Raw genomic sequence first — 57,671 nt, 5'->3', positions numbered from 1 at the left:
TTCAGACAAATTAAGAGTAGGCGATTTTGCCATTGCAATTGGTAACCCATTTGGTTTAGGCCAAACGGTAACTTCGGGCATTATTTCTGCCTTGGGTCGCTCTGGCTTAGGTATTGAGCAATACGAAAACTTTATTCAAACGGATGCTGCCATCAACTCAGGTAACTCTGGTGGTGCACTCGTTAACTTCAACGGTGAATTAATCGGTATTAACACAGCGATCCTTGGCCCTAACGGTGGTAATGTCGGTATTGGCTTTGCTATCCCTGCTAACATGATGCAAAGCTTAGTTGACCAAATTTTAGAGTACGGTGAAGTGCGTCGTGGTGTCTTAGGTATCACTGGTAGTAATTTAAATGCCGAATTAGCTGAAGCTCTTGAGTTAAAAACTACACAAGGTGCCTTTGTCGGCCAGGTATTTGAGGATACTGCTGCTGCAGATGCAGGCCTGCAAGCTGGTGATGTAATTGTCAGTGCAAACGGCCAGAAAATCACAAGCTTCCACGAATTACGCGCTAAAGTTGGTACTTTAGGTGCAGGCAAAGTAGTCAAACTAGGTGTCATTCGCGATGGTAAAGCACTTTCTGTCAAAGTGACTTTAGGTCAAAGTGAGGGAGGCAACCTAGCCGCTTCAAGCTTACACCCTGCATTTGAAGGCGCTACCTTAAGTAATGGCCAAACCAATAAGCAAGAACAAGGTGTCGAAGTAACTGAAGTTGAAGCCCGCTCAGCTGCTCATGCTATTGGTCTGAAGTCAGGCGATATTATTGTTGGCGTAAACCGCAAACGCGTAGAAAGTATTAGCCAATTACGCGAGCGTCTAGATGATGCAAGCAAAAAAGGGTTAATTGCACTGAATGTTGTTCGCGGCAATGCAAGCTTATATATTATGATTCGCTAATTTTTAGCAAACTCAATCAAAGCCCTAAGTGAAAACTTGGGGCTTTTTGTTTTTTACCCAATAAAAACGTTTATACTTGCTGCAAACGATAATAATGAAGCTCGATTAGCGATGAAAACTTTACCTCAAACAATCAGTTATATTCTCAATACACTTGCGATTGGTATTGTATTAACTTTTGTCGCCTTTGCTTTATTTCCCGATTTACGCAACAACAATTTGCTTTGGAATAAACTATTTAGCCAAGACCAAAACAACCAACGCCCTATCTCTTATGCAAAAGCGGTAGCAAAAGCCGCACCAGCGGTTGTTAATATTTACTCTGAAGGCTTTCAAACCAATCGTTTTGTTAATACTGCTAAACGCAAAGTACAGCGCTTAGGTTCTGGTGTGATCGTCTCTAACAAAGGCTTTATCTTAACGGCAGAACATGTAGTTAAAAATGCAGAACTAATACGTGTAGCACTACAAGATGGCAGAACATTTGAAGCTCAGCTAATTGGTGCAGACCCTGCAACTGACCTCGCGGTATTATATGTGGAAGCGAATAATTTGCCTGTAATATCGACACAAAATCGCTACCCTATTCAACCCGGGGACTTAGTACTTGCCATCGGCAACCCATACAACTTAGGCCAAACGATCACGCAAGGTATTATCAGTGCTACCGGCCGCTCAGGATTAAACTCTTCACCAGATATTAATTTAGATTACTCAAACTTTATCCAAATGGATGCAGCTATCAATGACGGTAATTCAGGTGGTGCGCTCGTAAACTCTAATGGTGACCTCGTTGGCATTAGCTCAGCTAAACTCGCTAACCGCTTGCGCAATAAAGCCCAAGGCATCTTCTTTGCTGTTGATGCTAAACTCGCACTAGAGGTCATGGATAAAATTATCGCTGATGGGCGTGTCGTAAGAGGCTACTTAGGTATTTCAGGTAGTAATCAACAACTATCTGCAAGTGATAAGCTTGCGAGTAATGCAATAGGAATACGAGTAACAGATCTTGACCCTATAGGGCCAGCAGCGAAAGCGGGAATGCAAGTGGGTGATGTTATTATCCAACTTGCTGGGCAAGCTATTTTAAATCCAGCCGATGCACTGCAGTTTATTGAAGAAACCAAACCAGGAACTCAAGTTCCCTTGGTGATTTTACGCAAGAACGTAAAGCTGAAAGTGACTGCAACTGTAATTGAGTTGCCTACCAAACGATAGGCAACGCAACTTTATCAAGAAATTCGAGTAACTGTTGCACCAAGCTGCGCAAACTTAGTCTCTATTTTCTCATAACCGCGGTCTAAGTGATAAATACGATCGACAATCGTTGTGCCATCGGCCACTAAGCCTGCAATTACAAGACACGCTGAGGCTCTTAAATCGGTCGCCATAACTTGAGCTCCCGTTAATTGCGCATTACCATGTGAAATGGCCGTGTTGCCCTCTAATTCAATTTCAGCACCCATACGCTGTAATTCAGGTACGTGCATAAAACGGTTTTCAAAAATCGTCTCACGAATTGTCCCCGTCCCTTTAGCCAAGCAATTTAACGTCGTAAACTGTGCTTGCATGTCCGTTGGGAAAGCAGGGTGAGGTGCCGTTTTAATACTTACCGCATTGAGTTCTCGGCCGCGCATATCTAGGGTAATTGAATTTTCATCACTTTCAATATGAGCACCCGCCTCTTGTAGTTTACTGATAACTGCTTCTAGTAAATCAGCGCGAGTGTGGGTACAAGTAATTTTACTTTGCGTCGCCGCGGCTGCGACTAAGAAAGTACCGGTTTCAATACGATCAGGCAAAATACTGTGCTGACAACCAGATAAAGTTTCAACACCTTCAATAGTAATAGTATCAGTACCAGCACCAGTGATCTTGGCACCCATGCTGATCAAACAATTTGCTAAATCGACTACTTCAGGCTCACGAGCAGCATTTTCAAGTACAGTTGTACCCTCAGCTAAGGTTGCTGCCATTAATAAGTTTTCAGTCCCCGTTACCGTTACCGTATCAAAGAAGATACGCGCGCCTTTTAATCGGCCATCGACACGTGCATGAATATAACCTTTATCGACGGTTACTTCTGCACCCATTTGCTGCAGGCCATGAATATGAAGATTGACGGGTCTTGCTCCAATAGCGCATCCACCCGGTAATGAGACTTGTGCTTGACCACAACGAGCGACTAAAGGTCCTAGCGCTAAAATTGAAGCCCTCATCGTTTTCACCAATTCATAGGGTGCTAACGTTGAACTAATATTGGCCGCATCAAATAAATAACTATCATCATTAAGCTGTTTTGCTGAAATACCGAGTTCAGCCAACAGTTTGATACTGGTTTTGATATCTCTCAGTTCTGGAACATTACTTAATGTAAAAGGATCAGCTGTTAGAATGCTGGCAAATAAAATGGGTAAAGCGGCATTTTTAGCACCTGAAATACGGACTTCTCCGCTTAGGTGAGCGCCACCTGTAATTTCTAATTTATCCATGAGAGTGGGTAACCTGTAAAAACAAAAACACAGCCTAAGCTGTGTTTATAAAAGCGTTGAATGTAGTAGCAATAATTTAGAAGTTTAATAACTTGTGCTTGCGATACTCTTCCGGAGTAAAAGCCTTGATAGATACTGCGTGCATACTACCGTCAGCGATGATTTCCATTAAGGGCGCATAAATAGTTTGTTGACGTTTCACTGAGCGCATACCTTCAAAGATTTCACCAACAGCGATAACTTCATAATGTGAACCGTCCGCTTTCAATTCAAGATCGGTCAATTCCACTTTTTCCGCTATTAATGCTTTAATTTGCTCAAGATCCATATTTTCTATACACCTAAAATATCATCTACACCGCTAATGCGGGCTAATTTAATCAATTTATCTGAAGGGTTAACAATTTCAAGTTGGCAACCTTGATTATCAAGTTTGATGCCTTGTTGTAGCAACCAAGCTAAACCGGCTGTATCGACCAAAGACAATGCAGCTAAATTCAACTCAACTTGAGTGCCATTTGCCGTAACATTTAAACTATCGAGCGATTTAAAACGAGTTAACTCGCCTGATAATTGAAACTGTCCTTCAGAGACTTGGCTTAATTGTGCCATTAATTTGCCTCTTTGTCTTTAAGTACTAGAGAGGCCTTAGACTTATCTTTTAAATCTTTAATAACCTGATCTATACCCTGACGGTTAATAGCGGCACCAATTTGGCTTCGCTTACTATTTAACATTGAGATACCTTCAGCATCCATATCAAATGCGTACCATTTACCTGATTTACTGTTGCGTCTTAGTTTGAAGTACAACTCAATATCAGGACGGCCAGCCTCAATAATTTTGCTTTTAACAACCACAATTTTACTTTTAGCATCAACGGCTTTAGGCGGCTCGACTTCTACTCGCTGACTAGGACGATAATTGGTAAACACCTGCGCATATACAGTGATCATGTAATCTTTGAACGCATTAACAAATTCTTTGCGTTGAGACTTATTTAAGCGTTTGTAATGTTTATTGCCTAATACTTTAAACGATGCATATTTATAGTCGACATAAGGCAGCATCTCGTCTGTGATGATGGCTTTTAAATGATTCGGGTTATTCTTTATATCCGCTATTTCATTGTTAAAACGATTAAATGTAATCTCCGCTACTTTGGCTAATAACACGTATGGATCAGTTTGTTCCAACTTTTCTGCTTGGCTGTAGCTACTGAATAAAGCAGCAAACAGGCTTAGTAGCGGAATAAGGATCAGTTTTTGAATTCTTTTCATTAAAATCTAATCTCGAATTTGAATACGAACATAGAGTTAGCTGTCATCACTTTGGCTAAATAAGAACTGACCAATCAACTCTTCAAGTACAAGCGCTGATTTAGTATCTTCGATAAAACCACCATCAGTTAAGATTTCAGTTTCAAAGCAGTCTTCTTCACCTTCATCACAAGTTTCAACAAAACCCGGCTCTAAACCTAAATATTGTTCGCCTAACAAACCTGCCGTTAAAATACTGAGCGAACTTGTTTCAGCAAAATCATTGTACTGTGCATACATATCCATAGTAACGACTGGCACATAGTCAGTGCGATCTAGTTCAATGTTGGCAACTCGACCGACAACAACACCACCGACTTTAACAGGGCTACGAACTTTAAGTCCTCCGATATTGTCGAACTTTGCGTGTAACTTGTACGTTTCACTTGGCCCTACTGCCCCTGCATCAGCCACTTTAAAGGCTAAAGCTAAAAAAGCGAATACGCCAGCAACAATAAATAAACCTACCCAAAACTCCACTTTGCGGCTGGTCATCTTACTCTCCAAACATAAAAACAGTTAAAATAAAATCAAGTCCTAACACGGCAAGAGATGAGTGAACCACAGTTTGAGTGGTTGCTTTACTGATCCCTTCCGAAGTAGGCACACAGTCGTAACCACGGAAAATTGCAATCCAAGTTACAACAAAGGCAAATACGACACTTTTGATAAAGCCATTCATGACATCGTCGTGTAAATCAACTGATGCTTGCATCACTGCCCAGAAGTTACCTGCATCAACACCAAGCCATTCAACACCAACTAAATGCCCGCCATAAATACCAACAGCACTGAACATAAATGCCAAAATAGGCATGCTGTAAAAACCAGCCCAAAAGCGTGGTGCAATAACTCGCTTTAATGGGTCAACAGCCATCATTTCCATGCTAGTTAATTGCTCAGTCGCCTTCATCAAACCGATTTCGGCAGTTAGAGCCGAACCTGCGCGGCCAGCAAATAACAATGCAGTAACAACTGGACCTAGTTCTCTTAATAAAGCCAGAGCAACCATAGGCCCTAAGCTATTTTCAGCGCCGTAATCAATCAGTATGGTGTAACCCTGTAAAGCGAGTACCATCCCGATAAACAAACCACTAACGACAATTATCGCTAGTGATTGCACACCCACAACGTAAATTTGTTTAATGACGAGTGGGGTATTTTTAATAAATTTAGGCCAAGCAAATAACGCAAAAAACAGCATTAATGTAGCACGACCACTGGTGTTAATTGACTGTAACGCCGAACGTCCAATTTGACTGATCATGATAAAACCTCTTTTAGCTGTTCAGCAAAAGGTTTAGCTTGGAAATGGAAAGGCACCGGCCCATCGGCTTCACCTGTCATAAATTGATGAACAAGCGGTGATGAATCATTAGCTAATTGCTCTGGCGTACCGTGGCCAATAACCTTTTTGTTAGCCATGATATAAACGTAGTCGGCAATACTCATCACTTCTGCTAGATCATGTGATACCACGATTGAAGTCAAACCTAGCGCATCATTTAACTGACGAATTAATTTAATTAATACCCCCATGGATATGGGATCTTGGCCAACAAAAGGCTCATCATACATGATAAGTTGAGGGTCTAGAGCAATCGCTCTAGCAAGTGCAGCACGACGTGCCATACCACCTGATAATTCATTAGGCATCAAGTTAGCTGCACCTCTCAAACCAACGGCATTCAGTTTCATTGCTACCATTGCAGAAATAAGTGGTTCAGAAAGCTTGGTGTGCTCGCGAATTGGAAAAGCTACGTTGTCATGCACTGACATTTCCGTAAACAAAGCACCACTTTGAAACAGCATGCTCATTTTCTTACGGACTTCGTACAGTTTTTTGCGAGAGATTTGTGCAATATCGTCGCCGTCAAAAAGTATGCGACCAGCGTCAGGTTTTAATTGACCGCCAATCAACCTTAACAAGGTTGTTTTACCTATACCGCTTGGCCCCATAACCGCAACAACCTTACCTTTTGGTATAGTTAGACTGATATCGTCATAGATAACGCGATCATCACGCTTAAACGTTAGGTTTTCAATTTGAACAAAGTGTTCAGTATTCATCCATTTCCTTGCAATTGAGCCACTAAAAAGTGCCCCTTCAGCTACATGTGTGTAATTTATGCGAATCAGAGTGTAGATTCTACCATTAAGTCGTGATTTACGACGAAATATTGTTAATAAAAGTTCAGCTTCCGATATAATGTGTTGAAGATTCAGTTTTTTATTTATTTGCGGTGTTCGATGTTAATTACATCTATTTTACTTATTGTTGGCTTAATTGGTTTAGTTTGGAGTGCAGACCGTTTTGTATACGGTGCAGCAGCACTAGCTCGGAACCTTGGATTATCGCCTCTTATTATCGGTTTAACCATAGTAGCTATGGGTTCTTCAGCACCCGAAATGATGGTCGCAGCAACAGCAGCAATGGAGGGTAAACCCGATACTGCAATTGGTAACGCAATTGGCTCAAATATTACTAATATCACCTTGGTATTAGGCTTAACAGCATTGCTCAAACCTCTGATTGTTTCTTCAACCACAATAAAACGCGAGTTACCCTTAGTACTCATCAGTTCAGCTTTTGCTGTCTGGCTGTTGTCAGATTTAGACTTAACTCGAATAGAAGGTATTGTTTTATTTGCAGGTTTCTTGTTAACCATAGGCTTGCTTACTTTCTTAGCGTTAAAACGCAAGTATGAAGTTGGCGAAGATGCATTAGAAGAAGACTTTGATGAAGAAGTACCTGATAACGTGCCGATGAATAAAGCCATATTTTGGCTGATTGCAGGTATGGTACTGTTACCACTGAGCTCAAGTATATTGGTCGATTCAGCAGTCGATATTGCTAAGTACTTTGGCCTTTCGGACTTAGTGATTGGCTTAACGATTATTGCCATAGGTACTTCTTTACCAGAACTAGCTGCATCAATGGCAGGTGTTCTAAAAGGAGAAGACGATTTAGCATTAGGTAATATCGTTGGCTCAAATATCTTCAATGCGTTAGCTGTCTTAGCACTGCCAGGTATCATAGCTCCGGGGATGATAGATGCTGCAATTATGAACCGCGACGCTTTAATTATGTTAGGTGTTACCGTTGTACTACTGATGATGGCTATTGGTATCAGTAAAAATCGAAGCATCAACAGAGTTGAAGGTGGCTTATTATTGGCTGGTTTTATCGGCTATCAATACTTCCTATTTTCTCAAGTTTAAGGTGTAGTAAATGCCTCTAACTGAACAAAACATCAATGCGATTGCTATTTCAGTATTAGAAACGGAAATTCAGGCTTTAGAAGATCTCAAACAATATATCAACCAAGCCTTTTACTCAGCAGTTGAACTAATGCTCAACTGCCAAGGTAAAGTCATTGTTATTGGAATGGGTAAATCAGGTCATATCGGCAATAAAATAGCGGCGACATTAGCGAGTACTGGAACACCGGCATTTTTTGTACACCCAGCTGAAGCAAGTCATGGCGACCTTGGCATGATAGGTAAAAGCGACGTTATTTTAGCCATTTCTAATTCGGGTGAAACAGAAGAAGTGGTAAAGATTTTACCTGTGATCAAGCGATTAGGTTGTGCCACTATCAGCATGACAGGAAATGAGCATTCAAGCTTAGCGCAAGAGTCTGATCATCATATCTGTGTAAAAGTGGAGAAAGAAGCGTGCCCACTTGGTCTCGCACCGACATCAAGTACAACTGCAACATTAGCTATGGGCGATGCACTTGCCATTAGTTTACTAGAAGCTAGAGACTTTACCGAAACTGACTTTGCCTTTTCCCACCCAGCAGGCAGCCTAGGACGAAAATTATTACTCAGAGTCAGTGATTTAATGCATCACGGTGATGCACTACCAACAGTCCATCAAGATACCTCTATCATCAAAGCCTTGCTGGTTATTTCAGAAAAAGGAATGGGGTTTGCGGCAGTCCTTAATGATGAAGCAAAACTATTAGGTGTTTATACGGACGGTGATTTACGTCGCAGCCTTGATGAGAAAATTGATATCTATAACAGCACATTAAAAGAGGTTGTTAAACCAGGCTGCATCACCATCAAACCACAAATGCTAGCTGCTGAGGCACTGGCATTAATGGAAGAAAAAGCGATTAATGGCTTATTGGTTGTTGATGATTCAGGCCAATTGGTTGGCGCACTTAATATGCACGACTTATTAAAAGCAAAGGTTTTATAATGTTTGACACTCTTTACACACGTCTTTCCGATCAACAACTCACCCTTTTCAAACAAACTCAGCTGCTAATTTGTGATATTGATGGTGTTTTTAGCGATGGTCGAATTTATCTTGGCAACCAAGGTGAAGAGTTAAAAGCCTTTCACACTCGCGATGGTTTTGGCATTAAAGCAATCATAAACGAAAACATTCAAGTTGCCGTAATCACTGGCCGTAAATCACACATTGTTGAAAACCGAATGCAATCATTGGGCGTTCAACACATCTTCCAAGGTCAAAGTGATAAATTACAAGCATATGCAAAGTTAAAAGAACTAACCAGCTTAGACGACAGTCAAATTGCCTACATTGGTGATGACGTACCGGATCAAACAGTAATGGAAAAAGTAGGTTTAGCGATAGCCGTTCAAGATGCACACCCAATTATCAGTCAACTTTGTCATTACCAAACTCAAGTTAGAGGTGGTTTTGGCGCAGTGAGAGAAGTTTGCGATACATTACTACAAGTCAGAAATCGACTTGAGTACGCTCAAGGTATGAGCGTATAAATCATGCGTCACTTTATATTACTATTTCTATTTAGCTTAGGTGCCTTAGCCTTTTTCTACAATGAGTGGAGTAAACAACCCATTAAAGCTGTAGAAAAGAAAACAGAAACGGTGCAGCCTGACTATATTGCTGAAGATATTAAAGTGAGAATTTTTGACGATGCCGGCCAACCCAACGCTGAGTTAGAATCAAGCTACATGGCTTATTACGCCAATACCGATTCGGCTAATTTTACTCAAAGTATTTATCGCGTATTTAATCAAGAAGATACTAATTGGCAGTTAACCGCTAACCAAAGTCAACTGGTAGAGCAAGAATTTATTTACTTAACTGGTGGCGTTGAACTTGTAGCACTGACGCCCTCACCTTGGTTTAGTCACTTTAGCTTAGATACCTTAGATATCAATTTAATTGATAAGAGCATTTACTCTGATTCCAATGTTAAAGCTTACGGCGACAATATTAACTTATCAGCGATAGGACTTTCGGGTAACCTTGCACAAGAACAATTGCTACTTGAACAATCTGTAAACGCAACCATTAAAGCGGAATAATCAAAATGAAACGGTTTTCATCCCTCTTGCTCAGCCTCTCACTAATGTTATCACCATGTTATGCGGTCGATTTAGAAGCAAGTAAAGCACTGATTGATAAAAGCGCTCCAATCGTAGTCGATGCCGATGAGCAAGAATTGGATATTAAAAATAATACACTGACCTTCACAGGTAATGTCGAAATCAGCCAAGGCTTATTATCTATCAAGGCAGATAAGCTCAATATAATTAAAGGTGACACTGACAACTCAAAAGTACTGATTGCCTACGGTCAACCTACCGTTTTCAGTCAAAAGCTAGACGATGGCAGTTACTTATCAGCACAAGCAAAACAGATAAAGTACAAAGTGACCGAAAAAGAGCTAACTCTAAAAGGCGACGCTAAAATTAACCAAGCAGACAGCCAAATAAGCGGCGATGAAATAAAATACAACGTTGCCCAAAAGAAATTAGTGGCCTCTTCAAGTGAAGACAGCAAACAGCGCGTTCATACCGTTTTAAACCTAGGTGAATAAAAGAGCATGGCAGTACTTAAAGCCTCACATTTAGCTAAAAGCTATAAAAATAGACAAGTGGTGCAAGATGTATCCCTGGAAGTGCAATCGGGGCAGATTGTTGGGCTACTCGGTCCTAATGGTGCTGGTAAAACGACAACCTTCTACATGGTTGTAGGCTTAGTCAATGCCGATAAAGGCGAAGTTCATCTAGATGATGTCGATATGAGTTTACTGCCCATGCACGAACGAGCACGCTTGGGTGTTGGCTACCTGCCACAAGATTCTTCAATCTTTAAAAAATTGACCGTTAGCCAAAATATCATGGCTATTTTAGAAGTACGAAAAGAATTATCTTCCGAACAAAGGCAAGATAGGCTTGAAGAATTGCTCAGTGAGTTCCATATTAATCATATACGAAATAGTTTAGGTATGAGTTTATCAGGTGGTGAGCGACGTCGCGTAGAAATCGCTCGAGCTTTAGCTGCTGATCCTGCCTTTATTCTGTTAGATGAACCTTTTGCTGGCGTTGACCCAATATCAGTCATCGACATTAAAAGAATCATCACTCACCTCAAAGAAAGAGGGATTGGTGTCTTAATCACAGACCATAATGTGAGGGAGACTTTAGATGTGTGTGAAAAGGCATACATTGTTAGTCAGGGGAACTTAATTGCATCAGGTAAACCAGAACAAATTCTTACAAACCAGCAAGTTAGAGAAGTTTACTTAGGTGAGCAATTTAAGTTATAAGGTCACTAGTGCATTACGATTTCGCATTATTAGGAATAATATAATTTCATGAAGCAAAGTTTACAGCTCAAGTTTAGTCAACAGCTGACTATGACGCCGCAATTGCAACAAGCCATCCGTTTGCTGCAATTATCGACGTTGGACTTGCAACAAGAAATTCAAGAAGCACTGGATGCCAACCCACTGTTAGAAACAGATGATTTCGAACAGGCCGCTGGTGATGAAGCGCTAGACAATATCAAAGAACCAACAAATGGCGAAGCAGCTACGGCTGATATTGATGGCTTTGAAGAAAACAGTTACAGCGATAGCCTAGATCAACTAGAACGTCAGGATATTCCAGACCAATTACCGACAGATTCAACGTGGGACGATCACCTTTCTCAAGCAGCTAGCCCTGCCAGTAAGAGTACTTCTTCATCGGGTATAGGTGGTGATGACATGGTTTATCAGGGTGAAACCACTGAATCTATTCGCGATCACCTATTTTGGCAAATGGATCTGACTCCTTTCTCGCCAACCGATAAAGCCATAGCTACCGCAATCATAGATGCTGTTGATGATTCAGGTTACTTAACGGTCACAGCAGAAGATGTGTTAGAGAGCTTAGGACAAGAAGAAGTTGAATTAGATGAAGTTGAAGCGGTATTAAAACGCATTCAATTATTCGACCCTATTGGAGTTGCCTCTCGCTCAGCTCAAGAGTGCCTAATGGTTCAATTAAGGCAGTTCGAACCTGAGACTGAATGGCTAAATGAAGCCATGTTAGTTGTCTCCAAGCACATCGATTTATTGGCAAATCGCGACTTTCGCACATTAGCCAGAAAAACACGTCTAAAGGAAGATGCATTACGCGAAGTAATGAAACTCATCCATACACTAAACCCAAGGCCGGGTAATCAAGTGATCGCGGAAGAGGCACAATACATAGTACCTGATGTATCGGTTAGAAAAGAAAAAGGGCGCTGGTTGGTTGAATTAAACCCTGACAGTGTACCAAAACTGAAAGTAAACGAAGAATATGCAGCACTGACTCGAACTGCAAAAGATTCAAGTGACACGCAATTTATTCGCTCTCATATGCAAGATGCAAAGTGGTTTATTAAAAGCCTTGAGAGCCGTAATGAAACGCTATTAAAAGTTGCACGTTGTATCGTCGAACACCAGTACGGTTTCTTCGAATACGGTGATGAAGCAATGAAACCGCTTGTGTTAAATGACATTGCGGAAGACGTTGAGATGCACGAGTCCACTATCTCTCGTGTTACAACGCAAAAATACATGCACACCCCTAGAGGGATTTTTGAGTTGAAGTACTTCTTCTCAAGCCATGTTAGTACAGAAAACGGCGGTGAATGTTCTTCTACCGCTATCCGCGCCTTGATCAAGAAGTTGGTTGCAGCGGAGAGCCCTAATAAGCCATTGAGTGACAGTAAAATCACTGACTTATTAGCAGAGCAAGGTATCAAGGTGGCAAGACGAACGATTGCAAAATATCGAGAGTCTTTATCAATACCACCATCGAATCAACGTAAAAGCCTGCTTTGATAAAGCAGTTTAATAACCGAAGAGGAAAAGCCTATGCAAATCAATCTAACTGGACGCCATGTTGAAGTTACTGAGTCATTAAAAGAGTATGTAGATTCTAAATTTGCTAAGCTTGAGAGGCATTTTGATCATATCAACAATGTTTATGTGATACTAAGTGTAGAAAAACTCGTACAAAAAGCTGAAGCAACATTGCATTTAAACGGCGGCGAAATTTTTGCGACCCAAGAACATGAAAACATGTACGCTTCGATTGATGGCTTAATCGATAAACTCGATCGCCAAGTTATTAAACACAAAGAAAAATTAAAGAGTCATTAAATTCTTTTATGGACGTCACATCGTTAATTTTACCGGACTGCGTATTTTGCGCAGTGCCGGTAAGCAGTAAAAAAAAACTGCTTCAGTATGTCAGCCAATTGGCGTCAAAGCATTACCCAGAACTTGAAGAGCAAAGTATCTTAGAGGCTTTGTTAAATAGAGAACGATTAGGCAGTACAGGAATTGGCCAAGGGATCGCATTACCCCACGGTCGACTAAAAGACACCGAGAAAAATGTGTCTTTATTGGTAACAACTGAAAAACCAATAGATTTTGATGCGATAGACAATCAACCGGTACAGGTATTTTGTGTATTGCTAGCACCTGAACACGAGTGTAAAAATCACTTGAGCTCACTTGCTGCTATTGCAGAAAAACTATCGGATAAACAAATTCTTAAAAATATTAAACACGCCCGCGACAACGAAGCTCTGTATCAAGCTTTTGTCGCTTAATTTCGCAGCACAAAAACAATAACAACTAGGTGTAGCATGTTAAAACTGGTTATATTTACTGGTCGGTCTGGTTCAGGTAAAACAGCCGCTCTTCACAACTTAGAAGACTCTGGTTATTACTGTGTGGACAATATTCCACTTGAACTACTGATGTCATTATTGAAAACCTTAGAAGGTCGATATGACAAGATCGCAGTTACCCTAGATATTCGAAATCTTACACTACCATCATCAGATCAAGTAATGAGCTACATAGATGCGTTGCAATCACAAGCTAGCATCAAGATTGTTTACTTGAACTCGAGCAATGAAACACTACTAAAACGCTTTTCTGAATCACGTCGCATTCACCCTCTTTCTCTACGTGAAACAGAATTAAGCTTAGAAGAAGCCATTTTAAAAGAAGAGAAATTACTCGCTGGTTTAAAAGAAGCCGCTGATTTAACAATTGATACAAGCACCTTGAGTATTCATCAACTCAACGACTCAGTGCATCAACAAATTCTGGGCACCAATGCTAAACAGCTACAGCTTGTTTTTACCTCTTTTGGTTTCAAACACGGCTTACCGCAAGACGCAGACTATGTATTCGATGTTAGGTTTTTACCTAACCCACATTGGATAAGTGACCTTAGGCCATTAACAGGCTTAGATCAGCCCGTGCAAGACTATCTAAGCGAGCAACCTGAAGTACATGAGTTTATCTGGCAAGTAAAAGTATTCTTGAACACTTGGTTACCAGCACTAGAAAAAAACAATCGCAGTTATGTCACGATTGCGATTGGCTGTACTGGCGGTCAACATCGCTCTGTTTACATCGCTGAAATGTTAGGCCAAGCATTTAAACAAGACAGAGACAACGTTGCTATATTGCATAGAGAGCAAGGCGGTAAAAAGAAAAACGGATGATCACCAGAACATTAACCATAACTAACAAGCTAGGTCTACACGCCAGAGCAGCTACAAAACTTGCTGAATTGGCTATGCAATTTAAAAGTGAAGTAACCATTCATTGTGACAATAAACAAGCCAAAGCCAACAGTGTCATGGGCTTGTTGATGTTAGCGGGTGCTCAAGGTAAGCAAATAGAAGTAAGTAGTGATGGTGCTGATGCCCAAGCGGCATTAGATGCAATTGCACAACTAATTGAAGCCAAATTTGAAGAAGAGGATTAATTAGTTTTACCTTTTAAGCCAATCCACCGCTACACTTAACTAATAATTACAAGGCTTTACTACAAAATAAGATGCCTGAAGCATTTGAACAAGAACACGCCCACGAACAACTAACCGAAATAAACCGCGCAATTAGCCGCGGCATGTTTGTGCGCGTGCGTAACTTGCTTCATGAAATGCCCACGGCTGATGTTGCCTTTATTTTAGAATCAACACCGGCAAAAGAGCGTAACTTACTCTGGCAGTTGATAGATAATGACTTTCACGGCGAAATTTTAGAAGAACTCTCAGAAGACGTTCGTAACGGTATCATTCAGAAAATGAACCCTGCCATGCTTGCAGAAGCAACAGAAGGCATGGATACCGATGACTTAGCCGAAGTTTTACGTAGTCTACCAAACGATACTTATCAAGAAGTATTAAACTCACTCGATAGCCAAGACAGAGTCCGAGCCGAAAAAGCACTCGCATATGCAGATGGTACCGCAGGTGCCATCATGAATACGGATACTGTCACGTTAAGAGCCGATGTGAGTACCGAAGTCGTCATGCGTTACTTAAGACTCAGAGGACAGCTACCAGAAGCGACTGATGTACTTTATGTTGTAGACGATGATGACAAACTGATCGGCGAATTACCGCTTTCGACACTAGTCGTTACTGCTAACCCTGCAACGTTAGTTGCTGACATCATGGACCAAGATGCAGAAACGATCCGCGACAGTATGGATGAATCTGATGTTGCACAGTTATTTGAGCGACACAATTGGATCTCAGCTCCCGTCGTCGATGAAGATAATCATCTACTTGGCCGTATCACAATCGATGATGTGGTTGATATTATTCGTGAAGACGCTGAACACTCAATGATGAGTATGGCGGGTTTAGATGATGAAGAAGATACCTTTGCGCCTGTACTCAAAAGTACTCAAAGGCGCTCTGTATGGCTTGGTATTAACTTATTAACCGCACTCATGGCTGCGGCCGTATCGAGTATGTTTGAGGATATATTAGGTCAACTAGCCGTACTAGCCGTGCTTAACACTATCGTGCCGAGTATGGGTGGTATTGCAGGTAACCAAACCTTAACTTTGGTTATTCGCGCAATGGCGCTTGGCCATGTAGCCCCAACTAACGTGCGTTGGTTGATCGTAAAAGAGTTTACTATAGGCGTACTAAACGGATTGCTTTGGGCGGTATTACTCGCAACCGTTGTAGCTATCTGGAAGCAAGATTTAATGCTTGGTGGGGTCATTGCCTTTGCCATGTTGATGAACATGTTAGCAGCAGGTATTGCAGGTGTAACGATTCCGCTTATTTTAAAACGTTTAGATATCGACCCAGCCCTTGCTGGTGGGGTCATTTTGACAACAGTTACCGATGTAGTGGGTATCTTTGCTTTCTTAGGTACAGCGACTTGGTTGTTAGCAAGCTAACAACCAAGGTTGCGATTCATAACAGTTTAACTACCTGCAATTTGCATTTCTTCTAGAATCACTGAACCCGTATAAATGCTGCCTCGAGGATCAATATCATCACCTATGGCGACAATATTATTGAGCATGTCTGTTAAATTACCGGCAATGGTTATCTCGGCAACAGGGTATTGTATCTCACCATTTTCTACCCAAAAACCAGCTGCGCCTCGCGAGTAATCACCGTTAACAACATTAACGCCTTGGCCCATCATTTCAGTTACTAGTAGCCCTGTACCCAGCTTTTTAAGCATGGCTTCAAAATCGCCACCAGATTGTTTGCTCTGTAAACGCCAGTTGTGAATACCGCCAGCGTGACCAGTACTTTGCAAGTTTAATTTACGCGCAGAATAACTAGACAGTAACCAGGTTTGTAACACACCCGCTTCAACAATATTGCGCTTTGATGTTGCAACACCTTCATGGTCAAAAGTGCTACTAGCTAAACCTTGCTTAATAAAAGGGTCTTCATGAATTGTTAACCACTCTGGGAAAACTTGTTTGTCCAACTTGTCGAGTAAAAATGAAGAATTGCGATATAAATTACCGCCACTGATACCTGAAATAAAGTGACCAAATAAACTCGAAGCAACATCTGCCTTGAACATAACTGGAACTTTACCCGTTGCGATTTGGCTGGGGTTCAACCTTGCAATTACTTCTTTCGCCGCTTGTTGACCTACAAGCTCAGGTGTATCTAGCAAGTCAAATCGACGCGAAACTGTATAAGCATAATCGCGTTGCATATCTTGCTCATCTTCAGCAATGACAGCACAACTTAAACTGTGACGAGAACTTGGATAGGCGGCTAATACACCATAACTATTTCCGTAAACTCGAAAACCTTGGTGTGATGACAAACTCGCACCATCAGAATTAGTAATGCGTCCATCTTGATCAAATGCAGCTTGCTCACAGCGTTTGGTCAAAGCAATTGCGTCATCTGTAGAAATATCTGATGGGTGGTGTAAATCTAAATCTTGCTGTTGCTGAGCTTTGATCATCAATGCCTTGTCGGCCAAGCCTGAACAATCATCTTCAGAAGTGTACTTGGCAATATTACACGCTGCCTCTACCGTTCTTTTCAATGCTTCAGGTGATAAATCAGAAGTCGAAGCTGAACCTTTTCGTTTGCCATTCCACAATGCAATTCCCAAGGCACCATCGTGGTTAAACTCTACGGTTTCGACTTCCCCCAGACGAGAAGAAATTTGAATTCCCTGTGTTTTTGAGATCGAGACCTCTGCCGAATCGGCACCTAATTTTTTAGCGTAAGCAAGTGTCTCTTGTACCGCCTGCTCAACACGCTTCATTTCTTCTAACATTTAGCTCAACATCTTATCAGTCATAGAGATTACATTTAGTGTATCATATAGGGATTAGAGAAACAGAAGACAGGTTTTTATTTATGGCTAAAGATTGGTATGACATAGAAAACGCGGAAGAAATCATTTATGTCAGTAAATCTGAACTAAAACGGGATATGGATGAGTTAAAAGATCTCGGTGCTGAACTGATTGATATGCCAGCCAAAAAGCGAGCCAAGATCACCCTAGACGATGAAACACTCGAAGCCATTGCACTAGGGATAAAAATTCGTAATAAGCGCGAAGCGTTTCGCCGACACTTACAGTTTGTTGGACGTTTACTGAGAAATAAAGATGTTGAACAAATTCGTAAAGACATGCTGCGTATTCAAGAAAGCCACTTGTTAGCAGCGCAGCACAGTACAAATTTAGAAAAATTAAGGGACGAATTAATCTCAGAAGGTGACTCAGCTATTCAAACCTTGTTGCAGCAACACGAAGATCTCGATCGCAGTCGTTTACGCCAGCTAGTGCGCCAAGCCAACAAAGAAAAAGCGAAAGATCCGGAAAAGCCAAGTAAGTCTGCTCAGCAACTTTTCAGCTACTTAAAAGAGGCCATTCCTTTCGAATTATAAATGGTTAAAGTTCGTAAAGCTTAGACCTATTTTGAAACATTTATTTTGCAGTCAAAATTCACTCTATGCTATAAACTTTAGTTTCTAGCATAGAAAAAACCTAAAATAATCAAGGTAGATAACGTGAATCAAGTTGCAAAATGCTTTGTTTTACTCACAACACTCTTCAGTTTTTTATTAGTCGGCTGTAACGGCTCATCAGATAGCTCCAAAGGCAAAGAATCCGATAACCTTGGCGAACTCAAGTTAACCGTCTCGATGACATCTGAACGCTGTAGTGAAAACTGTCGACAGTTTACGGCAGATGAAATCATCACTGTCAAAGCCAAGCTTACTTTAGGCGGTATTCCACAAGACAACGAGACCATTAATTTTACGACAGACCTAGGTACATTATCTGCGACTAGTAAACTTACCGATGAAGATGGCAATGCTCGAATTAATTTAACGGCTTTTGATAACACCCTCTCATCTGGAGCCGTAACTGCTAATTTTACCCTGTTGGATGTTGATTATGCATTTGAATTTATCGCTGGAGATTCTGGCACCTTACCAGCAGGTAATTTCAACTTTAACTTTGAGAAAAACAACCAAGCAGTAAGCAGATTAGTTGTCGGTGAAGAGGTCTCTCTTGTCGCGTCCTTAAGTGATGCTGAATCGAATCCTATTTCAGGTCAAATTGTCACTTTCAGTGTGCAACAAGGTGAACTGGACACAACGACAAGCCTAACATCTGCATCAGGTATTGCCAGTGTCAGCTTTACACCAACCAGTGAAGATCTAGGCGCTTACCTAGCGCAAGCGTCTGTTACATATAACAACCAAACACTCACTGACTCCAGTCCTTATGACGTCATTTCATCGGAACCCGTTGAAGATATCATTGCCATCGAGCTAGGTTACTACGACAGTAATGACCCTAGTATTTTTTATCCTAATACCATAGGTTTTAATGGTTTCTCAGCAGAGCAAAGTAACGTTGAAATAAATACCGGGGCAAGTTTAGGTATTCAGTTAGGTGTTCAGCAGACAAGATTGCTAGAAAGCGGACAACAAGTAAAAGAAAGGTTAACGGATGCGCTAACCGTAAACTTCAACTCAGTGTGTGTATCTGCAACAGATGCAACTATTGACAGCCCAGTTACTACAATAAATGGCGAAGCATTTGCAACATACCAAGACGTCAGCTGCTCTGGCTCGGCAAGCCAAATTGATACCCTAACGGCATCGGTACAAGTTAACAACCAAACTTACACGGTAAATCGCAGTTTAACTATTTTACCTGATACTCAAGGCTCATTTGTTTTTGTCTCAGCTAACCCTGAACAAATCGCCCTCAAAGGCGCAGGTGGTGTCGGTGTATCTGAAAACTCAACACTCACTTTTCAGTTAGTCAATTCACTTGGTAATCCCCTCGCTCAAGTGCCTGTTAGCTTTTCAACACCATCGAGTGTAGGTGGTTTGAGTATTTCACCAGCTACAGCCCAAACAAACTCTCAAGGTTTTGTCACAACACAAGTGAACGCAGGTTCTGTACCATTAACAACGGTAGTCGAAGCTGTTGCAACCTTAGATGGTGGCGAACAACTTAAAACTCAATCAGGGTTACTCGTTATCAGTACGGGGATGGCGTCACAAGATAATTTCAATATTGCCGCTTCAACATTCAATGTTGAGGCAGCCACTCGAGCAGGGACGACAACAGAACTGACCGTCTATGCCAGTGACTTCAAAGGTAACGTTATCACTTCAGGCACGAGTGTCCTGTTTACTGCCGAAGCGGGCATAATCGATGCTAGTTGTGTAATCGAAGGGGTCGCTTGTACCGTGACTTGGACGAGTTCGGCAATTGAACCAGATGATCACCGCGTTGGTATTTTAGCAACGGCAATTGGTCATGAAGCCTTCACGGATATCAATGGTAATGGCGTTCGAGACGCTGATGAACCTTTTGAAGATTTAGCCGAGGCCTTTTTAGACGAAAACGAAAATGGTAGTTACGATTTAGGCGAAGATTTCGAAGACTTCAATGATGATGGTGTATTTACCCCTGCCGATGGGCTATTCAATGGACCTAACTGTGCTGCCGGCTGTGGTGAAGTAGCACGTATACAACTTCGCACTCAGCAACTTATTATCACATCGGGCTCAAACCCGAAACTAAGACTAACACGCGATGATACATCAGCGGTATTATTATCCAATGAGTCAGGCTCACTCACAACGTCAGCACTGCAAGTATCAGCTAATACCATTACCAATTTGACCCTGACACATGCAGATTTTGCAGATCAAATTTTACCTGCGGGTACCACAATTGAAATTAGTGCTTCGATTGGTTCTGCCCAAGCGAGTATTGAAGTCCCTAACTCAACAGGCGTGAGCAAAGATAATGTTGAATTTGGCAATTACAACTTAGGGCTGTTTTTCGATACTACAGATGTAACAGAGCAAGTTGGTGTACTAACAATTAATGTTAATTTACCAAGCTCTCTCTCTTACACTTACCAAGTAGAAATCAATATTATCTAGTTCAAAGTATTTATGCTCGTAACAGCCATTACTGGCTGTTACGATTTTTTAGTGGCATAAAACGTCCCATTACATACAGTTAATAGATACGCTCTCAAAGGTTTATCTATGATATGTATCCATTCATTTTAACGGCTTTAGCACTTTACCTATTTTGTAACTCTGCGTTAGCACAATCCCTGAATCAGGTTAAGCCTAAGCCAATACCCAATGTCAGTTCAGGGCAAATAAAGCGCTTATCCGATTTTCAATCTAAATGGGTCAGTAATAGGGATATTGATGTATGGCTCCCCAACCACTACTCAAACTCAAACAAGAAGTTTGCAGTGCTTTATATGCATGATGGACAAATGTTGTTCGACAAAAACATCACCTGGAACAATCAAGAATGGGGGGTAGATGAAACAGCCACAAAATTGATGCAATCGGGTGAAACTAGAGATTTTATTGTTATCGGTATCCATAATGCGGGTAAATACAGGCATGACGAGTACTTTCCTGAAAAGCCTTTTTATCAGCTAGACGAATCTATACAAAACCAGCTCTACCAAACATATAGAAAAGACGGCAGAAAGTTATTTGCCGATAAAGTAAAGTCGGATAACTATCTCAAGTTTATCACTATGGAATTAAAGCCTTATATTGACCAACACTTCAATGTTTATAACGATTTAGAAAATACATTTATTATGGGCTCAAGCATGGGAGGCTTGGTTTCTCTTTATGCTATTAGTGAATACCCAAACGTCTTTAAAGCCGCAGCTTGTATGTCGACCCATTGGCCCGGTAACCATCAAAAAGATAACAACCCAATTCCAGATACATTTTTTAATTACATGCAACAAAATTTACCTAGCCCAATAAGTCACAGGCTCTATTTTGATTATGGAACAGAAACGTTAGATGCCATGTATCCAAGGCTACAACTAAAAGCAGATAAAGTGATAAAGGGTAAGGGATATAACCACAAAAATTGGCAAACAAGAGTGTTTATAGGGGCCGCCCATACTGAGCAAGATTGGCAGGCCAGATTAGCCATACCGCTGAAGTTTATATTCGCACAATAAAAAGGCACCTTTTTAGGCGCCTTTCAAATAAATTAACGACGCATCGCTTTTTCAATTTTTTGGTCTGTTTTGTACTGGCTTAGCGCATAAACGGACCAAATTGCAGCAGGTATCCAACCAATTAATGTGATCTGTAAAATTAAACAGATGATGCCTGCAAATGGACGACCTATAGTAAAAAACTGTAACCAAGGAAGTAATAACGCAAGTAATAATCTCATTGTTTATCCTTATAAACTTGTCTTTTGAATTAAGCTTAGCTTTTAGACATATTATGTCAAAAGACATACGTTCAATTCACTAATCTTGTAGCTGAACAACCACTCATTGCACTTTAATTAACACTAAAGCGTTGATTACTGCGTGCCACCTACTACTAACTCATCAACTTTAAGACTAGGCTGCCCAACACCAACAGGAACACTTTGCCCATCTTTACCACATACCCCAACACCTGCATCTAATGCCAGGTCATTGCCGACCATAGACACCTTTGCCATTGCATCTGGACCATTACCTATAAGTGTAGCGCCTTTTACTGGTGTTGTGATTTCACCGTTCTCAATCAAGTATGCTTCAGATGTAGAAAATACAAACTTACCCGATGTGATATCCACTTGCCCGCCACCAAAATTAGGTGCATAAATACCTTTTTCTACCGATGCGATGATATCTTTTGGATCACTCTCACCTGCTAGCATATAAGTGTTAGTCATCCTTGGCATAGGTAAATGAGCATAGCTTTCACGACGACCATTACCCGTCGGTTCTACCTCCATCAATCGCGCATTCATTTTATCTTGCATGTAGTTTTTTAAAGTACCATTTTCGATCAGCACATTGTATTGCCCAGCTACACCTTCATCATCGATATTTAAAGAACCTCGGCGGTTGGCTAACGTGCCATCATCAACAATTGTACATAAGCTGGAAGCCACTTGTTCACCAATACGACCGGAATAAGCAGAAGAGCCTTTTCGATTAAAGTCGCCTTCTAACCCATGACCAACAGCTTCGTGTAGTAACACACCTGGCCAACCTGCTCCAAGCACCACAGGCATGGTTCCAGCAGGCGCATCAATAGCGTGTAAATTAACTAGTGCTTGTCGAACAGCTTCAATTGCATATGTTTTGTAGCGCTCAACGCCATTTACCGGCTCAAAGAAAAACGCATAATCAGTACGACCACCGCCACCAGAGCTGGCACGTTCGCGTTTTCCATCATCTTCGACCAAGACTGAACAATTCATTCTGACCAGTGGTCTTTCGTCGATTGCATAAGTACCGTCACTTGCAGCAACGAGTACTTCTTCGTAGACACCACTAATACTGGCAATAACTTGCTTAACACGTTTATCTTGTGCGCGGGCAACAACTTCAATTTCTTTTAACAAACTAATTTTTTGATCTGGCGTTAAACTGCCTAATGGGTTGATAAGCTTGAAGCTATCGTGAGCTTTAGTTTGCTTAAATGCTTTTACTTGGAAGCTATTATCCGTCGCTGAAATACTTCTTGCTGCTTCTGCCGCGGCTTTTAATGCCGAAAGCGATATCTCATCCGAATAGGCAAAGCCAGACTTCTCACCGTCAACAGCACGTACACCTACACCACGCTCGATGTTGAAACTGCCTTCTTTAACAATACCATCCTCTAGTACCCAAGTTTCATGCTGACTGGCTTGAAAATATAAGTCGCTATAATCCAGCTGCCTTTGGTGCATATACGTCAAAATATCAGCCAATGTGTCTTGCTCTAATTGGCTAGAAGTTAATAAATTTTGCTCTACTTGGCTCATAGTTGTTCAACTACCTTAAATTGTCGATGCGCTAAATTAGGCATCTTTTCTCGCGTTGTTTGCAAGTCTGTAAAATTAATTTGTTGTTGGCATAATCCAACTTTATCTTCTTGATTGCACATCACTTCGCCCCAGCTGTTAATGACCATACTATGACCCCAAGTTTGTCGGCCGTTGGCGTGTTCACCAGTTTGATTCGCGGCAATCACAAACACTTGATTCTCTATAGCTCTGGCTTGCAACAAAGGTTGCCAATGGGCATCACCCGTGACTTTGGTAAAAGCGCTTGGCAAACAAATAACATCTGCGCCCGCTGATTGCATTAAACGAAATAGCTCTGGGAAACGTAAATCATAACACACCGCTACTCCAACTTTGCCAAACGGAGTGTCAAAACAACATATGTGTTGGCCAGCAGTGGTAGTCGCACTTTCAAGATATTGTCCCGTGTTATCCGCTACTTGGACATCAAACAAGTGGATTTTATTATAATGGCAAACCGCTTTTCCATCGGGGCTATAAACAATACAGCAAGCATAAAACTTGCCTGGTTCAGTCGATAAAATAGGAATGGTTCCAGAGACCAACCAAATACTGTGTTGTTTAGCTTGTTGGCTCAAAAATGTCTGAATCGGACCATTTTCAAGCGGCTCTGCAATATTGAGTTGAGCTTTGTCTTTGCCACCAAACATCGCCCAACATTCCGGTAACACCACAATAGTGTGTTCTGCAGGGTTCAACTGACTAAGTAGTTGTTCAACTTGTGCCATATTTTCTGCTACATCAGGAACAGAACTCATTTGCAAAGCAACAGCTGATAAACTTGGTGGCATGCTTATATCTCAGAATCTGGCGGTAAAGGAAGTTGATCAAAAGGCTGCTCAGGAGGAGCGGTATCAAGAGTCGGGACTGATTTCATTGTCGGACTTTCTTCGCCAGATAACTGAACCTCGCGACTTACCCGGCCAGTTTCGTCAATTAAAGGCTCGTAAATAGTACCTGTGATCTTAAATTCTAATTTGGAAATCACTTCTGCCGATTCTAATGTTTTGTCAATGGCCAATGCAGCAACTCCAGCCACCGGGTTGACCATCCAAGCGACAATCAGTGGAATACTGGAAGTCACTTTAGGGGCAAAGCTAATATTGTAATTAATCGCCTGTGTTGTCAGGTTCGTTTGGCCCTGAATATTCATATTGCCAGCTATAGCATTCATCACGGTATCCTGGGTACTGACAACACCGTTATTGACCTGCATTGTGCCTTGCATCGAGTTATAGAAAAGGCCTTTATTAAATACGTCTCTAAAATCCAGTCTTAACTTTCTTACCAGAGAGTCTAAACTCAGAACAGAAAATACACGTGCGCCTTTATCCGATACTTCGCTTAAATGCCCTTCTCCTAGCTTGCCTTTAAGCTCACCATTTAAACTGACTAAATCCAGATTGTATGGAGTACTCTGCCAGCTCAATTCAAAGTTTGATTCAAAGTTACTATCTTTTACAGGAGAGGTAAAATCATAACTTCTCGCCCAAGCACCAATATCATCGCTTTTTACAGTACCGACTGTAGATGTTTTATTTTGTCCGTTTTCCAGTATCCATTCGCCGTTACCTTCAACAACATTCTTTTTGTACTTTAGTCGGAAGTCATTAACTTGTACTTGATTGTTATCTCTCGATACATTTAAGGCAATGGAGCCAAGCGGTAAGGTTTCCCATTCACAGCGCTGACAATCAAAAGTAACGGGAGGTAACTGATCATAAATAGCCTGAGCTACTTCAAGTTCTTGTTCTTTAGTCGATTTCTCAGTTGATGCTGGCTTAGGCGTGACATTAAAGTAATCAGCGTCTACAACTACCCCCTGCCCCATCCAATCTTCGCTGACTTCTAACTGACCTCTGAATTCAGGGCTCGTTAGTTTTAACAACCAGATATCTTCATTTGAACGAATATTAAAATCAGTCGCACCCCATACTAAGGGGCCTAATTCAACCGCTTCTACTTGCCCTCTCACCCGACGAGGCTTACTGAGAATAGGTGGCTTATCTGCATCATCAGGGTTAGTTGGCTGAGCTTTAATATCGGCCACTAAATCGTTAACAAAACTGATGTAGTCATCAACCACCATCTTATCTTGGTGAATAGCAATGTTAAAACCCTGACCTGGTGCACCTAGCTGCTCCTCTCCCAGTACTAAATAAGCACGAGTGAATCGCGACTGCTCATAGGGTATCACCCCATCAAACTTTAAGTTCTTGCCAATATGAGCATGAACACGAGTAACTTTATCATCACCATCAGCGGTTAACACCAAACGCTTGGCTTGACCCACAGGCTTAAAGTAAGGCTCAGGTAAATCTAGCTCTACTTCAGCCAGGTCAAATTCACCGGTAAATTCATAGTTAAAACCGTCTTTTGGAATTGTCATTAACAATTCACCTTGCCAGTCAATTTGACCTTTTGTCCGCCCGGCCATATTGCTAAACAAGTAGTCCTTGATAAGTGGCTGGGCTTGCCAGCTTGAACCTAAGTCCAGTTTTATTTTATAACCGTCCACTGTTTGTTGAGCAGTAACATCAGTTTTAAATGGAGCATGACCCCAAGAAAAAGTAATACCGTCAGCATTGAGCTTGTCCATGTCATAATGCAATCGGCCAGTTACTTGAGTGAAATTAAAGTCTGGTGCTTTAATGTTTATTGGGTTTTGCGCAAAGTCGACATGGCCTTTAACAGATAGCTCATTATCAGAAGCTAACGGCACTAAAAGTTGTAAATTGGCTTGAATATCACCTGAAATACGAATTTCAGATAGCGCAGCACCAACTGAATCGGCCAACATACTCGCCTGCATCACTTCAGTTGCCGCTTGACCTGTCGCTTTAATATCTGCGTAAAGTTTAAGGTCTGCTTCACCAATTAATTCTTCGATACTGGCGTCAAGTTTAACCAGCTCAGCGTCTAGCAGTGTGGCTTGCTCTGAATAGAAAAATAACCCGTCATTAACAAAACTCAGTTTTAATGCAAGATCAGTTGCGACAGGCCAGTCAGGTTGAAACTTAAATACCCCTTCTTCAATGTTGATATCCGCTAAGAAAACACCTTGTTTATCTGTATAGGGATAATGGGTAAACGCCCCCTGCCATAAAGCTTGAGCATGTTTAGCATAACCACCTTTAAGTGCGCCCACGACATAGTCATAAACATCTTGCCCCATTGCTTTTCGCGGTAAGAAAGGCTCAATATTTTCAGCACTGTTTTTACCCACTTCAGCAAACATTTGCATGGCGACTTCGTTAAACTCATTGGGCGCAATGAAAGCTTCAGCAAGTAATTCTGTTTGCGGCAATTGCGCTTCTAGCGCTCTCACTTTAATTGACCAAGCGGGTGTTAATTCACCCACTTGGTTCCAATTAGCAATAACCTGAGTTTTAGCAAACTCAATATCAAACGGTTTGTCGTATAAGCTAGGTAATGATAACTGGCCAGACTTACTTGCTACATTAGCAATGGCAGTTTGGTTGTTAACTGCAACGGTTAAATTCCAATTATCCAGCCCAGGTATATCACCTACAGCTTGCCAACCTATGTTATCGAGTCCAGCAAGTAACTTGAATTGCTTGTGATTGTCTAACTCTGCGCTCAAGTAGCTCAATCGCATATCTTGGTCGACACTTTCAAGCATATCTTGCACGTTTTCGGGTAAATCAACTAAGTTAGCTAACGAAAGCAACGCTTTTAATTCTGTTGGTTTGACTTTAATTGTTGAGCGATCATATTTTTTAACCCAGTCAATATTGAGGTGGCTAAACTCATCACCGGAACCCAAGATCAAATCATTTAACGTGAAACGCCAACCTAACTCATCATAACGCCCGTAAACTTGGCCACCATCAACCGCTAAACTGTGTGATTTTCCTTCACTAAACCACGAAATCTGGTTCGGCTTAGCAATATGCTGATGAAGCTCTTTTGGTTGAATATGGCCAGTAAATGTTTCTGGCATACCATCTTTAATCGTTAACCAAGCTTGAAACGGAACATGACTGTAAATATCAGATACGGCATCATCGGAAAAAGCGGCGAGCAAACCAGCTAAGTTAACCCCCATTGAATTCACATAAAGCTGGCCTGATAAATCAGCCATTTCTGTGCCGTGCAAGTCGAGTATAAACTTAACCGATTCCGCATCTAAAGCGGCAAAAGAGAATGCTCCTACACCTTGGTGCCGGGTACCGCGGTTGTTCCAACTTAACTTCTCAATATTCAGCTTAGTGAGCTTACCGTTTGGTTTGATAAAGTTAAGTCGACTATTGGTGACATCAAATCGCTTAATATGCTTGAGTAACAGTGGTGATAAGCTCTCGGTAATATCATCCGATTGCTCTGCAGGTTGTTCGTCCTGACGTTTGAGTAATGCCGAATTGATATCCAACACCACGCCATCTAAAACAAAGTTATCTGCGACAATTTCTCTTTGATAAAGACTGCGCCAAAAATCAATTTCGATGTTTAAGCTCGCTAGCTCGACATCAATGGCTTCGTCTTCTTTTTGAATAAAATCAACGTCAACCAACTGAAGTGTTGGACCATTACCATGCCAACCTGCCTGAATGTGCCCAAATTGAATATCCAAATCATAATTTGATTCAAGGTAGCCAGAAATAGCTTGGTTGTAACTGGTTAAAGAAGGCAGTAATAAGCGCACGCAAGTTAATAAAACAGCTAACACAACCAAAGCAGATGCGATAAACATCCACATTGATTTTACAACTTTGTTTGTTAACTGCATTACTTGCATTACATCATTACCACGTCAAACTGTTCTTGGCCGTACATCGCTTCTGCTTGTACTTTAATTTGCTTACCAATAAATAATTCTAGCTCACCTAGCGCGTGTGTTTCTTCCGATAGCAAATAATCCGCTACAGACTGAGAAGCATAGACAATAAAGCGGTCAGCTTGATAAGCGCGATTGACACGAACAATCTCACGTAAAATCTCATAGCAGATGGTTTCATTCGTTTTTAACACGCCGCGGCCGTTACAACTTTGACAAGCAGAACACAGAATATGTTCAAGACTTTCGCGTGTTCTTTTGCGGGTCATTTCAACCAAGCCCAATGCCGAAAAGCCATGCACGGTAAATTTGGCATTGTCTCGTCCAAGTGCTGATTCAAGGCTCGATAGCACTCTGTGCTTGTGGTCTTCGTTATGCATATCGATAAAATCAATAATAATGATGCCACCTAAATTGCGCAGCCTTAATTGTCTTGCAATGGCTTGAGACGCTTCAATATTGGTACTGAAAATAGTGTCTTCTAAATTGCGATGACCAACATAGGCACCGGTGTTAATATCAATGGTCGTCATCGCTTCAGTTTGGTCAATAATTAAACTACCACCTGACTTTAACTCCACTTTGCGCTCTAACGCCCTTTGCAATTCAGCTTCCACATCAAATAAATCAAAAATAGGGCGTTCACCCGGGTAATATTCCAATTTATTTTCAACTTCAGGAATAAACTCGCTAGTAAACTCAGTTAATTGGCTAAAGGTAAGTTTAGAATCGACGCGAATACGGTCTATTTCCATACCGACAAAATCACGTAGGACACGAGACTCCATCGTTAAGTCTTGATATAAGCAGCTATAACGAATACCGCGATTTTTACGCTCGATAATTTTTTTCCACAAACGACGTAAAAATGCGGCGTCTTGGCGAATTTCTTTTTCACCCGCCCCTTCAGCAGCCGTTCTTACGATAAAACTACCATCATCGTCAGATAAGTCAGTGACAATATTTTTAAGGCGTTCTCTTTCCGCGTCTGAATCCAAGCGCTGCGATACACCAACGTGCTGGGCTGATGGCATAAACACCAAATAGCGAGAAGGAACAGAAATATCCGTCGTTAAACGCGCACCTTTAGTACCAAGAGGGTCTTTCACCACTTGTACCATAATGCTTTTGCCTTCTTGAACTAATTGCTGAATATCTGGCACCAATTTGACACCATTATTGTCAAATTTAGGGTTATCAATAGCAATGTCTGATGCGTGCAGAAATGCGGCTTTTTCAAAGCCAATATCAACAAACGCAGCCTGCATACCTGGTAGTACACGACTTACTTTGCCTAAGTAAATATTACCAACTAAACCCTTTTTCGCTTGGCGTTCAATATGCACTTCTTGCAAGCTGCCACTTTCAACGAGTGCAATACGTGTTTCACTTGGGGTGACATTAATTAGCAGCTCTGCGCTCACGACTTATCCTTGTTTTCATTAATTTGTTTCAATAACTGATCGGTATGATAAAGCGGTAAGCCAACAACAGCAGAATAATTGCCTTCAATTGAGGTAACAAATTTGCCCCCAATACCTTGAATACCATAAGAGCCCGCTTTATCTTGTGGCTCGCCACTTTGCCAATAAGCTTGAATGTCATTTTCGGTTAATTGGCAAAATGACACTTTCGTTTCGACTAACTCAGTCCAAACTCGTTCAGCTTTAACGATAGCAATCGCGGTAAATACACTGTGAGTTGCGTTTGATAACTGACTTAACATGCGAGTTGCATCGGCTAAGTCTATCGGCTTACCAAAAGCTTCACCTGATGGGCTAACAACCACAGTATCAGATCCCAACACGGCAAGCTGGGTTTGTGTTTTAGCCTGTACAGCTTTGGCCTTTTCAACCGCTAATCGAACCACTAAATCAGTTGGCGATTCACCCGCTAATTCAGTTTCATCAATGTCAGCACTGAGTACCTCGAACTCAACACCTAGCTGGGTCAATAACTCTCGGCGACGGGGAGATTGAGAAGCAAGTATGATCATATTAAGTAATCTTGAATGTGCGTCTGAGCTTTCTCAACAGTGCAAATGCCCAAGGCCACACTAACATGCTAGTTAATGCTGACCACATAAGCTCAGGTTGGAAAAAGGCATCAGTTAAAAAGTGCGCTACCCAATAATCAGTTAAGTGGTAGAACAAAGATAACATGCCAACAATAATGGCTTGCTGCCAGACGGAGAAGTTTCGAATTCGTAAAAAGTTGGCACTCGCGATATAGGCGATCAGTGCCAAAATTAATGCGTGAGAACCTAAGGTATAACCCATGAGTAAATCGACAAACAAACCGCATACCCAAGCCACACCAACATTGACGCGATTTGGTAATGCAATACACCAATAAATCAAAGCTACCAGTACCCAATCTGGGCGGTAAATAGCAATCGATGGTGGCATAGGTGATATCGTTAGAATCAGGGCAAATATTAACGTCAGATAGATAATAGCGGTCCGTTTAGTCATTGCTCTCTCCTGCTACATCACTGGCTTTATCTATCAATTCTTCCAGTACATCAAACTTGGGCTTGTGCTCCAAATGCGGTGGCCAAAGCAATAGTAAATAGCGGATACGATCAAGTTTAGCGATCGGCTCAACCCTGATTTGCGAGAAAGGTAAACTCTTGTTACGCGTGATACGCGTAACTTTCGCAACCGGATAACCTTCAGGGAACACTCCCGCCAAGCCAGAACTCACTAACTCATCGCCTTCGACGATATCAGTGCTGTGCGGCACGTGTTGTAAATCCATGCGATCGAGCAAGCCTGAACCGGCTGCAGTCACTCTTACCGAGTTACGCGCAATACGAAGAGGAATGGCATGAGTAATATCAGAAATGAGTAATACTCGACTGGTAGTTGACCCCACATTGACAACTTGGCCAACAATACCTGAGGCATCGAGTACAGGCTGGCCTTCAAACACACCGTGTAACAAGCCGCGATTAATTAAAACTTGATGCGAGTTCGGATTGGTTTCTACCGACATAACCTCGGCGACCATTTTATCGGCTTCACCACGGACAGGAGACTTCAATAGTGCTCTTAACCGTTGATTCTCGCGTTCAACAAAGTCCATGCGCTGTAATTTCTCATTTAACAGCAGCACATCTTGTTTTAGCGCCTGATTATCATTGATTAATGATTGGCGAAACGCCAGTGACTCAGCACTCCAATCGAGTAAAGCTTTAGGTAAGTTAGCCGCATATTGCAGTGGACTAACCATAGAATTAAGAACCACTCGAACCTTCTGGAAACCATCCATTTTATGGTCAACAAAGATCAATACCACAGACAAAACGGTGGCAATAATTAATCTTGCTTGCAAAGATGGTCCACGACCAAACAAAGGTGTCATGCGCGTATTTTAGTTGTTTTATAAGTACGACAAAGCCGGGAGACCCCGGCTTAATAAAAATATCTTTTAACTACTCTGGTCGAAACGACTTAGTCATAAGAGAATAAGTCGCCACCGTGCATATCTATCATTTCAATAGCTTTACCACCACCACGAGCTACACAAGTGAGAGGGTCTTCAGCAATAACAACAGGTATGCCCGTTTCTTCCATTAATAAGCGATCTAAATCTTTTAATAATGCACCACCGCCTGTTAAAACCATACCGCGCTCAGAAATATCTGATGCAAGCTCTGGTGGCGATTGTTCTAGTGCAACCATAACGGCACTCACAATGCCTTGTAGTGGCTCTTGAAGTGCTTCTAAAATTTCATTGCTGTTCAGTGTGAAACTTCTTGGAACACCTTCAGCAACGTTACGACCACGAACTTCGATTTCTTTTACTTCGTCACCCGGGTAAGCAGAACCAATTTGGTGCTTAATGCGCTCAGCCGTTGCCTCACCAATTAAACTACCAAAGTTACGACGAATGTAAGAGATGATCGCTTCATCAAATTTATCACCGCCAATACGAACAGAAGAAGAATAAACCACACCGTTTAATGAAATAACGGCTACTTCTGTTGTACCACCACCGATATCAACAACCATAGATCCCGTCGCTTCTGATACCGGCATGCCTGCACCAATTGCAGCTGCCATAGGTTCTTCAATTAGGTAAACTTCACGTGCACCAGCACCTAGTGCTGATTCTCGAATAGCACGTTTTTCAACTTGTGTTGCACCACATGGCACACAAATTAAAACACGAGGACTTGGACGTAAAACATTGTTACTGTGAACTTGCTTAATGAAATACTGCAACATTTTTTCAGTTACATAGAAGTCGGCAATTACACCGTCTTTCATCGGACGAATCGCTTTAATATTGCCCGGCGTACGACCTAACATTTGTTTTGCTGCCGTACCTACTGCCGCTACAGACTTTTGACCACCAGCGCGCTCTTGACGAATAGCTACTACTGAAGGTTCATTTAAGACGATGCCTTCGTCTTTTACATAAATCAGGGTATTGGCCGTACCTAAATCAATAGATAGGTCGTTCGAGAACATACCACGTAATTTTTTTAACATGTAGGGAGCTTCCCTGTATTATTAGAACTATAAGAAGGTAGATTGCATTAACTTTACCAAGCGCTACCGCTTTCGGCAAGCAATGGTTACGCTTTGTTTGCAATAAACTGAACGAATCTAAATTGCGCTTAAAATCAGCGGTTTCAAAGGCGTATTAATTGATTTCACGCCATGAAATAATCCTGTCATTACCCCGTTTTTTACCAAAAGCAACACGGGTATTAAGTGGAGCAGTTAAGTCAGTTGCATTCCAACCATAGTGCATATATTCAGGGAACTTACTGGTATCCCAAAATATTTCAATTTGTCCGCCTGTGGTGGCACTATTTTGATGATCGAAGACAAAATCAAATAAGCCATCGACACATTGATTATCCCAACTTGCTTCAACATTACTGATTGTGCCCGAAGCATCACTAATGGTGACATCAAAAGGGTTGGTTGAATTGTCTCTTACCGGGCTGGCTGTAAATGCATCATCAGCGATAGTGCTAGCAGTTAAACCCGTATCTCCTGTGCTCACTTGCCACTGCGTGCCATCGAAATACTGCATCATAGCGCGAATATCGGCACTGCCACCTGCTACATCAGATGCGTTTTGTACATAAAGTCGACCATCAATCATCTGCATACCACTTGTATCAAAATCAAATGCCGTGGCGTTGGTCACACCATCTTGATCTTGATAATCATCTGCAGCCAGTTGGATATCAATATCGGAGATAAAAGGTGCTTGAGCACTAGCCGCATTTTTTTCAAATTGATAAACATCATCATCACTAAGAATATAAATGTATTCGCCCGTGGTGGCATGATCGCTTGCCTGATCAAAATCGATTCCCACTTCAGTTAAAGTTGAAGTCAGGTTACCACTAGTAGCTATTGCAGTGAGTGAGACAGAAGGGTCACTAGATTGAAAATAGTTTCTCAACTGCCTAAGGTCACCGCTATCGTCAATACTGCTAAAAGCTTTGATTCTTAGTTCAGGGTTTTGATTACCGTATCCAAACTCATTCGCTAAATAGTTAAAATCATTGGTACCTGCGCCAATATCCATCGAACCAAAGGGGTCAAAGTTACCCTCTGTTTCAAGTGCAACTTGTATATCGTGAGCAATGAACTTACCTGAGTTAGTCGGTAGCTCTGCAGAATTGAGTGGGAAATCTGCGTATATGCCAGAAATACCAATACCCAAGCCTAAATAATCACTTTCATCGGCTTGAATACGAAAACGTCCATATTCACTGAAATAAGCACTATTAAATGTGGTAGTTGTGGCTATACCTTGAGTAGTAGCAGTTGTCGAAACTGTCATAAGTGAAGCCCCTGAGCGATAGATAAACTCAGCACTATTAGTGCCGGTTTGTAATTGGTGCGTCAGGGTAAGCGAAGTTGGTTGGTAATTGGGTAACTCAGTTGAAATGACACCGCCAACCGAACAATAAGCGTTAATTTCATAGTCAAAAGTATCTCCTGCGACTATATCCCCTGTCGCTTTTTTTCCTGAGGTAATTTCTAGCATTAACGCTTGTGGGTAAAAGGCAACATCGACCACATCTGAATCATAACTCGGATTAGTGCCCGTTTTAGCTGCAGTAACCTGCAACAAACCTGCATCGGCATAACTCATTGTAATATTATCGGTTACAGCCGCTCCAAACATCACATTTAGGCTTTGACTCCCCCCCTCAACGAGCGCAATACTCGATGCGCCTGATGTTAACGTCAAGTCTTCAGTACCTGATGCCGGGCTTGCATATGCAAAACTGAAATCAACATCTAAACTGCCCTCTAAATCTCGGCACTGTTGATCAGATTCATCGTAGTACTTTGCTTTTAACGTTGTATTTTGTGTATTACAGGATTGCCCTTGGTAGGTATTAGCCTGCCAAGCAAAAGCGATATCCGTTGTGAAATCAATTTGACATGGACTCAACACATTACCCAAAGTATCCTCACAGACCACTGTAGCGTCAGGGTTTAAATTATCTAAGCCAAAAGTCACAACCGTTGGGATATCTTGGCTTAATGTGTAACTTTTAAAGCCAGTAAAAGCATTAGAGTCTAAATCGGTACGAGTACTGTCGACTAACTTGAACAAGGTAGCATCCGTTGATGCATCAAACAGGTTGCAATCTGCGTCGATGCAAGCTCTAACGACAATAGTTTGATCAGTGCAAACCGATGAGCTGGTTACCGGTAAAACGACTTCATAGTGATCAACATCATCACCAATTTCCTTGTTTGGATCACCTGGGGTTGAATCACAATTTTTATCCCAATCATTCGGATCATTACTGCCATCAGGAATAGTACACACACCCTCTTCACCACCACTTGGCGGTGCAATGATTACAGAGTTATCAGGGTTTTCAATTGCACACTCACCAAATTCAGGACTGTAAGTCCCCGTTTCATAACGCAAGTAATGAATCATTTCACCATTGTAATCAAATAAGATGATCTCTTGCGTATTGTTATGCATAGCCAAGTCATCATAAACAAATAAATTTTGTCCTTGAACGAGAGAGGGGCTAGCCCCTTGAGTCGCCTCAAGTACAGAGCCTGTTATTGAACTTGCGACAACAACAAAATCGCCAGTATCAAAAGTTTGATTGGCACATCCATCTGCACTAGTGCAGTAATAGTCAACTTCAGTGCTACTGCCTCGACCATTTCCATCTATGTGCCAATTAGCCATACTCAAATTAGTGGCATTATTGATATAAAGCTCAATCCAATCTTCATCTTTGTTCACTTCATTAATTCTGACAGTGTCAGCTAATGGGCTTAAAGGACATTGAGCGGTAGGCGTGTTATCACATAAATCACCAAAGTCAGCATTTTCTATCGCTTCAGGGTCGTAAGTAATATTGACTTTACCGCCACGGCTCTCAAGAATCCCCGTCGAACTGCCTTGAGCAGTTCGAACAGCACCCACGATGTTGATATCGTCTTTGTCTGCATTTAGTTCAATATCACCTGTAGCGTATATCAAGGCATTGATGGTCATCGCACTACCGCGATTGAGATTTCGAATAGACAGCGTACCATCTACAACCAAGATCAAATCTTCTGCATCACCACCAATGTTCATATTAATATTATTCAGATCAAGCGAGCCATATACATAAACCACTGCACTGCCCGTGCCAGCGGCAACAGTATAAGTTGCATCAGTTATTGCATTGTTTAAATACCCTTGTTCGCCACGAATAAAGGTCGTGCTTGATGGAAAAATAGAGATAGGAGCAAAGTCAGACATCGGCGGGATATTCTGTAAAATATCAGTCGTTTTTTCAGTGTAATCACCAGGGAAAACATCCGAACACTGCGCCAACTCGATAGGTGCAACGCCGTCGTTATCTTCACCAGGAGTATCATTACAATACCAAAAGTTATTTGAACTATCGGGCGTTGCACAGATATTGCCATTGTATTGGCCGTTCCAGATGATCGTGTCATTCGGGTTTTCTGTTGCACAATCAGCGTATAAGCTTTTGTCGATTAGGTGAAACTGCATATAGCTGACCATACCACCGGTGGAATCTTCTAATAAGATCTCCATCTTTTCATCCTTGACGTCCAGCCCTTCGTCCGGATCATAAAACAAATTTTGATCGACAGTGAGGTGACCATCATTAATGGCAGTCGTAATACTCGCGCTATTACCCGCTTGCTTTGAAAAGACCACAATATCGCCTGTGTTATAGGTTTTATTACATGCAGAAGCACCACCAACACAGGTATACGTAGTTTTTAAATCGCCGTTATCGACAACCTTGAGCTGCCAACCTGACATATCGACATTATTGCGATTGACATAAACTTCGATGAACTCTTCTTCTGAATCGATTTCATTTAACGATACATAGCCAACACTTGGGCTCGCGGGACAAGCAGCAAAGGCATGTTGCAAAGCAGAAAATAATACGAGTAATAAGCCCCCAAGTTTTTTCATTACAACACCTTAGCTTCTACTTGAACGGTTCTTGATGTCTGCCAATCACCTACATCGCATTGACCTAGGCTAATAATGCGATAAAAGCGAACAGATTGGTTATTGACGTTTTCATCTAATAACGCGCAGCTCACAGAATAACTGCAATTTTCCATCCCTTGTTGAGCAGGTAAATTCGCTTGTATCGGGTTAGTAGCAGGGCAAGCTTGCGCAACAAAGTCATCACTTGAAGTCGCCGTTGCATCAATAGGGAAAAGGTTACTGGCCATCACTTCCACTCCAATATTGGCAGCCATGAGTGCGCGAGTGCCAAATACTTCAACAGCAACCGATTCATTAGTCGAGCTAAGCTGCCTGATCAATGCGGTTGCCAGCAAAGACATCACCAGTATCAAAAAAATAGCGAGAACAATGCCACTACCCTGTTGTTTTTTGAATAAATTAGTTGGCATTACTCACCTTCACTTGATGATAGTAAATCATTGGCTCTTCATTAATTTCACTGGCAAATTGCCAATAAATTTGCACCGTTGATTGCTCAATATCTGCAAAACTAAAAACCGCAGGTGTTGCACCAGATGTATTAACGATACCTTCAGCCATTAGCGCAGTGCTCGATGCAGAACCTAAATTGGGCTGGCTAGCACTTATGGTCGAGGTGAATCGTCTTATTTGATTTGTGGTGAAATTCAAACAGTAACTGACACTTTGGTTAGCAATGTAATAGCGGTTAGGTTTATTGCTGAGCGCTTCGAATCGTTCAGCAAATGATGTCGTGCCAGATAAGGTGATAGTGGCTGTATCTATTACCCCCGACTCATTAACGGTGTAATTGTTCATGTCAATTCGGGTGTTATCAATTGGGTTATAAACATCTATCGTTGACGTTAAGCCGAGTAAAATTTGATCGCCACTAGAAAAGCTATAATTATTATCATGTAAAGCGCTAATCGTATTACTAGAGGCAGGCGTAACAGCAAGGTCAGTATAAGTACTACCGGCAATCATAGGCACAAACTCAATACAAGATGTGCTAATTCTGACACTGTAAGGTACAGCTGAACGCAATTCTCGGGTGATACGTTCGATAACAAAGCGGCTTTGTTCCAGCATACGTTGTCTATCGATGCCATCAACATATACTTGGGTACCCCAACCTATCGTTGTCGTTACGCCAACCAGTGAAATACCCAGTAATAAAATCACTAAAACTAATTCGACTAAGGTGAAAGCTCGGCTTTTTTTATACATTAGTAATTAAACCTGTATACCGAAAAGGCGATTTCTGCACCTGCGGGGGGCTGAATAAAAACAGTGATGCGTTTAGCAAGCTCAACACTACTGGCCGAAGAGCCATCGAGATTTTCATCATAAGTGACAACAAAACGCGCACTAAAATTGGTGTAAACATCATTCAACGTTGAGCCATCTCCCAAAGTTAAACTTTCACCTTGTAAAGTTAAGCAGTGATAATCGTCCACATCATCAAAATCAACTCGATTTGCTTCTTCTGTTGCGCTGGTTAACCCTGAACTTGGACAAGCAGTTGGAATAGTTGTACATGCACCTGCTCCTAAACCGGTTTCGCCACAACGAGCAGAACCAAGAATTTGAGTACTGGTTTCATCAAATGATTTAGCCGATACCTCTTCCAGTAATGTTTGGCCTAATTCAGCGGCACGCACTTGGAAGATAGGGTCAACTGAGCGAGTAGCTTGTGGGATAATAACTTGGACAATAATCGTCAGCGCAATACTGACTGTCACTATTCCTATAATCAATTCAATTAAGGTAAAACCCTGCTGTTTGGATTTAACCATTGTCGCAACTGCCATAATGTATATAACCTTGGCTTTCAATGCAGATTTGGCGGGTGCTCTCGCCTGTGATCGTAATGGCAACATCAGTATTGCCACAAGCTCCACCTGCCGCAGGGGCGGGGCAGCCAAGGCTATTAAAATAAATATCGTGATTAGAAAAGGTTACATCAGCACCTGTGACTTCAAATGTGGATAAACCATAATGGCTTTTATCAAAATCAGAAAAAGACGTGTAATCACTGGGCAGCGTATTACCTACGCAGTCTTTACCTGCTGCGTCATAAGGCACGCCAAATCTCTCATTGGTAATTAACACGCGATGGCAAGTATTGTTGGTCAGTTGCATTGCTTTGAGCTGCTGTAGTCTTAACAACGCGACTAGCCTTTGCTCGAAGGTAACCTGATCAAACCCAGAGGTATCTAAAAAGCGAGGGATCACGGTAACTGCCAATATAGAAATCAGCAAAATCACCACGACCAATTCAATAAAAGTAAAACCGCGCAATCGACCTAACATAGTATTTAGCTTTATAAATCAATAACTAAATTATAGCCATAAAAAAAGCGAGCATATGCTCGCTTTAAATAATCAGACTTGCTATTAAGTACAAGTAGCGGGAGTACCTGCTGTAAAGGTACTACCAATAGCACTTACAGTAGGGGCAGTGATTACATTATTTGATTCAGAAGCCTCTGTGTAAGTAAAACACAATGTGCCATCGGTGAAAATAAAAGTCTTAGTGCCTGAAGAAACACCAGCAGCTGAGTTCGTTGCCCAATCACCATCTAACTCAACGGCAGCACGAATTCCATCAGCAGTACCATCAGGGTAACCGTACGCTAAATCAACGTCAGTACCACTTGCATTTACACTTTCACCAGAAGAGGCATCTTTACTTTCAATCAGCGCTTTAGCGTGAATAGCAGAAACAGAACTTTTTATTGCACCCTGCACACCTTCAGCTGCTGCTTGACGGGCGTCATCTTGAATATCAACAAATTTAGGTGCAGCCGTTACCGCTAAAATACCTAAAATTACAATTACAATTACCAATTCGATTAAGGTAAAACCTGAATTTCTTTTCATTGAATTCTCCAAAAGAAATTAATTAAATTAAAAAAGCCTAAAAAATCAGCTGATATCAAATATCAACTGATTCTGTATTTATCACTAGTTATTACTGAAAACTTCGACTTGACCTAAACTCGCATCATAAGTGAAACCGTTACCTGTAGTGGTATTAGTTGGAGCTGAGCTTTCATCTTTAATCGTCTGTGTTAAGTAGTAATAACATACATTGCTGCTCACATTGATGTAGTAATCAACTTCTAAAATAGTGGCAGTGTTAAATGTCGTCGTACTGCGCGGTGAGCTTTGTAAAATTAAGTCAAATACTTCTTGGCAGTCAGTTGCAGACATAGTTGATGACAACGAGTTATCTGAACCATCATTGGTTGGATAACCGATGTTACCGTCAACCCCAACGGTTACTTGATCAAGTACAATCGTACTAGTATTGGCATTAGCGCCGTTGCCACTTGGGCGACCATCGAGTTCCCATTGTGTACGTGCAATACCTACACCTGTTGCAAAGCCACCAGCAACACCTTCAACGGTTGCATCTTCAGCATCTTCAGTTACCGAGATTAATCTTGGCAAGGCAGTTACTGCTAATAAACCTAAGATAATGACTACGATCACTAACTCAACTAAAGAGAAGCCTTGTTGCTTATTTTTCATTTCGTCTCCATAAAACGCAGTTGTATTAAATTAATCATATACCTTTATCCGTCAATTGCTAACGTATTTTGTATCAAGATTTGACCGCTATCAGGTTGATAATAAAAAGATTGTTCGTTATTCACACTATAGTGACAATAAATCAACTTTCCAGCTTCTTTACTTAAATTGACATTGATCTTTTGCCTTAAGCTTTTTAAAGGCACTGCAAGCAGCTGTTGCCAAGTTTGTTCACAGCTTTGGACAGTCAATTCAGATACTGTTTTTACATTGCTAGGCCAGCCCAATTTATTCATAGATACATAGGCAAATTCATCGACTATGTCTTGGCTTTGCCCTCTAAATAACACTTTTGTCGGTTTTCCTTGTTGTAACCATAGAAGATGCGATAACTGCACTGCTTGTTCAAATTGCTTGGCAATTAAATTAAAGTTAACCCGGCCAGCACTTGATTCTGCATTTTTAAAATTACCCACCAAGTTAGCCATCAATATGATGACGATAACGAGCGTAATCAGAATGATATAAAGCTTGCTAGCACTATCATTCACTTGTTCATTTTTTTGCATCTGTTTGTGTCATCAAACAACCTTACAAGGTTTAAACGGCAAAACCATGACAGTAGGATTTATTTAACGTCCTTTATAAGCATTCATCATATCCCACATTGGCATAAAGATACCCAGTGCCAATATCAGAACCATACCTGCCACAACGCCAATCAAAATAGGCTCTATTTTGGCCGTTAGGCTTTTTAAGTCATAATCCACTTCGCGTTCATAATAGTCGGCCACTTCAGCCAACATTTCATCAATGCGCCCAGTTTCTTCACCCACAGAAACCATTTGTAGCACCAAAGGCGTGAATAATTCACTGGCATTAGACGTTCTCAGTAAAGAGTCACCACGCTCAATACCTCGGCGCATATCTAAAATACGATCACCCATGTAAGCATTATCAACAGCTTCAGAAACGAGGCCAAGCGCTTGGGTAAGCGGTACACCCGCTCTTAGCATCAAACCAAATGAACGGGCGTAGCGAGATAAAGTTGCTCGCTCGATAATTGTGCTAACAATAGGCACATTTAATTTGAACTTGTCCCAAACACGCCGCCCTTTTTCGGTTTTCTTCCAATAGCTAAAGCCAACAATGGCAAAAATAATGCCCAATAACATGGCCCACCAATAGTTGAGGAAAAACTCAGAAGTCGTCAGTAATACTTGGGTTGCCCAAGGTAACTCGGCGTTAAACTTTTTGAACATGTCTGCAAAAGTTGGAATAACAAACATATTCATCACAACCATAGCAACACCAATAGCAAACAGTACAAACGTCGGATATCGCATGGCGGCAGAGATACTTTTACGGGTTTCTTGCTCCCTTTCGAGATAAGTTGCGAGCTGGAGGAAGGTTTCCTCTAACTGACCTGTGTTCTCACCGACATTGACCAAACTGACAAATAAACGAGAGAAAATTTTGGGATGCGCGGCCATGGCAGTCGATAACTGGCGACCTTTTTCAAGCTCTGCCGCAATTTCAGTTAAGGCAAATTTTAGTCGCACAGATTGTGTAGTATCGGCAAGACCGACAATCGCGCGCATCATAGGAATACCCGATTTTGTCAGCGCGTACATTTGACGCGAGAAAATCACTAAATCAGCCAGGTCAACCTGACGGGTAAAGATATTCACATTGGTTGACGCTTTGTTATTCGTGCCGGCTTTTTTAGCGTCTTGTTTTACCTCAGTAATAGAGATTGGAACTATGCTTCGTCTGGCAAGGACATCAGCAGCCAGTGATTCTGAACTGGCTTCAATTGTTCCAGTCACTACACCAGTAGAGCCTTTACCCTTGTATTGAAACTTAGCCATAATTATACAGACTCACTCTCCAGCTCAGCTAAGTTTTCAACTAAGCGCAATACCTCTTCAACCGTAGTTACACCTTGCTTGGCGTACTCTAATGCAGCGGCGGCTAAAGGTTTGTAGTAAGGGCTTAAACGGGCTTGTTTTGAGAAGTCTTCCGTATCATCGCGCTTTAGTGCATTCATCATAGCTTCATTGAGTTCGAGTATCTCAAAAACACCAATACGACCGCGATAGCCTACGTAGTTACAACTTTGGCAACCATTACCCTTAACAAATTGCACGTCTGAAATATCTTGCTTGGCAATTTGACTTAACCAAGTTGTCTCCGATGGTTCTAACGGATGGGGGGTTGCACACTTAGTACATACTTTGCGAATCAGCCTTTGTGCCACAATCGCTCGTAAAGAGCTAGCAACCAAATAACCCGGTGCATTCATATCAATAAGGCGTATAGCCGAGCTTATCGCGTCATTGGTATGCAGCGTTGATAACACTAAGTGACCCGTTAGGGCGCCTCGTAAACCTATCTCTACCGTTTCATGGTCACGCATCTCACCTACCATGATGATATCGGGATCTTGACGAAGTGCCGTTCTTAGCACGTTAGAAAACGTTAAATCGATTTTTGGAATCACTTGAACTTGGTTGATACGAGGTAATCGATACTCAACTGGATCTTCTACAGTAATGATCTTTTTAGCTGCTTGGTTTAACTCATTCAGCGCACCATAAAGCGTTGTTGTTTTACCCGAACCTGTAGGACCTGTAACCAGCACCATACCGTGAGGTCTTTTAATAACATTGCGAAAACGGAATAGTAACTCTTCGGGCATACCGGTTTGATCAAGTGTCAGTACCCCGCCTGATTGATCGAGTAAACGCATCACCACCGATTCACCGTGTTGAATCGGCATAGTCGAGATACGGACATCGATACTTTTACCGCGAACTTTGACATTAAAGCGACCATCTTGTGGTAAGCGCTTTTCTGAAATGTCTAAACTCGACATCAGTTTTAAACGCAATACTAAAGCTGCAGCAATACGCGTCTCATTTAATAAGTTCTCTTGCAACACACCATCGACACGCATGCGAATGCGCAATTGGCGTTCATCGGGTTCGATGTGGATATCTGAAGCCCTTGCTTGGACTGCATCCTCGAAGATGGTATGTAATAACTTACCGACTGTTGCTTCATCTTCATCGCCATCATCAAAAGTTAACTCACCTAAATCAAAATCGGCTGACTCGTCGTACTCTTCTTCCAACTGATGAGCAAATGACTCTATATCAGCGGTTCGGCGATACAAACCATCAAACGCTTCGAGTAACTGGCTTTCACGTACCGCAACAATTTTTAGATCGCGTGGTGCTAGTAACGGATACAAAGCATCGAGTGCATTGAGATCCGCAGGATCACTCATACCGACGGTGGCTTCTTCATTGGACGCTTCGATAACAAGTGCGCGATGACGACGAGCATGTACTTCAGGAAGTAATTTTACAATTTCAGGGTCGACACGCTTTTGCGATATATCGACAAAAGGCACATTTAATTGTTGTGCAAGGAAGGTCAGTAACTGCTGTTCTGAAATGGCGCCGTTACTGATAAGCGTCGCTCCGAGTTTACGGCCAGTTTGCTTTTGCTGACCAAGTGCTTCCATTAATTGTGCTTCAGTGATGATGCGCTCTTCTACTAACAAATCACCTAAGCGCTTTTTCAGCTTTGGCCTAATCATTATTTTGCTCCAAGTTTGCTATTTGAGATCGAGCATATTGGGCACTGTTGATAGGTAATCCCATTTTTAACGCTAATCGGTAATAATCTAAAGCATCAATTGACTTATTCAGCTGCTCGTAAGCAATGGCAGCGCCCAGCAACCAAGTTCCACGTTGTTGATTAGGGTTTGCTTTAAGCAGGGCTTGCCAACTATCTAAAGCCAGCTGCCATTTTTGGTTTTGTTGACTTAATGCTGCTTTTAGCTGGTAAAAATCATTAAATCGTTCATTAGGACTGTGATCTTGTAGCACTTGCAGCGCAGTTTGTGGCTGTTCGAGTTCAAGCCAAATACGAGCAGCTAGCATTCGATAACCCGTGTGCTCTGGATATAAGGTGATGCCATATTGCAGCAGGGTCATGGCTTTTTGATAATTTTGCTCACCAAATAATAGCCCCACCCATTGAGCTCGAGCTTCGTGTAAATCTGGTTGAAAAGCCAATGCTTTTTTAAATTCGCTTTCTGCCAGAGCAAAACGGCCGCGTAAGTAGGCATCGCTGCCACGCTTAAACGCTTTTTCTGCCATTTGCTCAGGCGTTTTACTACTCGGTGTTTTATTAAAACTAGCGACTTTAGGCTCTTGGGCTTCATCCGCTAAAACCGTTTCTACTGTTTTGTTAATAGACTCAACTGGAACGTTTTCAGTAGTAACAGGGGTTGTTAAAGATTCAGCCTGAGTATTCTGGTCAGTATCATCAACAGGTTGGTTTGTTGACGCTAATTTATTTTCTTCAATCGCTTTAACATTGGCGTTAAATGCGATGGTCGGTGCCTTTTTTTGCTCTGGTTTATCAGCCGGTTTGGCAGCAACTACTGGTTCCTCAGTCTTTCGGATAGTTGACTCAGCTTGCGGTTGCTTTTGCTCAACAGGCTTTTTAATCACGACTTCAGAGGCGATAGGTTGTGTAACCGCTTCATCAGCCTGGTTTTGCCACCACCATAAAGTCGCTGATGCCACTATAGTCGACAACACTAAAACGACTGCCAACATCAGTGATTTGGGTAATTTGTTTGGCTGAACCGTGACATCAATTTTTGGGTAGCTGAGCTGTTCGTTGCTATCTTTTTTAGATTTTTGTTGCTCATCTAAATCTTGCAACATTTTATTGATTACACTCATGCCATCACCTTCCATGTACCAACGGCTATCGCCACACCAATTAAACTCGCGGCTGCAACCATTGCCCAAGCGTAATCTTTAGGTAAATTATCGGCGACGGATTCTGTATCCAATGCCGCTTTTTGCACATGCTGCTTAGCCACTAAATGTTGATTCTCACCAAAGCACAACATCAAGCATTTATGTGCCAATATATTAATAATGCGCGGCACCCCTTTTGAAACGCGATAAATGTAGTCACAGCTTTTTTGGTCAAAAGCTGGAGCACCTGTATAGCCAGCAATGGCCATGCGGTGTTGAATATAAGCTTGAACTTCTTCTTGATATAAACAGCGCAATTGATAGCTAAAACTAATTCGTTGTTTAACTTGCCTTAATTCTGGCTTTGCTAGGCGGGTGTCTAATTCTGGCTGACCGAACAAAACAATTTGCACGAGTTTGCGACTTTCTGTTTCTAAGTTAGTAAATAATCGAACCGCTTCAATGCTATCTTCTGTTAGCGCTTGTGCTTCATCCAAAATAATTAAAACCGATTGGCCTTCGGCGGTTAATGCCATGACCTTTTGCTGAATCAGCTGAGTAACTTGTTGTTGCGAAAGCTCAGACTCTAAACCTTCAATACCTAGCTCTTGTGCCACCGCTAATCTCAATTCATCGGGTTTGAGGTAAGGGTCGGGCAGATAAGCTGCAATATATTTATCCGGTAATTCCGCCAGAAGCTTGCGGCACAGTAGTGTTTTGCCCGTACCGACTTCACCCGTTACCTTGATAAAGCCCTCACCGGAATCCAGTGCAGTCAAAAGCACTTGAAGTGCTTCATGATGAGATGGCAAGCCTAAAAAGAATTGCGTGTTTGGGGTTAACGTAAACGGTAACTCGCTTAAACCAAAGTGCTGTAAATACATGTTGTTCCTATTAGCGATTGAACCAACGATTAATCTTCGTCGCTGCCGTACCAAGTTTGCAATAGATCAGATGAGCGCTGTAGCTGCTCTGTCCAGGTACCTGCACCGACAACAGTCGGCTTAATCATGATCACTAATTCTTTCTTTTGAATAGTTTCCGCACGTGATGTGAACGCTTCGCCAATCCAAGGAATATCACCCAGTAACGGTACTTTGGACTCGATATCTTGAGTTTCTGACTGCATCAAACCACCAATCACGACAATTTCGCCCGATTGAGCACGAATAACCGTATCAGATTCACGAACGGTACTTTGCGCAAGTGGTAACTCATAACCTTGCTCGTTAAGGGTGATAATTTTAACTTGCTCTTGTGTTTCAATAACGGATGGATGCACATGTAAAATAACCCCGCCATTTGAATCAATTTGCGGTGTCACATCTAACGCAATACCAGAGAAGAAAGGCTCTAGTTCAATATTAGGTGTCGACGTTGTCGCGGTACCTGTAACGGTTGTTGTAGATACTTCCGTAACATAGTATTCATCAGTACCCACTTTAATCACGGCTTTTTGGTTGTTTGAAGCCGTTAATCTCGGGCTAGATAGCACTTGCACGTTACCCTGTGTTTCTAACAGCGTAATAACACCAGAGAAGTCTTCATTTGAGAATGTCAGGTTAGCAATACCACCAATAGCACTAGTAATTTGGTTACCAAAAGAGCCCGCAGATGTTGAGAATGAAAAATCAGTACTGCCAGAATGACCAAGTACAGATTGCCAGTTAATTCCCTGCTGATAAGCATCTTCTAAGTTTACTTCAACCACTTTAGCTTCAAGAATCACTTGGCGCTGTAAATGCTGTTCTGTTTGTTGCAAGAACTCTTTAATACTGCGAAGCTCATCTGGGTAAGCGCGCACAGTAACTAAACCGGCTTGAGGGTTAACGACAATAGTGCGCTTGCTACCCGTACCAATCAAATCTTGTAGTGCTTCTTTTAAATCTTTCCAAAAATCGTGTTCACTTTGGGTCACAATGGTAGTGCCTTTGCTACCATCACCAAACTGGTTCATGCCATTTTGCGAACCATTACCACCACCGTTAAAGCCGTTATTGCTGTTATTATTATTGTTGTTACTACCATTTTCGTCTTCATCATCACTCTCAACACCACCTGATGTGATAGACGTCATAGATAAGCCCATGCGTTGCATTGAAAGATAATCAACGGCAAATGTTTCCGTTCTAAGGCCAGCAGGGAAAACTTGTAATAATCGCCCTTTTAGCTGCACTTCATAGCCATACATATCAGTTACAACAGCGAGTACGTCTTCTAACGTAACACCTTTTAAGCTCAAGCTGATGCTACCAGACACTTCTGGATGCAAAGCCACACTTACAGGAGTATCAGAAACTAAACTTTGGAAAAATGCAGAGGCGGGGACATCGATTGCTTCAATATCGAAACGCTTTTCAGTAATTAGGCTTGCTTCACTTTCAATCGGAACCAAGCTTGGCATTAATTCTTGCGTGATAGCACTGGGGACGGCATTTTCAGACGTTTCATCTTTGCTTTGAATTTCGGATTCAAAGGCTTGTTCTATGTCTGGGTTAACCCCGTTGAGACGACAACTGGTTAACAATAAACAAATAATGGCTAGATAAAACGGACTAATCTTCATAATTGATCTTGGACTCTTTTTTCACCGATAAAGTCGCTAACTTTAGCTGGTGTAACTTTCCTGCTTGTGCCAATGTCACTTGACTCAAACTGATATTTTTAACTTGTGTGAAATCATTAATGTAATCGCCAACTTTCACTATTTTTCCGTTAATAATAGCGGTTCGACTGTCACCCGATAACTTAATTGCCTGTAAAACCCAATCAGTATCTTGCTTTTTGCTGGCTGAAGTTTTGCTTTTTCCTGAAACGACCTTGGGCAACGTTGGATCACTTTTTAGCACCTTAGTTTGTCCGATCACAGACAGTGGTAGCAAAAGCATTAAGCAAGAAATAACAGATTTCATAGACCGATAAATCCTTTTTTCAAGCTTAAAGTATAGATATTGACTGATAGTTCAGCTTTTGGGTGCTCAAGGACAACATAATTAAAGTTATGCCAGTAAAACTGCCATGGTAGCTGCTCGACTTTAGCGAGAAATTGATAAAGCTGACGATAACTCCCTTCCACTTTAACACTGACCCCATGACGAAATAGGTTGAGCTGCTGCTCAGTTTTAGTATCAACAACTAAAGGGCTAGGTTGTTGAGCTGAAAATTCGGTAATTTCTAAACCATCGGCTTGCTCTAAAATAGCTTGTATCACCGCAGGCATCGTTTGTGGATGCACCAAATTAACCACAGATTCATCTAATGCTTTATCTAAACCTGCGATCGTTTTGTTCAATTGAATTTGTTGTGAAGACAACTTGGCATTGAGATCTTGTTCAAGGTGCTCCAAGTAAACAATCTGTTCGTTGAGCAGAGCTCGCTGCTCCATTTTCAGCTGTCGCGTTTCTTTTTCGTAGGCTTGCTCTTTTTGCCACATAGGGTAAAGCACATAGCTGTATCCGACCATGACAATGAGTACGAGCCCAGTTAATAGAATCATCAGCTTTTCACGCTGGCTCAAGGCAGAATATTGCGTTACCCATTGATGAGTAGAGGTTTGCCAGTTAGCCATTGTTATTACCTTTGTCTTTGCTTACCGTGAACCAGTCAGAAAGCGGTTCATCTTCAGCTTGCCCACCGGTTGCTAACTCAAATAAATTATACAATTCATCATCTGAGTTACTCATGCGCAATTCAGTTAATTCTTTACCTTGAAAATACGATGAGTTTTTTAATTGCCCTAACCACACTGGCAATGAAGCAGCATCTTTAACAGCACCTTGAATCGATACCTCTTTTTGGCCGTAGCTAATTTGCGTAAGCCAGATGTCAGGGTTATTAAACTCAGCTAAATCAAACATTAAATCAGCATAACCTAGGCTATCTTTTTGTTCTTTACTGTCGAGAACTTGTAATAACCGCTTTTTAACACTTTTTTCTTTCTTTAAATCAACAACAGCTTGCAACAATGAAGGAGACTCAACATGCTCTTGTGCTTTTGCTTTCAGAGCTTCGGTTGTCTCAGAGGTGTCTTCAAATTCAGCCAACACTATATCATTAGCTCTTTTAGCTTCATCGAGGCTACTCGATGCAAATGAGCTCAATACAATGATTAACGCCAGCGATACCCCCCAAGCAGATAACACCCATTTAGGAGACAATAAATCAACTTTGGGATGGAAGTCTTTTACATAAAAATTGACGCTAGACTTCATCGACTGACTCCTGAGTTGATGATGTCCCTGCCGTTTGTGTCGTTAAAGCGGTTGCAACGATATAACCAGCCGCATTCATTTTGTCATCGTGTCTTTCTGCCAACCATGAAGTCAGCGGTAACACAGGTATAGGGAAGTTCATGCCAATTTTGTCGATCAAAATATTCTGATGAGGGTTATCGACTGCCATGTAGATTCTTTTAACGGGCGCTTGTCTAAGCTGACTTTCGAAATAGTCTAACGAACGCTGAATTTCCAGACTTAAGTTATCCGCTACACCATGTTCAATTTCTAATTCAGCAAAATCTTGTAATTTGTTATAGCCGCGAATACGTCGGCTGAAATACACCAAGCCTTGTTTAACAATTTGTACCAGTAGATCTTGGTTTGGCTGATGGGTAATAAGCAGCACGGCTTCATCTTTATCGGTAAACAAAGCGCGATAGCTCAGCTCTTCTGTCTGAATTGTCGAGATATGTAAATCGCGGTTGTGTAGGAGGTCGACCAGCTCACTGACAAAATCATATTTAGCTGCAACTAAGTTAACTTTATTTTGACCAAAAGGTTGGGCAGGTATATCAAAATAATCAATCAGGTACTGCTCTAAATCGCCGGCAATATCGTCTTTAGCGGCATATTTTAATGCAGATGCTAAATCCGCCTCTTCGACGTCAGGCTTATCTACAGCAATTTGTTGGTATTGATTGAAAGGCAGGGCAACATGGCAACATACATCTTCAATTTTATTGCGTTTAATCAGCTGTTTTAGCGAAGCAATTGGGTTGCTATCGACACTAAATGCTTCAAAATCAAATTGCACAGGTGCCTTTTGTGCAGGCTCAAATACAACCATGTAAATACCAGTGGCAGCAATAAAAAAACCAGCTTGGCTGTCTGGTCGTTTTTGCGTGAAAAGTTTACTCAACCACGGCGGTAAATTTTGCAACATGCGTAAGCTCAATTATTAGACTAATTATTTGAAAGCATTAGAAAGTTTCCTTAACTTATAGCATTATTGACCATAACATTCCGCTTGCCAAGATACATAAAGTAACAATGTGATTCAAACTCCATCTTTTTCACTCCCAAGCCCACTGCAAAAATTATCCACTCAATTAACGCAGCAACACGGCATTAATTTATATGTTAAGCGAGATGATTTAATCCACCGAGATATTTCAGGTAACAAGTGGCGAAAAATTAGCGGTTACATACCTTATATTGAACAACATCAAATTAAACATGTAATTAGCTTTGGTGGCGCTTTTAGTAATCACATTCATGCATTAGCACATGTTTGTCAGCAATTAGATGTACAATTACATGCGTATATTCGAGGAGAAGCATCTTCGAAAAACAACGCTACTTTGAGCCATTGCCCTAAAAGTCACACCCATTTCGAATTTCTTGACCGCCAGACGTATAAACGCCGTCACGACGCCGATTTTCTTGCTCAAATTAAAGCGCAATTTCCCAACAGTCTTATCATACCTGAAGGTGGTTTTGGTCAATGCGGCCTAGTCGGTTTTAAGCAGTTAATTGAAGAAGTGAATAAGCAAATAAAATGTGATTACTTTTTTACTCCCTTAGGCTCGGGAACTACCGCTGCTGGGTTATTGGAAAATATCAGCCCACAGCAAAAAGTGATCGCCACAGCTGCCGTTAAAAATGGTATTTACCTCATTGATGAAGTAAAAGCGCTATTAACAGATAAAAAAAAAATGAACGCCTTTGAGTTATTGACTGATTATCACTTTGGCGGTTTTGCTAAAGTATCACCCGAGTTGCTCAATTTTACCTTGCAAATTGGCCAACAAAACCAACTGATACTCGACCCTATCTATACCAGTAAAGCTTTATTTGCACTGTTTGAATTGATAGCCGCCAATCATTTTGCTGCCGGCAGTAATATTGTCTTTTTACACACAGGTGGCTTACAAGGTTGGCAAGGAATGTTAGAGAGAAAAATTATCAATCAAACATACCTAGATAACCTGTATAACCACTGACGGGTTACTCACTTCTGGCGAGCAAATTTTCAATTTTTTCATCAAACAACTGGCCTTGACCACCGTCAATTTGTAGCTTGAGTAATGCTTGCCATTCATCATGTTCGCTTACTCCACTGGCAAATAACCGGACCGGAGAGCCAGCGACGGCTCCTTTTAAACTACGAATAAATAATTCGTTTTCTGGTCGACTTTGAATATTGCGAATGATGCTGACATGTAACTTGAGATAAGCAATCGGGTGTTGTCGCAAATATCCAGAATGCACAACATATTGCCCAACTTGTTCAACTAAAATACGAATACCTAATTCACTTAACCGCTTCAAAGGTCGAATTAATTCGTTGGAGTATTGGTTTAAGGCGTATTCATTCAACGCAATTATCATTCTGTCTCTTTGCTCGTCTTGTTCGATGAGGAATCCATCTAACCAATTAAAAAAATCCTTGTTAACCAGTGATTCACATGAAAGAGAAATACAACTACTAGCACGACTAGATGCATCTTGATTGAATAAATCAAAGAGCTTTTTAATCACTATACTTTCAATTCTCGCTTGGAATCCGCATTTTTTCGCCATGGGCAAAAAGACCGAGGCATTTAACAAATTGCCATCATCATCGGGGAGTTTGACAAAAACCTGCTGGTGATGTGCTTGACTGTTGGTGCCCAAAACGGGTTGGAACAACAAGACAAAATTCGCCGTACTAACACTTTTCTCTAATAAGGTTCGCCATTTCAAAGCCCCCATAACTGCCGTTTTTGGTTTTTCATTATCTTCATACATGAACCAACCCGATGGGCCTTGAAGTTGCGCATTGCGAAGCGCCATGTCCGCTTCAGATAAAACTTGATAAGCGGTATAGCCAGATTTAAACGGAGCTAAACCTATATGGTAAAAGTTATCGGGGTCGATATTATCGGGCAATTCCACCAACTTTAACCTTTGCAATAACAGCTCGGCTTCCGCAATTAAATCTTTGTCATCAATATCGACAAATAACACGGCCAGTTCCATGTAAGCGCGTCTCGCTAATAAAGGCTCCGTCGGTAAGTTATGGCTTTGATTAATCAGGTGGCAATATTCGAGTAGTATGTGTCTGGCCGTTTCTGCTCCGTGTAACTTTTCAACGCGATCGAGCTCGTGAAAATGTACCAACATAACCGCTCCACTTTGCCCGTGTTCATTGGCATTCAGAGCTGCTTCTATACGATGGTCAAAAAAGATGCGATTACCTATTCCTAGCTCTGCATCGAGGAAAGTTTGCTTGCGAATAAATTTATCAATACGCGTTTGTTCATTGCGAGACCAAGCCAGTTCATCGAGTAAAGAATCGAGTAAACCTAACAAGGAGCGATTTTTAATGTGCTCAGAGCGTCTTTTTGCAATCGCTAATTTTCTAGCTTTCTTCTCAAGGCTGAAAAATTTAGCCTCAACCATTTTGGCAACAACAGCGAGTACTAAACAACTCAACGAAATAAGCGCTACAGCCAGTGAAAATAAATAATACACAGCACGAGTCGGGAGTAAGGTATAGGTGAGGCGCAGTGAGGTATTGTCGGTTATCTTGACCCGCTCGGTTGTCCTTATCCAATCAAACAGCTTAGCTTCAACTAAAGGCAGTTGTTTTTGATGAGCAAAATGCAAAACGTCAACATGATTAAAACTGTGAAAGCGCTGTTGAATAAATTGGCTTTGCTCTGTGTTTAAAGCTTGATCAGGCCATTGTTTAAGGTAAGGCTTAATTGATGCAACTTGATAATTAATTTCATGCTGCATCATGTGTTGGCTTTGATTAGCACTAAGTAGTATTAAAAGCAGAATACTGATGGTAATTAATCCTGATAGCGCAAACATAATCCGATTGCGCCATAGTCTTACTGCTCTTGCTGTCGATTTTAAGGCAAGGCTCATCCTACCCCCGCTCCTTTTTTGTACAACTATAGCTTATGGTTTTTAGCTTCGCGACAGCTTTACCCGTTAACCAGTGATATTCCTAATTTGAATGTTGGCATCCGCATTGTCGCTTGCAATGCATTTGTGGCCCTTGCTCATTAAATTCAAAGTCACAGCACTGCTGCAATTTATCTTTTAGTTGGCTCCGCGCTCTTTGTATTCGAGACTTGGTAGCAGACAAACTGAGTTGGTATTGCTTAGCAATCACCTGCTGTTTAATTTGTTCCAGATCGCTGGCCACCAATAGTGGTGCAGTATCTGCTGGTAAATCATTAATCAGGATTTGCAGGCAACGGCTGAGCTGAGCAAGATCACTATCATTTTGTTCCACAGGTATTGCTGCATCTAATACCAGAGGCGTAAATTGAATGTTATTACTGCGGTAATAATCAATAATACTGTTGCGACAAACTTGATATAACCAAGCTTGTAGTTTATTTGCATTCTCTAACGTACTGAGCTTTTGTTGCACTTTGATAAAAACATCTTGCAGGATATCTTCAGCTATATGCTGATCTTGCACTTTGCTTAAAATAAAATTGAGTAATTGCTGGTGAAACTGGTGCCATATTTGTTCTGTCATTTTCTCTCCTGGCTCAAGCGAGCTGCATTAGCTCGCTTTAAAATTTTAAGCTTAGGTTTAACAACAGCTCGGGGTTGATGGCTTGGTGTCAGAACGAGCATCGCATTTGCAACTTTGGGTACAAGCTGAGTTTTGCAAAGTGCAGTTGCAATCACATTGACAATGACAGTCACAGCAACAATGACAATTTGATTGAACTTGATTTATTTCGCTATTGTTCTGAGTTTTTTGCGTATTCATATTGACTTCCTAAGGGACTGAGTAAATAGGTACTATCGACCTGCTTACTAATAAAGACGGCGCCAATTGAAAAAAGATGCAGCTTTTTTTAATTTAAAATAAAAAAACCCGCTTTTAGCGGGTTTTATCGTTAGTCTATTTGACGATTAACTTTTAAGAAAAAAGCGATAAGCGGGGTTATCTGTTTCTTCTTCAAATTTATAACCGACTGTTTGCAGGTGCTTTTCAAACTCGGCTTTTTCATCATCTTTAATATCAAAACCAGCTAATACCATAGCATCTGCCGCATCGTGGTTGCGATAATGGAATAGCGTAATATTCCAAAGCCCACCTAACGTATTTAGGAAGCTATCGAGTGCTCCAGGTAAAGCCGGTAGTACAAAGCTATACAAGCGTTCATTAGGTAAGTCATCAACACGACCACCGACCATGTAACGCACATGCTGTTTAGCCACTTCGTTATCAGTTAAATCAAACCAGTTAATACCTTCATCTGTCAGTGATGAAAACACCTCCTGTAACTCATCTTCACCGCGGCGTAAGCGCACACCAGCATAAACACTTGCTTCACCTTTAGGGCAATAGCGATAGTTAAATTCAGTAATGGTTCTATCACCCAATGCAGCACAAAACTCTCTAAATGCTCCTTTTTGTTCAGGGATAGTCGCAGCGATAATCGCTTCTCGGCCTTCACCTAATTCACAGCGCTCTGAAACGTAACGCAAAGTATGGAAATTAATATTCGCTCCACACAAGATACCTGCTAATTGCTGACGCTCTGTTTGTGGATTATCAGCTAACCACTTTTTGATCCCCGCAACTGAGATAGCACCGGCAGGCTCGGCAATTGCACGAGTATCATCAAAAATATCTTTTATTGCGGCACAAATTTCATCAGAGGAAACCGTAATCACTTCATCAACATATTGCTGACATAAACGCAGCGTTTCTGCACCAATGCGCCTTACTGCAACACCGTCAGCAAAAATCCCTACTTTATCTAGTGTGGTTTGCTCGCCTTTTTCAAAAGCCGCTTTTAAGCATGCTGATTCTTCTGCTTCAACAGCAACAATGCGTACATCAGGGTTAAGCTGCTTAATATAGGCACCGATACCTGCCACTAAGCCACCGCCACCAACAGCAATAAAAATGGTATCGATATCGCGCTTGGCGTCAAAAAGCTCTTTACCTATCGTACCCTGACCAGCGATAACATCAGGGTCATCAAAAGGATGAACCATAGTTAATCCATGATGAGCGGATAATCGACTCGCTTCAGCACTAGCGGCATCAAAGTTTTTACCGTGTAAAACTACGTTAACCCAATAACCACCAAAGCGGCGCACTGCATTGACCTTAATGTCAGGTGTTGTTTCAGGCATTACAATTGTTGCCTTAACCTGCATCTTATTAGCCGACATCGCTAGACCTTGCGCATGGTTACCCGCAGATGCTGCAATGACGCCAAGATCTCTTTGTTCCTGGCTCAGTGAGGCCAATTTATTATATGCACCACGTAACTTAAACGACTTAACCGGTTGCTGATCTTCACGCTTAAGCCAAATGTCATGATGCAAACGCTCAGCGAGTTTAGGCATAAAGTCTAAGTCTGTATTGCGTGCCACATCATAAACTGGCGCAAGTAAGATCTTGCGCAAGTACTCATCTGCACTTATCGGTGTTGTCTTTGTATCAGTCATAGTCATTTAACGTCTTGTTTGTTTTGGTCAAACAATAAGGTCGGTAAAAACCGACCTTAAATTTTTTAGTTTGAGCAGGCAGAACCAACCCATATTAATTACAAAGCTAATGAGTTTGAGCAATGCGGACAATGCCGTATCAAGCTCAGTAGCGAAGTAATTTAGTCTTCAAATTTACTCTTATCGCGCACTGCACCTTTATCAGCAGATGTTGCAAACATCGCAAACTGCTTAAGTGCTAAAGTCACTTTACGTTCACGAGAAACAGCTGGTTTCCAGCCTTTTTCGTCTTGCTCGATGCGACGCTGTGCTAACTCTTCATCAGAGATATCTAACACGATTGAACGGTTTGGAATATCAATCTTGATGATATCGCCATCTTTAACTAAACCAATTGCACCGCCACTAGCCGCTTCTGGTGAGATGTGACCGATAGATAAACCAGATGTACCACCAGAGAAACGACCGTCAGTGATTAATGCACACTGCTTACCTAAACCTTTTGATTTAAGGTAAGTTGTTGGGTAAAGCATCTCTTGCATACCTGGACCACCTTTTGGACCCTCGTAGCGAATAACAACGACTTCACCGGCTTTTACTTCATCACCTAAAATGCCTTTAACTGCAGCATCTTGGCTTTCAAATACGTGGGCAGGACCTTCGAATGTTAAACATTCTTTATCAACACCAGCCGTTTTAACGATACAACCGTCAATCGCGATATTACCGTCTAGTACCGCTAAGCCACCGTCTTTAGAATAGGCGTTTTCAACGTTGCGAATACAACCGCCTTCACGGTCATCATCTAATGTTGGGTAACGACAATCTTGTGAGAAAGCTTGTGTGGTACGAATACCCGCAGGACCTGCACGGTAGAAAGTTTTAATATCTTCATCTTCAGTGGTAACGATATCGTACTTAGCAATGACATCTTGCATTGTACCGCCAACTACATGGCTTACTTCATTATTAAGTAAACCGCCACGGTTTAACTCAGCTAAGATACCAATTACGCCACCTGCGCGGTGAACGTCTTCCATATGGTAATCATTACCCGCAGGAGCAACTCGGCTTAGGTGTGGAATACGACGTGACATTTCATCAATATCAGCCATAGTGAAATCGATTTCACCTTCTTGTGCTGCTGCTAATAAATGCAAGATAGTATTGGTTGAACCACCCATAGCGATATCTAACGCCATGGCATTTTCAAATGACTTACGACCAGCAATATTACGTGGTAATACCGCTTCGTTGTCATTCTCGTAATACTCTTTACACAGCTCAACAATACGCTTACCAGCATTGATAAATAACTTTTCACGATCAGCGTGTGTTGCTAATGTTGAACCATTACCCGGTAGTGATAAACCTAACGCTTCTGTTAAACAGTTCATTGAGTTAGCTGTGAACATACCTGAACATGAACCACAGGTAGGACAAGCTGAACGTTCAATTTTTTCACTGTCTTCGTCTGATACATCAGGGTTTGCACCTGCGATCATCGCATCAACTAAGTCTAAGTGAATGATCTTATCTGAAAGCTTAGTTTTACCTGCCTCCATTGGACCACCTGAGACAAAGATTACAGGGATATTTAAACGCATTGCCGCATTTAACATGCCCGGCGTGATCTTGTCACAGTTAGAGATACACACTAACGCATCGGCACAGTGAGCGTTAACCATGTATTCAACTGAATCAGAAATTAAATCACGTGAAGGTAAGCTGTAAAGCATA

At 41.6% G+C, this 57,671-nt stretch carries 56 protein-coding genes (2 of these 56 running past the window's edge); 18 read left to right on the top strand and 38 right to left on the bottom strand.

Going from position 1 to position 57,671, the window contains the following annotated elements; all coding sequences use genetic code 11:
• Both HR060_RS03405 and HR060_RS03400 read left to right on the top strand, forming a co-directional pair.
• Positions 1-901 carry the 3' portion of a DegQ family serine endoprotease gene (locus HR060_RS03405; protein ID WP_425487445.1) on the top strand. It extends 464 nt beyond the left edge of the window, so the window shows 901 of its 1,365 coding nt (coding positions 465-1,365); its start codon lies off the left edge, out of view; the stop codon is at positions 899-901.
• A gap of 111 nt (positions 902-1,012) precedes the next feature.
• On the top strand, positions 1,013-2,119 hold the full coding sequence (locus tag HR060_RS03400; protein ID WP_174198869.1) for a trypsin-like peptidase domain-containing protein: 1,107 nt from the start codon (positions 1,013-1,015) through the stop codon (positions 2,117-2,119).
• Positions 2,120-2,133: 14 nt separating this feature from the next.
• Here HR060_RS03400 and murA read toward each other — a convergent pair whose 3' ends face one another.
• The 7 genes from murA to HR060_RS03365 all read right to left on the bottom strand — a co-directional run bounded on the left by murA (position 2,134) and on the right by HR060_RS03365 (position 6,782).
• Positions 2,134-3,393 (bottom strand): UDP-N-acetylglucosamine 1-carboxyvinyltransferase, encoded by a 1,260-nt coding sequence (gene murA / locus HR060_RS03395; RefSeq protein ID WP_174198868.1) that lies wholly within the window; start codon positions 3,391-3,393, stop codon positions 2,134-2,136.
• A gap of 76 nt (positions 3,394-3,469) precedes the next feature.
• Positions 3,470-3,721, bottom strand: coding sequence for a BolA family protein (locus tag HR060_RS03390; RefSeq protein ID WP_174198867.1), 252 nt, complete (start codon positions 3,719-3,721; stop codon positions 3,470-3,472).
• A 5-nt stretch (positions 3,722-3,726) separates the two neighbouring features.
• Positions 3,727-4,005 (bottom strand): STAS domain-containing protein, encoded by a 279-nt coding sequence (locus HR060_RS03385; protein ID WP_174198866.1) that lies wholly within the window; start codon positions 4,003-4,005, stop codon positions 3,727-3,729.
• A complete protein-coding gene (locus HR060_RS03380) occupies positions 4,005-4,673 on the bottom strand; it encodes an MlaC/ttg2D family ABC transporter substrate-binding protein (protein WP_174198865.1) in 669 nt (222 codons plus the stop codon). Before HR060_RS03380 ends, HR060_RS03385 begins: the two co-directional genes overlap by 1 nt.
• A 36-nt stretch (positions 4,674-4,709) precedes the next feature.
• The gene (mlaD, locus tag HR060_RS03375) at positions 4,710-5,207 is read right to left on the bottom strand and encodes an outer membrane lipid asymmetry maintenance protein MlaD (RefSeq protein ID WP_174198864.1); all 498 of its coding nucleotides are present in this window, start codon (positions 5,205-5,207) and stop codon (positions 4,710-4,712) included.
• A 1-nt stretch (position 5,208) separates the two neighbouring features.
• A complete protein-coding gene (gene mlaE, locus HR060_RS03370; protein ID WP_174198863.1) occupies positions 5,209-5,979 on the bottom strand; it encodes a lipid asymmetry maintenance ABC transporter permease subunit MlaE in 771 nt (256 codons plus the stop codon).
• Positions 5,976-6,782 carry an ATP-binding cassette domain-containing protein gene (locus HR060_RS03365; protein ID WP_174198862.1) on the bottom strand — a complete coding sequence of 269 codons (807 nt, stop codon included), beginning with the start codon at positions 6,780-6,782 and terminating at the stop codon, positions 5,976-5,978. Before HR060_RS03365 ends, mlaE begins: the two co-directional genes overlap by 4 nt.
• 180 nt (positions 6,783-6,962) lie before the next feature.
• Between HR060_RS03365 and HR060_RS03360 the strand changes: the two genes are divergently transcribed.
• The 12 genes from HR060_RS03360 (at position 6,963) to mgtE (ending at position 16,207) form a co-directional block, all read left to right on the top strand.
• Positions 6,963-7,934 (top strand): calcium/sodium antiporter, encoded by a 972-nt coding sequence (locus HR060_RS03360; RefSeq protein WP_174198861.1) that lies wholly within the window; start codon positions 6,963-6,965, stop codon positions 7,932-7,934.
• Positions 7,935-7,944: 10 nt separating this feature from the next.
• Positions 7,945-8,922, top strand: coding sequence for a KpsF/GutQ family sugar-phosphate isomerase (locus HR060_RS03355; RefSeq protein ID WP_174198860.1), 978 nt, complete (start codon positions 7,945-7,947; stop codon positions 8,920-8,922).
• Positions 8,919-9,470 carry a 3-deoxy-manno-octulosonate-8-phosphatase KdsC gene (kdsC, locus tag HR060_RS03350; protein WP_425487446.1) on the top strand — a complete coding sequence of 184 codons (552 nt, stop codon included), beginning with the start codon at positions 8,919-8,921 and terminating at the stop codon, positions 9,468-9,470. The genes HR060_RS03355 and kdsC overlap by 4 nt, the downstream gene beginning before the upstream one ends.
• Before the next feature lie 3 nt (positions 9,471-9,473).
• A complete protein-coding gene (lptC, locus tag HR060_RS03345; RefSeq protein ID WP_174198858.1) occupies positions 9,474-10,025 on the top strand; it encodes an LPS export ABC transporter periplasmic protein LptC in 552 nt (183 codons plus the stop codon).
• Positions 10,026-10,069: 44 nt separating this feature from the next.
• On the top strand, positions 10,070-10,540 hold the full coding sequence (gene lptA, locus HR060_RS03340; protein ID WP_174198857.1) for a lipopolysaccharide transport periplasmic protein LptA: 471 nt from the start codon (positions 10,070-10,072) through the stop codon (positions 10,538-10,540).
• A 6-nt stretch (positions 10,541-10,546) separates the two neighbouring features.
• Positions 10,547-11,272, top strand: coding sequence for an LPS export ABC transporter ATP-binding protein (gene lptB, locus HR060_RS03335; protein WP_174198856.1), 726 nt, complete (start codon positions 10,547-10,549; stop codon positions 11,270-11,272).
• A 48-nt stretch (positions 11,273-11,320) separates the two neighbouring features.
• Positions 11,321-12,820 (top strand): RNA polymerase factor sigma-54, encoded by a 1,500-nt coding sequence (locus tag HR060_RS03330; RefSeq protein WP_174198855.1) that lies wholly within the window; start codon positions 11,321-11,323, stop codon positions 12,818-12,820.
• Between the two features lie 33 nt (positions 12,821-12,853).
• Complete coding sequence (hpf, locus tag HR060_RS03325; protein ID WP_174198854.1) at positions 12,854-13,141, top strand: ribosome hibernation promoting factor; 288 nt, start codon at positions 12,854-12,856, stop codon at positions 13,139-13,141.
• 8 nt (positions 13,142-13,149) lie between these two features.
• Complete coding sequence (ptsN, locus tag HR060_RS03320) at positions 13,150-13,596, top strand: PTS IIA-like nitrogen regulatory protein PtsN (protein ID WP_174198853.1); 447 nt, start codon at positions 13,150-13,152, stop codon at positions 13,594-13,596.
• A gap of 36 nt (positions 13,597-13,632) precedes the next feature.
• Positions 13,633-14,505, top strand: coding sequence for an RNase adapter RapZ (gene rapZ / locus HR060_RS03315; protein WP_174198852.1), 873 nt, complete (start codon positions 13,633-13,635; stop codon positions 14,503-14,505).
• A complete protein-coding gene (locus HR060_RS03310; RefSeq protein WP_174198851.1) occupies positions 14,502-14,771 on the top strand; it encodes an HPr family phosphocarrier protein in 270 nt (89 codons plus the stop codon). The genes rapZ and HR060_RS03310 overlap by 4 nt, the downstream gene beginning before the upstream one ends.
• A 71-nt stretch (positions 14,772-14,842) precedes the next feature.
• Complete coding sequence (mgtE, locus tag HR060_RS03305) at positions 14,843-16,207, top strand: magnesium transporter (protein ID WP_174198850.1); 1,365 nt, start codon at positions 14,843-14,845, stop codon at positions 16,205-16,207.
• A gap of 26 nt (positions 16,208-16,233) precedes the next feature.
• On the opposite strand, the gene pmbA is transcribed toward mgtE, so the two are convergent.
• Positions 16,234-17,571 (bottom strand): metalloprotease PmbA, encoded by a 1,338-nt coding sequence (gene pmbA / locus HR060_RS03300; protein ID WP_174198849.1) that lies wholly within the window; start codon positions 17,569-17,571, stop codon positions 16,234-16,236.
• Positions 17,572-17,654: 83 nt separating this feature from the next.
• Between pmbA and yjgA the strand changes: the two genes are divergently transcribed.
• The 3 genes from yjgA (at position 17,655) to HR060_RS03285 (ending at position 21,787) form a co-directional block, all read left to right on the top strand.
• Positions 17,655-18,188 (top strand): ribosome biogenesis factor YjgA, encoded by a 534-nt coding sequence (gene yjgA, locus HR060_RS03295; protein WP_174198848.1) that lies wholly within the window; start codon positions 17,655-17,657, stop codon positions 18,186-18,188.
• 123 nt (positions 18,189-18,311) lie between these two features.
• A complete protein-coding gene (locus HR060_RS03290; protein ID WP_174198847.1) occupies positions 18,312-20,720 on the top strand; it encodes an Ig-like domain-containing protein in 2,409 nt (802 codons plus the stop codon).
• A gap of 113 nt (positions 20,721-20,833) precedes the next feature.
• Positions 20,834-21,787: an alpha/beta hydrolase gene (locus tag HR060_RS03285; protein ID WP_174198846.1), complete on the top strand. Its 954-nt coding sequence runs from the start codon at positions 20,834-20,836 to the stop codon at positions 21,785-21,787.
• 32 nt (positions 21,788-21,819) lie between these two features.
• On the opposite strand, the gene HR060_RS03280 is transcribed toward HR060_RS03285, so the two are convergent.
• The 26 genes from HR060_RS03280 to HR060_RS03155 all read right to left on the bottom strand — a co-directional run bounded on the left by HR060_RS03280 (position 21,820) and on the right by HR060_RS03155 (position 50,391).
• On the bottom strand, positions 21,820-22,008 hold the full coding sequence (locus HR060_RS03280) for a YqaE/Pmp3 family membrane protein (protein ID WP_174198845.1): 189 nt from the start codon (positions 22,006-22,008) through the stop codon (positions 21,820-21,822).
• Between the two features lie 135 nt (positions 22,009-22,143).
• Entirely contained in the window at positions 22,144-23,583 is a 1,440-nt protein-coding gene (gene tldD, locus HR060_RS03275; protein WP_174198844.1) for a metalloprotease TldD, read from the bottom strand.
• On the bottom strand, positions 23,580-24,416 hold the full coding sequence (locus tag HR060_RS03270; RefSeq protein WP_174198843.1) for a carbon-nitrogen hydrolase family protein: 837 nt from the start codon (positions 24,414-24,416) through the stop codon (positions 23,580-23,582). The genes tldD and HR060_RS03270 overlap by 4 nt, the downstream gene beginning before the upstream one ends.
• A 2-nt stretch (positions 24,417-24,418) precedes the next feature.
• A complete protein-coding gene (locus HR060_RS03265; RefSeq protein ID WP_174198842.1) occupies positions 24,419-28,384 on the bottom strand; it encodes a YhdP family protein in 3,966 nt (1,321 codons plus the stop codon).
• Positions 28,384-29,847 (bottom strand): ribonuclease G, encoded by a 1,464-nt coding sequence (rng, locus tag HR060_RS03260; RefSeq protein WP_174198841.1) that lies wholly within the window; start codon positions 29,845-29,847, stop codon positions 28,384-28,386. Before rng ends, HR060_RS03265 begins: the two co-directional genes overlap by 1 nt.
• Positions 29,844-30,419: a Maf family protein gene (locus HR060_RS03255; protein ID WP_174198840.1), complete on the bottom strand. Its 576-nt coding sequence runs from the start codon at positions 30,417-30,419 to the stop codon at positions 29,844-29,846. The genes rng and HR060_RS03255 overlap by 4 nt, the downstream gene beginning before the upstream one ends.
• A 1-nt stretch (position 30,420) precedes the next feature.
• On the bottom strand, positions 30,421-30,897 hold the full coding sequence (gene mreD / locus HR060_RS03250; protein WP_174198839.1) for a rod shape-determining protein MreD: 477 nt from the start codon (positions 30,895-30,897) through the stop codon (positions 30,421-30,423).
• The gene (gene mreC, locus HR060_RS03245; protein WP_174198838.1) at positions 30,890-31,789 is read right to left on the bottom strand and encodes a rod shape-determining protein MreC; all 900 of its coding nucleotides are present in this window, start codon (positions 31,787-31,789) and stop codon (positions 30,890-30,892) included. Before mreC ends, mreD begins: the two co-directional genes overlap by 8 nt.
• 89 nt (positions 31,790-31,878) lie before the next feature.
• A complete protein-coding gene (locus HR060_RS03240) occupies positions 31,879-32,922 on the bottom strand; it encodes a rod shape-determining protein (protein ID WP_174198837.1) in 1,044 nt (347 codons plus the stop codon).
• A 154-nt stretch (positions 32,923-33,076) separates the two neighbouring features.
• A complete protein-coding gene (locus tag HR060_RS03235) occupies positions 33,077-36,883 on the bottom strand; it encodes a DUF6701 domain-containing protein (protein WP_174198836.1) in 3,807 nt (1,268 codons plus the stop codon).
• Positions 36,883-37,335 carry a hypothetical protein gene (locus tag HR060_RS03230; protein ID WP_174198835.1) on the bottom strand — a complete coding sequence of 151 codons (453 nt, stop codon included), beginning with the start codon at positions 37,333-37,335 and terminating at the stop codon, positions 36,883-36,885. The genes HR060_RS03235 and HR060_RS03230 overlap by 1 nt, the downstream gene beginning before the upstream one ends.
• Positions 37,325-38,134, bottom strand: a complete 810-nt coding sequence (locus HR060_RS03225; RefSeq protein WP_174198834.1) for a prepilin-type N-terminal cleavage/methylation domain-containing protein — start codon at positions 38,132-38,134, stop codon at positions 37,325-37,327. Before HR060_RS03225 ends, HR060_RS03230 begins: the two co-directional genes overlap by 11 nt.
• Positions 38,134-38,718 carry a type IV pilus modification PilV family protein gene (locus HR060_RS03220; RefSeq protein WP_174198833.1) on the bottom strand — a complete coding sequence of 195 codons (585 nt, stop codon included), beginning with the start codon at positions 38,716-38,718 and terminating at the stop codon, positions 38,134-38,136. Before HR060_RS03220 ends, HR060_RS03225 begins: the two co-directional genes overlap by 1 nt.
• The gene (locus tag HR060_RS03215; RefSeq protein ID WP_174198832.1) at positions 38,696-39,220 is read right to left on the bottom strand and encodes a pilus assembly FimT family protein; all 525 of its coding nucleotides are present in this window, start codon (positions 39,218-39,220) and stop codon (positions 38,696-38,698) included. The genes HR060_RS03220 and HR060_RS03215 overlap by 23 nt, the downstream gene beginning before the upstream one ends.
• An 84-nt stretch (positions 39,221-39,304) precedes the next feature.
• A complete protein-coding gene (locus HR060_RS19605; RefSeq protein WP_174198831.1) occupies positions 39,305-39,790 on the bottom strand; it encodes a type II secretion system protein in 486 nt (161 codons plus the stop codon).
• An 84-nt stretch (positions 39,791-39,874) separates the two neighbouring features.
• The gene (locus tag HR060_RS03205) at positions 39,875-40,444 is read right to left on the bottom strand and encodes a prepilin-type N-terminal cleavage/methylation domain-containing protein (protein WP_174198830.1); all 570 of its coding nucleotides are present in this window, start codon (positions 40,442-40,444) and stop codon (positions 39,875-39,877) included.
• A 44-nt stretch (positions 40,445-40,488) separates the two neighbouring features.
• Positions 40,489-41,013, bottom strand: coding sequence for a hypothetical protein (locus HR060_RS03200; RefSeq protein ID WP_174198829.1), 525 nt, complete (start codon positions 41,011-41,013; stop codon positions 40,489-40,491).
• Between the two features lie 63 nt (positions 41,014-41,076).
• Positions 41,077-42,315, bottom strand: coding sequence for a type II secretion system F family protein (locus tag HR060_RS03195; RefSeq protein ID WP_174198828.1), 1,239 nt, complete (start codon positions 42,313-42,315; stop codon positions 41,077-41,079).
• Between the two features lie 2 nt (positions 42,316-42,317).
• On the bottom strand, positions 42,318-44,051 hold the full coding sequence (locus HR060_RS03190) for a GspE/PulE family protein (RefSeq protein WP_174198827.1): 1,734 nt from the start codon (positions 44,049-44,051) through the stop codon (positions 42,318-42,320).
• Complete coding sequence (locus tag HR060_RS03185; protein WP_174198826.1) at positions 44,044-45,279, bottom strand: tetratricopeptide repeat protein; 1,236 nt, start codon at positions 45,277-45,279, stop codon at positions 44,044-44,046. The genes HR060_RS03190 and HR060_RS03185 overlap by 8 nt, the downstream gene beginning before the upstream one ends.
• On the bottom strand, positions 45,207-46,115 hold the full coding sequence (locus tag HR060_RS03180; protein ID WP_174198825.1) for an ExeA family protein: 909 nt from the start codon (positions 46,113-46,115) through the stop codon (positions 45,207-45,209). Before HR060_RS03180 ends, HR060_RS03185 begins: the two co-directional genes overlap by 73 nt.
• Positions 46,116-46,144: 29 nt before the next feature.
• Positions 46,145-47,797 carry a pilus (MSHA type) biogenesis protein MshL gene (gene mshL / locus HR060_RS03175; RefSeq protein WP_174198824.1) on the bottom strand — a complete coding sequence of 551 codons (1,653 nt, stop codon included), beginning with the start codon at positions 47,795-47,797 and terminating at the stop codon, positions 46,145-46,147.
• Positions 47,787-48,143, bottom strand: coding sequence for a hypothetical protein (locus HR060_RS03170; RefSeq protein ID WP_174198823.1), 357 nt, complete (start codon positions 48,141-48,143; stop codon positions 47,787-47,789). Before HR060_RS03170 ends, mshL begins: the two co-directional genes overlap by 11 nt.
• Positions 48,140-48,799, bottom strand: coding sequence for a type II secretion system protein GspM (locus HR060_RS03165; RefSeq protein ID WP_174198822.1), 660 nt, complete (start codon positions 48,797-48,799; stop codon positions 48,140-48,142). Before HR060_RS03165 ends, HR060_RS03170 begins: the two co-directional genes overlap by 4 nt.
• Entirely contained in the window at positions 48,792-49,442 is a 651-nt protein-coding gene (locus HR060_RS03160) for a PilN domain-containing protein (RefSeq protein ID WP_174198821.1), read from the bottom strand. Before HR060_RS03160 ends, HR060_RS03165 begins: the two co-directional genes overlap by 8 nt.
• The gene (locus HR060_RS03155; RefSeq protein WP_174198820.1) at positions 49,432-50,391 is read right to left on the bottom strand and encodes a hypothetical protein; all 960 of its coding nucleotides are present in this window, start codon (positions 50,389-50,391) and stop codon (positions 49,432-49,434) included. Before HR060_RS03155 ends, HR060_RS03160 begins: the two co-directional genes overlap by 11 nt.
• A gap of 109 nt (positions 50,392-50,500) precedes the next feature.
• Between HR060_RS03155 and HR060_RS03150 the strand changes: the two genes are divergently transcribed.
• Positions 50,501-51,451, top strand: a complete 951-nt coding sequence (locus tag HR060_RS03150) for a pyridoxal-phosphate dependent enzyme (RefSeq protein ID WP_174198819.1) — start codon at positions 50,501-50,503, stop codon at positions 51,449-51,451.
• A gap of 4 nt (positions 51,452-51,455) precedes the next feature.
• Here HR060_RS03150 and HR060_RS03145 read toward each other — a convergent pair whose 3' ends face one another.
• From HR060_RS03145 to ilvD, 4 genes are all read right to left on the bottom strand, one after another.
• Complete coding sequence (locus tag HR060_RS03145; protein WP_174198818.1) at positions 51,456-53,366, bottom strand: EAL domain-containing protein; 1,911 nt, start codon at positions 53,364-53,366, stop codon at positions 51,456-51,458.
• 82 nt (positions 53,367-53,448) lie between these two features.
• Positions 53,449-53,991: a sigma-70 family RNA polymerase sigma factor gene (locus HR060_RS03140; protein WP_174198817.1), complete on the bottom strand. Its 543-nt coding sequence runs from the start codon at positions 53,989-53,991 to the stop codon at positions 53,449-53,451.
• 386 nt (positions 53,992-54,377) lie between these two features.
• Positions 54,378-55,931: a threonine ammonia-lyase, biosynthetic gene (ilvA, locus tag HR060_RS03135; protein ID WP_174198816.1), complete on the bottom strand. Its 1,554-nt coding sequence runs from the start codon at positions 55,929-55,931 to the stop codon at positions 54,378-54,380.
• Positions 55,932-56,092: 161 nt separating this feature from the next.
• Positions 56,093-57,671: the 3' portion of a dihydroxy-acid dehydratase gene (ilvD, locus tag HR060_RS03130; RefSeq protein WP_174198815.1), read on the bottom strand. The gene runs 266 nt beyond the window's last position; the window shows 1,579 of its 1,845 coding nt (coding positions 267-1,845); its start codon lies off the right edge, out of view — the gene reads right to left on this strand; the stop codon is at positions 56,093-56,095.

The sequence above is a fragment of the Marinifaba aquimaris genome (assembly GCF_013328345.1).
GTDB classification, from domain to species: Bacteria; Pseudomonadota; Gammaproteobacteria; order Enterobacterales; family Alteromonadaceae; genus Marinifaba; species Marinifaba aquimaris.
The sequence above is the reverse complement of the archived record's forward strand: the minus strand, read 5'-3'. Positions and strand labels throughout refer to the sequence as shown.

Excerpts from the sequence above, each read along its gene's own strand:
- HR060_RS03400 (WP_174198869.1), top strand. The coding sequence starts at position 1,013 with ATGAAAACTTTACCTCAAACAATCAGTTATATTCTCAATACACTTGCG.
- murA (WP_174198868.1), bottom strand. The coding sequence starts at position 3,393 with ATGGATAAATTAGAAATTACAGGTGGCGCTCACCTAAGCGGAGAAGTC.
- HR060_RS03390 (WP_174198867.1), bottom strand. The coding sequence starts at position 3,721 with ATGGATCTTGAGCAAATTAAAGCATTAATAGCGGAAAAAGTGGAATTG.
- HR060_RS03385 (WP_174198866.1), bottom strand. The coding sequence starts at position 4,005 with ATGGCACAATTAAGCCAAGTCTCTGAAGGACAGTTTCAATTATCAGGC.
- HR060_RS03380 (WP_174198865.1), bottom strand. The coding sequence starts at position 4,673 with ATGAAAAGAATTCAAAAACTGATCCTTATTCCGCTACTAAGCCTGTTT.
- mlaD (WP_174198864.1), bottom strand. The coding sequence starts at position 5,207 with ATGACCAGCCGCAAAGTGGAGTTTTGGGTAGGTTTATTTATTGTTGCT.
- mlaE (WP_174198863.1), bottom strand. The coding sequence starts at position 5,979 with ATGATCAGTCAAATTGGACGTTCGGCGTTACAGTCAATTAACACCAGT.
- HR060_RS03365 (WP_174198862.1), bottom strand. The coding sequence starts at position 6,782 with ATGAATACTGAACACTTTGTTCAAATTGAAAACCTAACGTTTAAGCGT.
- HR060_RS03360 (WP_174198861.1), top strand. The coding sequence starts at position 6,963 with ATGTTAATTACATCTATTTTACTTATTGTTGGCTTAATTGGTTTAGTT.
- HR060_RS03355 (WP_174198860.1), top strand. The coding sequence starts at position 7,945 with ATGCCTCTAACTGAACAAAACATCAATGCGATTGCTATTTCAGTATTA.
- lptC (WP_174198858.1), top strand. The coding sequence starts at position 9,474 with ATGCGTCACTTTATATTACTATTTCTATTTAGCTTAGGTGCCTTAGCC.
- lptA (WP_174198857.1), top strand. The coding sequence starts at position 10,070 with ATGTTATCACCATGTTATGCGGTCGATTTAGAAGCAAGTAAAGCACTG.
- lptB (WP_174198856.1), top strand. The coding sequence starts at position 10,547 with ATGGCAGTACTTAAAGCCTCACATTTAGCTAAAAGCTATAAAAATAGA.
- HR060_RS03330 (WP_174198855.1), top strand. The coding sequence starts at position 11,321 with ATGAAGCAAAGTTTACAGCTCAAGTTTAGTCAACAGCTGACTATGACG.
- hpf (WP_174198854.1), top strand. The coding sequence starts at position 12,854 with ATGCAAATCAATCTAACTGGACGCCATGTTGAAGTTACTGAGTCATTA.
- ptsN (WP_174198853.1), top strand. The coding sequence starts at position 13,150 with ATGGACGTCACATCGTTAATTTTACCGGACTGCGTATTTTGCGCAGTG.
- rapZ (WP_174198852.1), top strand. The coding sequence starts at position 13,633 with ATGTTAAAACTGGTTATATTTACTGGTCGGTCTGGTTCAGGTAAAACA.
- HR060_RS03310 (WP_174198851.1), top strand. The coding sequence starts at position 14,502 with ATGATCACCAGAACATTAACCATAACTAACAAGCTAGGTCTACACGCC.
- mgtE (WP_174198850.1), top strand. The coding sequence starts at position 14,843 with ATGCCTGAAGCATTTGAACAAGAACACGCCCACGAACAACTAACCGAA.
- pmbA (WP_174198849.1), bottom strand. The coding sequence starts at position 17,571 with ATGTTAGAAGAAATGAAGCGTGTTGAGCAGGCGGTACAAGAGACACTT.
- yjgA (WP_174198848.1), top strand. The coding sequence starts at position 17,655 with ATGGCTAAAGATTGGTATGACATAGAAAACGCGGAAGAAATCATTTAT.
- HR060_RS03285 (WP_174198846.1), top strand. The coding sequence starts at position 20,834 with ATGTATCCATTCATTTTAACGGCTTTAGCACTTTACCTATTTTGTAAC.
- HR060_RS03280 (WP_174198845.1), bottom strand. The coding sequence starts at position 22,008 with ATGAGATTATTACTTGCGTTATTACTTCCTTGGTTACAGTTTTTTACT.
- tldD (WP_174198844.1), bottom strand. The coding sequence starts at position 23,583 with ATGAGCCAAGTAGAGCAAAATTTATTAACTTCTAGCCAATTAGAGCAA.
- HR060_RS03270 (WP_174198843.1), bottom strand. The coding sequence starts at position 24,416 with ATGCCACCAAGTTTATCAGCTGTTGCTTTGCAAATGAGTTCTGTTCCT.
- HR060_RS03265 (WP_174198842.1), bottom strand. The coding sequence starts at position 28,384 with ATGCAAGTAATGCAGTTAACAAACAAAGTTGTAAAATCAATGTGGATG.
- HR060_RS03255 (WP_174198840.1), bottom strand. The coding sequence starts at position 30,419 with ATGATCATACTTGCTTCTCAATCTCCCCGTCGCCGAGAGTTATTGACC.
- mreD (WP_174198839.1), bottom strand. The coding sequence starts at position 30,897 with ATGACTAAACGGACCGCTATTATCTATCTGACGTTAATATTTGCCCTG.
- mreC (WP_174198838.1), bottom strand. The coding sequence starts at position 31,789 with ATGACACCTTTGTTTGGTCGTGGACCATCTTTGCAAGCAAGATTAATT.
- HR060_RS03240 (WP_174198837.1), bottom strand. The coding sequence starts at position 32,922 with ATGTTAAAAAAATTACGTGGTATGTTCTCGAACGACCTATCTATTGAT.
- HR060_RS03235 (WP_174198836.1), bottom strand. The coding sequence starts at position 36,883 with ATGAAAAAACTTGGGGGCTTATTACTCGTATTATTTTCTGCTTTGCAA.
- HR060_RS03230 (WP_174198835.1), bottom strand. The coding sequence starts at position 37,335 with ATGCCAACTAATTTATTCAAAAAACAACAGGGTAGTGGCATTGTTCTC.
- HR060_RS03225 (WP_174198834.1), bottom strand. The coding sequence starts at position 38,134 with ATGTATAAAAAAAGCCGAGCTTTCACCTTAGTCGAATTAGTTTTAGTG.
- HR060_RS03220 (WP_174198833.1), bottom strand. The coding sequence starts at position 38,718 with ATGGCAGTTGCGACAATGGTTAAATCCAAACAGCAGGGTTTTACCTTA.
- HR060_RS03215 (WP_174198832.1), bottom strand. The coding sequence starts at position 39,220 with ATGTTAGGTCGATTGCGCGGTTTTACTTTTATTGAATTGGTCGTGGTG.
- HR060_RS19605 (WP_174198831.1), bottom strand. The coding sequence starts at position 39,790 with ATGAAAAGAAATTCAGGTTTTACCTTAATCGAATTGGTAATTGTAATT.
- HR060_RS03205 (WP_174198830.1), bottom strand. The coding sequence starts at position 40,444 with ATGAAAAATAAGCAACAAGGCTTCTCTTTAGTTGAGTTAGTGATCGTA.
- HR060_RS03200 (WP_174198829.1), bottom strand. The coding sequence starts at position 41,013 with ATGCAAAAAAATGAACAAGTGAATGATAGTGCTAGCAAGCTTTATATC.
- HR060_RS03195 (WP_174198828.1), bottom strand. The coding sequence starts at position 42,315 with ATGGCTAAGTTTCAATACAAGGGTAAAGGCTCTACTGGTGTAGTGACT.
- HR060_RS03190 (WP_174198827.1), bottom strand. The coding sequence starts at position 44,051 with ATGATTAGGCCAAAGCTGAAAAAGCGCTTAGGTGATTTGTTAGTAGAA.
- HR060_RS03180 (WP_174198825.1), bottom strand. The coding sequence starts at position 46,115 with ATGTATTTACAGCACTTTGGTTTAAGCGAGTTACCGTTTACGTTAACC.
- mshL (WP_174198824.1), bottom strand. The coding sequence starts at position 47,797 with ATGAAGATTAGTCCGTTTTATCTAGCCATTATTTGTTTATTGTTAACC.
- HR060_RS03170 (WP_174198823.1), bottom strand. The coding sequence starts at position 48,143 with ATGAAATCTGTTATTTCTTGCTTAATGCTTTTGCTACCACTGTCTGTG.
- HR060_RS03165 (WP_174198822.1), bottom strand. The coding sequence starts at position 48,799 with ATGGCTAACTGGCAAACCTCTACTCATCAATGGGTAACGCAATATTCT.
- HR060_RS03160 (WP_174198821.1), bottom strand. The coding sequence starts at position 49,442 with ATGAAGTCTAGCGTCAATTTTTATGTAAAAGACTTCCATCCCAAAGTT.
- HR060_RS03155 (WP_174198820.1), bottom strand. The coding sequence starts at position 50,391 with ATGTTGCAAAATTTACCGCCGTGGTTGAGTAAACTTTTCACGCAAAAA.
- HR060_RS03145 (WP_174198818.1), bottom strand. The coding sequence starts at position 53,366 with ATGAGCCTTGCCTTAAAATCGACAGCAAGAGCAGTAAGACTATGGCGC.
- HR060_RS03140 (WP_174198817.1), bottom strand. The coding sequence starts at position 53,991 with ATGACAGAACAAATATGGCACCAGTTTCACCAGCAATTACTCAATTTT.
- ilvA (WP_174198816.1), bottom strand. The coding sequence starts at position 55,931 with ATGACTGATACAAAGACAACACCGATAAGTGCAGATGAGTACTTGCGC.